Genomic DNA, 57,671 nt, shown 5'->3' with positions numbered 1-57,671 from the left:
GCGCGGCACTAAAAATGCACTCATACCTTTTTTGCCCGCGCCTGGATCAGTCACGGCAAACACAATAATCATCCCGGCATTATGTCCAGAGGTAATGAACTGTTTGGCGCCATTCAGAATGTAGTGATCGCCGTCCTTGACCGCCCGAGTTTTAATCGCGGCAGCATCCGATCCGGTATGCGGTTCGGTTAAAGCAAAGGCACCAATCATTTCACCTTGCGCTAAAGGCTTTAAAAATTGCTGCTTTTGTTGTTCAGTGCCGAACTTGAAAATCGGCACACAACCCACCGAGTTATGTACGCTCATAATCGCGGATGTTGCACCATCGGCCGCGGCGACTTCTTCTAAGGCCAGAACATAAGCCAGCGTGCCTGTGCCCGAGCCGCCCCATTCCTCGGGAATCAGCATGCCGAGAAAACCCAGCTCTCCCATTTGGGCCAAGGCCTGTTTAGGAAAGATACCTTTTTGATCCCACTCGCCGGCAAAGGGTTTAATCTGTTCCTGGGCGAAGCTTTTGGCCATATCCTGAATTAGTTTTTGCTCTTCCGTTAATTGCATCGATGCTTCCTTCAATCTCTTTATTTAATCTTCTTATTCAATCTGTTGAATTTATTGAGTTATGCAGTTTTGGATTGCTGCTTGTTGATTTCCTGATTCCGGAGTAAAAAACGTTGAATTTTACCGCTTGGGGTTTTCGGCAATTCGGTCACGAATTCAATCAGGCGCGGATAGGCATGTGCAGACAAACGCTTTTTCACAAATTGACCCAGCTCTTCTTCCAGATGGGTCGAAGCTGCAAAATTATTCGCCAGAATCACAAAGGCTTTAATCACTTCAGTACGCTCGGGGTCAGGTACACCAATCACCGCAGCTTCAATCACGGCATCATGTTCCAGCAAGGCACTTTCTACATCAAATGGGCCGACCCGATAGCCTGACGTTGTAATGACATCGTCACTGCGTCCGACAAAACTCATACTGCCATCAGTATGAATTTCCGCGGTATCACCGGTTAAATAGTAGTGGCCGACAAAGGGAGATTTACGGCTTTCTTCATAGCCAGAGAACCACATCATCGGTGACTGACTGATATCGACCGCCAGGATGCCCGGGACGTCAGCCGCTAATTCATGCCCCTGTTCATCGACAACGGCAATCCGGTAACCCGGGCTGGCAAAGCCTGCCGAACCTGAACGGACCGGATGTTCCAGAGCATGATGATTGCACACCACCATCCCGACTTCAGTTTGGCCATAGTGGTCATAAATAGGTGCATCAAGGACGTCTTTAAACCAGCGGATCACTTCCGGATTTAATGGTTCTCCGGCACTACTAACCACGCGTAATTTACCGCGCAGTTTTGCCATTTGAGCAGGGTCAGCTGCCATCATCATGCGGTAAGCGGTCGGTGCACCAGCCAGATTGGTAATGCCATATTCCTTAACAATTTCGCAGACACTTTCCGCATTAAAACCACCTTCATAAAATAAGGTCGAGTGTCCAAGCATTAAGGGGCCAGTAATCGCGTAATACAAACCGTAGGCCCAGCCGGGATCGGCAATATTCCAGAAAGCATCTTCAGGAGTCAGACCAATGGCATTTTGCATATAGCTTGCAAAAGCAATCAGCGCTTTTAACGGGACTTTAAGTGGTTTCGCTGGTCCAGTGGTGCCCGAGGTAAACATCAATAAAAATGGATCATCAACATTCAGGATCTCCAGCTCACAAGCTTCAGCCTGACGGTTTAATACCGTCCAGAAGCTGAGGTCGTGCGGATAGTGTTCTGCCTGGGTTTCGGCATGTACCGTCACAATCGTCGGGCAGTTGCTAATCTCGGATAATTTGTCCCGATTCGCCAGATCAGTCACCACCAGCTTGCTTTGCGCCAGCTGAATGCGATGCTCGATGGCTTTGGGACCAAAGGCCGTAAATAAAGGTTGATAGACTGCACCAATGCGCCAAGTTGCCAAAATGGTAATGATCAGCTCTGGGGTACGCGGTAATAATCCGGAAACACGATCACCTTTACCAATGCCTTGAGACTTAAGAAAATTGGCAAACTGGCTAGAATATTTTTTGAGCTCGGCAAAGCTATATTGTTCTTTACGGCCATCTTTACCATGCCAGTACAAGGCAATGGCATCGGAATTGGCATGACGGTCACAACATTCATAACAGGCATTCACTGCCTGTATGGAACCGGAGAGATACTGGCTTGCAATCGTATTTAAATCAAAGTCTTGAACCGTTGTTTGATAATCTAACATGTTAAACCTCAGCCTGAATTTATCGTTATTACTGACAAGGTGTAATTATTGAAGCGAATCCTTGCTCCATCTGAATATTTTAGGTTTTAAGCAGGTGGTGTGGTGTATTGATGCATGATGCTGGAGAAGTCCAGATGGGCATCTCCTTCCTGACAGAGCTGTTGATAGAGTTTTTGTACCATGCTGCCGAGTACCACCGGTTGATCCACCTGTTGCGCAGCATCGACAGCCAGGCCCAAATCCTTGAGCATCAGTTGTGCGGCAAAACCGTCGGTATAACCCCGCGATGACGGCGCATTGGCACAAATATCGGGCCAGGGATTATAAATTTCAGAACTCCAGCAACGTCCGGTGGAACTATTGATCACCCCAGCCAAGGCCTGCGGATCGATTCCCAGTTTGGCACCGAGTGCCATCCCTTCTGCAACGGCAGTCATGGAAATGCCCAGAATCAGGTTATTACAGATTTTTGCCACCTGTCCTGTTCCCACCGCACCACAATGCACCAGATTTTTACCCATACAGCTGAGGACCGGTTTGACTGCATCAAAGGTCGCTGCATCTGCGCCGACCATAAAGGTTAAAGTGCCATCTTTGGCGCCCAAAGTTCCGCCTGATACCGGTGCATCACAGACCCGAATCTGTTTAGCCTGCGCTGCTGTGGCAATGTCCTGAATGCTTTGCGGGTCAATGGTACTGCTATCAATACACAAACTGCCCGCCTGAAGTACCTCCAGAATACCGTGTTCACCGAGATAAACTTCACGTACATGCTTGGCTGCAGGCAACATGCTGACCACGACCTCTGCCTGCTTGGCGGCAGCTTGTGGACTGTCGCAGACGATACCGCCTGCTTCTGCAAAATGCTCTAAAGCCACTGCACTCAAGTCATAACCAAAAACCTGATGGCCCGACTTGAGCAGGTTCTGTGCCATGGAGCCGCCCATGTTGCCTAAACCAATAAATGCAATCTTCATGCGGATGCTCCTTAACGCAGACTGATCGTGGTATTCACACCTGTGGTTTCCTGATCATCCTCAAACCAGCGACTGGTAATGGTTTTGGTCTGGGTATAGAACTGCACCGCCTGTTTGCCATAAGGTCCTAGATCACCGAGCTTTGAACCACGCGAACCGGTAAAGCTGAAGAAAGGCACAGGTACAGGAATTGGAATGTTAATACCGACCTGCCCAATATCAATCTGGTGCTGGAAGGTGCGTGCCGTATTGCCATTTTGGGTAAAGAGTCCAACGCCGTTACCAAATGGATTGGCATTAATCAGTGCAATGGCTTGTTCTAAAGTGTCGACATGCATAATGGCCAGTACTGGACCAAATACTTCTTCTTGATAAATGCGCATATCGGTCGTGACCTGATTAAAAATCGTTGGTCCGACAAAATTGCCTTTTTCATAGTCCGGGACTTGTACATCACGGCCATCTAGCAGTAATTCAGCACCCTGTTCAACACCACTATTAATCAGATCAATCACGCGGGCTTTGGCACGGGTTGAAATCACTGGTCCGACATCGGTATTCGGTTCATGGCCTGCATTGACCTTTAAGGTTTTGGTTTTATTGACCAGTTCATCGACCCAGTGCTTGGTCTCACCAACCATCACGGCCACTGAAAGTGCCATACAACGCTGACCGGCTGCGCCAAAGGCTGCACCGACTAAAGCATTTAAAGTCTGTTCTTTATTGGCATCCGGCATCACCACGACATGGTTTTTGGCGCCCATCATCGACTGTACACGCTTACCATGTTGGCCAGCCAGGTTATAGACATGCGTACCGACCGCGGTCGAGCCGACAAAAGAAATCGCTTTGATATCACGATGGGTACATAGCAGATCAACCACTTCTTTACCGCCATGCACCACATTCAGTACACCTGCAGGTACGCCTGCCTGAATCGCCAGTTCAACCAGCATCATGGTCGATAGCGGATCTTGTTCCGAAGGTTTTAAGACAAAAGTATTGCCGCAGACAATCGCCATCGGGAACATCCACAGTGGAATCATCGCAGGGAAGTTAAACGGGGTAATTCCGGCACAGACACCTAGCGGCTGCTGCAAGGTATAGGTATCGACACCGCGTGCCACACCTTCAATATACTCACCCATTTGTAGTGAACCGATCGAACAGGCATGCTCCACCACTTCTAAACCACGCTGGATATCACCTTCGGCATCGGCCAGGGTTTTGCCCTGTTCCGCCGTTAATACTTGGGCAATACTTTTTAAGTTAGTACGAATCAGATCCTGCAGTTTCAGCATAATCCGCATACGTGCCTGAATCGGAGTCTGGCACCAGCTGGCAAAGGCATTTTGTGCGGCAGCAATCGCGGCATTGACTTCTTCTGCGGTAGCAAAGGGTACCTGACCCAAGACTTCCTGAGTGGCAGGATTGATAATATCTTGCCAATGGCTGGTTTTTGATTCGACAAATTCACCATTAATGAGAAGTTTTGCGGTGGTGAATCCGGTACTTTGCTGTGGATGAGAAATGGCGTTCATGGTCGCTCCGTGCTGGTTTGTTATTGTCGTTGTATCTGCCTTTACTGGCTTTATTCGGCGTATTATTTTTACGCTGTTTCTGCAGACTAACAAAGAACACTTTGACCACCAATAGAAATTGGTGCACGATGATTGTGCAAATTTGCACAGGCATTTAACAGGATGTTAAATAAAAAATGAAAGTAGATTGGGATCATTTACGCTTTTTTTTAGTTTTGGCGCGTGCTAAAACGCTCACCAACGCAGCCCGCTTGATTGGTGTTGAACACAGTACTGTGGCACGGCGGATTCAAGCTCTAGAAAATACTCTCGGTACGCAACTGTTTAAACGCGAAGCGACAGGTTATGAGCTGACATCGGAAGGCTTGGCATTAGTACCGCGTGTAGAGCAAATGGAACAGTCGTTTATCCAGATTGACAAACGTCATGATCCCTTACACGGTCGGGTAAGGATTGGTGCGCCGGAAGGCTTTGGAACTGCATTTTTAGCGCGGTTATTGGCCGAGTTTTCTCAGCATTATCCCTCCTTAACCATTGATTTAATTCCTGTTCCGAAAACCATTAAATTGTCACATCGTGAAGCCGATATTGTGATCGCGATTGACCGGCCCAAATCTGGACCCTATATCATTACCCGTCTCTCGAATTACTGTTTAAAGCTGTATGGCAGTAAAAAGTATTTACAACAAAATCCCCCAATTAAACGGGTAGAAGATTTAACTCAGCACCGTTTTGTCGATTATATTGATGATCTGGTTTATAGCTCAGCGCTGTATTCGCTGGAACGCTTACCCCTGCAATTGACTGCCTGTTTTCGCAGTAACAGTATTCTGGCCCAGCAAATTGCGGTCAGTGCGGGTGCCGGACTGGCGATTTTGCCGCGATTTATTACCCAGGATAAACCTGAACTTGAAGAGGTACTCAGTGAGCAGGTAAATTTTGCACACACTTTCTGGATGCTAACCTTGGTTGATTTACAACATGAACCCCGGATTAAACTGGTCTGGGATTTTTTGCGTAAACAGGCAGATATTCAGCAAGCGGTGTTAATGGGCAGATAAATCATTTCTTGATCTTTAGATGACTTTTTTCTTTGTAACTTGATTTAATCTGTATTGAGTTGAATCAACTTAAGCCATAACGTATCGATACAGCAAATAAACCTATAAGAACATTTTTCAAGCTGTGTACTTGCTAAATTAACAGCCGATGACTTCAATAATTTTTAGGAAAATACAGGAAAATAATATGAAAGTACTGATTGTTCTGACTTCACATGACACGCTTGGTAATACCGGTAAGAAAACCGGCTTCTGGCTGGAAGAGCTGGCTGCGCCTTATTATGCGTTTATCGATGCCGGTGCAGAAGTTACATTAGTCTCTCCTAAAGGGGGGCAGCCGCCGTTAGACCCGAAAAGTAATGAAAAAGATGCCCAAACTGAAACCACTCATCGTTTCAAAGCGGATGCATCTGCCATGCAAGCGTTGGCGAATACCCAGAAACTAAGTGAAATTTCTATTGCCGATTTTGATGCAGTATTTTATCCGGGCGGTCATGGCCCGTTATGGGATCTAGCCGAAGACCAGAACTCGATTTCCTTAATCGAACAGGCTTTGCAGGCAGATAAACCTGTGGCATTGGTCTGTCATGCGCCTGGCGTACTACGTCATGTGAAAGGCAGTGATGAGCAACCAATTGTAAGAGGCAAATCAGTCACAGGCTTTAGCAATACGGAAGAAAGTGCTGTAGGCCTGACCGAAATTGTTCCCTTTTTGGTCGAAGACATGCTCAAAGAAAATGGTGGACAATATTCCAAGGGCGAGGATTGGCAGGTTTATGTACAGCAAGATGGTTTACTGATTACGGGACAAAACCCGGCGTCTTCTGCTGCTACAGCAGAAGCCCTGTTAAAATCACTAAAATAAGCAGATATGAGTATAGAAAGATTAACGTACAAGTATTGATTCACTACATAAACTCAGTGAATCCTGAGTTTATGTAGCTGTTATGCGGGCATTTCAGTTATGCAAACGAAATTTGAGCCTAAAACATTAAGATGCCTTTATGATCATAGATACAGGCTTAGGAAGATGATGCATGGTGTCTATTGCCGTTAAAAAAGTGAAAGCCGTTCTACGCTGAAATCTGAACTTAAAATATGTAATCAAAATCTCAATAAAAGAAGAATCTACATCAAGCACGTAGTTGGCAATCTGAAAATCTTCAACATCCTTGCATTCATTAGAATAGAGAAGAAAGAATCGGTTTGAGATTTAATTTATGGCTAGAATTTAGAATCTCGAATTGAGTGAAATTGATCTTTTATCGAGATTATTTTTTACATCCTATTTCATTTTTTAGCTATCGTTTTACTTAAAACCTAAATTAGATATCAGGTTTTAAAGAAAAAAATTAACTATTAAAGTTAATGGTTTGATTAAAGCAATGAGAAATTAAAAAGCAAGAAATTACCCCCCGCAAATGATAGATTAAATTTAGCTATAAGAAGACCTCTGCAAAAATTTGCTAGAACTATCAAAATATTAGTAGAGGTCTAAATGCCGAAGATAATTTAATCTCTCATTAAGCATAGGTATAAGCACTTGGCTAAAGCTTTAAGATGATGATCATCTCTTAACTTTTTACAGCAAAACTTCCTTATATTTTTCTTTCGTTTGAATAAAATCAAAATTTAAAGGTATAGCTCGTAATGATACGGTCTTCTACAAAATCTGTTCCAGGAGTATCTCCTGCGCCATATTTAATATCCGCACGAATGTGTCTCCATTCCAGACCTAAACCTTTTAGTTTTCCTTCAGGAATGGTGTAATTTACAATCACGTTCTTTTCAGTTTCCTTGTTGTCTTTAAAGCCTGGGCGGTATATTTCACTGCCGTTTAAATAGCGCAGGCCTAATTTCAGACCTGGCACACCCGCATTTTTAAAGTCATAGCTGTATAGCGCATGCCATGTCAACTCTTTCGGTTTATAAAATGCCAAGGTTGACCAAGTTTGCAAATAAGCTTGCGGTACATAACCCGCCAATAAAGGAATCGCATCGTCTCCCATATTTTTTTGTATACCGGCAGTTAATGAGTTGCCCCCATTTTGAACTGTCGCCTGCAATCCTGCGGACTGCGCATCAATACTGCCGAAATAAGCATCGCCATCTTCTGTATAGTTAAAATAGCGGGCATCCACTTTTAGTTTGGTCGTATTGATCTGCTCTGAATAAGCGGCATTCACATAGTGCTGCTTGTAAATATCTTCCAGCTGGCCAAACCAATACGATCCTGACACTTTTGGCGTGAAATTATAATCTAGCCCAATAAAATTCATTCCGTCACTTTCTTTATTCGGATCTTTATTACCGCCCAGACTCATTTTTCTAAATTCATCGTCGTCACGAGCATTAATATGCGTAAAGCGTCCTGCAGAGACTTTTAAATTTTTAATTTCTTTACTTTCCAGCATTGCACCTGCAAAGGTGGTGACCAACTGACGGGAATCATCAATAAATAGCACAGGCGTTTTAGGCAATAATTCACCGACTTTGAGTTCAGTATTCTGGTATTTCAACTTTAAGGTCGCGCCCAGTTTTAAATAATCCCGTTCCTGACGATTTTCGGCCTGATCATACTTAAAGACTGTATCTAAACGCTCTTCATTATGATCATTCAATCTCACCGCATATTGAAACCCTAGGTCTAAACCAAACTGAAGTGGCGTATCGCTATAGCCGGATTCAAAGCGGCCACTGATACCTTGAGACCAGCTGCCTAAATCCTGATTTGTTCCTTCAAAGTCACGTTCAACATAAAAATTTCTGAGGTAAACAGACTTTTGACTGTCCTCGAAAAAATTGGCATGCGCTGCATTCAACCCTGCAATACTAAAAAATGAAAATAGCACTGCTTTTTGAGCAGTACGTTTTGAAGATAAGTTATACATGGAAATCCTTTCCTACATCCGTATTGTTTTCTCATCCACTATGCAAACATCATTATCTGCCTGTTTGATCTGAATGCTGATTTACCCCGATAGAAACTTTTTAATATTAAAATTTAAGATAATTTCAGAACTAAAAAGGAAAATTAGGATACCTTATATTATTGAATTGTTAATGTAATTTTCCATATCTAATTAAGTATATAATCATACCTTTTTTATCATTTTAAAATAGTTTGAGAGGATTAAAGAAAAAATGGCATTGAATTTCCATAGATTATTCAATCGACTTATATATTGTCCATATCAAGATCAATATTTTCATTTTTAAACACCTCTTGAATACAATCTAAAATTTTTGGAATGTAACTACTTTGATCCATATTACGCACAGATAAAGAGATTGGGCTGTGGGCTTCCAAATCCAGAATCGGAATATAAGCTAAATTTTTCATACCAATATCACTGGCGGTTTCTGGAATCACGCAAATACCTTCTCCTGAAGAAACCAAGCCAAGTGCCATATGAATTTCACGTACTTCTATCAGTTTTTTGGGTACTAAACCTAATTCTGTGAATATGCTTTGTACTGCCGTAGCAAAATTGGGTTTTGGGGTTTTGGGATAGGAAAAAATAGCTTCATCCAAAATTTGTGACAGATAAATACCAGATTCAATAAATTCGGCTAGATGATGATTCTTATGAATGGCAAGCAATAAACGTTCTTTTCTGAGCAGTAGGCGCTTAATAGACGGATCTATGAGTCGAAGCCGGCCAAAACCTAGATCTATTTTTCCAGCTTTGAGTGCTTCAATTTGATCACATGTACCGTATTCAATTAATTCAACAGACATATCCGGATTACGCTGTCTAAACAAATAAATAATTTGTGGCAGCAACGCATAAAGCAAAGAACTGACATAACCAATGCGGACGGTCTGATCCACTGCATTGATCCGTTGCGCCATAGAAGTTGCTTGTGCGGTATGGGCTAAAATTTGAACAGCATGTTCATAAAAAAACTGTCCTGCTTCAGTCATTTTAATGGGCCGAGAACCACGTTCAAATAAAGTAATGCCTAATTTTTCTTCTAACTTTTGAATTTGTCGGCTTAACGGTGGCTGTGCGATGCATAATTTATCTGCAGCTTTGGTAATGCTCTGCTCTTCTACCACCGTAACAAAATAACGTAAATGTTTTAGTTCCATATTTTAATATTCCTTTTTTGGTATTTAAAAATACCTTTCTAGTCATAGTATAAACAAAAAAAATAATATAGTTTAAAATTATATGTATTTTTCCATTAATATAATTATGTACCAGTCAATAGAAACGATACTCGTCGAAATCCCCACCATCCGCCCGCATAAAATGGCGGTGGCGACAATGCAGACACAAACCTTAGTTTTGGTCAAAATTAGCACCAGTGATGGTTTCATCGGATGGGGCGAAGCGACCACTATTGGTGGTTTAGGTTATGGAGAGGAAAGTCCTGAAAGCATTAAAACCAATATTGAGACATATTTCCGTCCCTTATTGAAATCAATGTACGGGCTAAATATGGCCAAAACCATGCAAACGATAAATAGAAATATTAACGGCAATCGTTTTGCCAAGTGCGCCATACAAACTGCCTTATTAGATATTCAGGCTCAGCGTTCAGGTCTACCGCTGAGTGAAATTTTAGGCGGGCGCTTGCGTGACAGTATTCCGGTACTTTGGGTACTGGCATCCGGCAATACAGACAAAGATATTGCTGAGGCACAGAAAATGATTGAAGTGAAGCGGCATAATATTTTCAAACTGAAAATTGGCTCTCATGCAGTTGAAGCAGATGTTGAACATGTACTCGCCATTAAAGAAGCATTAGGACCCGGTATTTCAATTCGTGTAGACGTCAACCGTGCATGGTCTGAACTGCAAGCAATTAAAGGAATCCAAATGCTGCAAGATGGCGGCGTTGACCTGATTGAACAGCCTTGTGCTATTGATAATATTGATGCCATGCAGCGCCTCACCCGCAGATTTGATATTGCAATCATGGCAGATGAATCCTTAATGGGTCCAAACACTGCTTACCAACTGGCTAAATGCAACGCAGCTTCTGTTTTTGCCGTTAAGGTGGCGCAATCCGGCGGGCTGCTTGAAGGCTGTGAAGTTGGAAAAATTGCCAAACTTGCAGGTATTGATTTATATGGTGGCACCATGCTGGAAGGTCCAGTAGGCACAATAGCTTCCGCACATGTATTTTCAACATTTGACAATTTGGCGTACGGAACTGAGCTGTTCGGCCCACTGCTGCTGACTGAAGAAATTTTAAAAACCCCGCTTCAATACCAAAACTTTAAATTACAAATCCCCCAAAGTGCTGGACTTGGTATTGAGGTGGATGAAAACAAGATTGATCACTTACGTCGTTTGTAATTAAAGGAGCTGTGAATGCTTTTCCAAGTCCGCATGGATGTGCATATCCCTTTGGATCTGCCAAGCGAGCAAGCCAATGAAATCAAAACTGTTGAAAAAGCCTATTCACAGGACTTACAGCGTCAAGGCAAATGGCGCCATATTTGGCGTGTAACAGGACAGTATTCAAACATCAGCATTTTTGATGTAGAAAGTAATGAAGAACTGCACAATATTTTGCAAGGTCTGCCGCTTTATCCCTATATGAATATTGAAGTAATGGCACTTAACCGCCACCCTTCTTCTATTCGTGAAGACGATAGCTGACCTTTAATCATACCCGCAGCCCAAAAAGGTTAGGCTGCGTAAACAAAAAATGTGGTCAATAAATGCCAGCTGAACCTAAGCCTTAAAAATCACAAATAAAACTGCATACTCAAGGAGAAAAAGTATGAACCGTCAAGAGATTGATCAATTAGTAAAACAAATGAATGTAGATACAGCTACAGGGCCAGTTGATGCACGCGTACAGCAAATTGTTGTCCGTTTACTGGGAGATCTATTCCAGGCCATTGAGGATTTGGATATCTCTCAAACTGAACTCTGGAAAGGTTTAGAATATTTTACCGACGCAGGCCAAGCCAATGAACTAGGCCTTTTAGCAGCAGGGCTTGGACTGGAGCACTATTTAGATCTCCGTGCCGATGAAGCGGATGCCAAAGCAGGCATTACTGGCGGTACACCGCGTACCATCGAAGGTCCGCTCTATGTCGCAGGCGCGCCAGAATCTGTTGGTTTTGCGCGAATGGATGACGGGACTGAATCAGACAAAATCGATACTTTATTCATTGAAGGTACAGTTACTGATACTGACGGTAATGTAATTCAAGGCGCTAAAGTTGAAGTCTGGCATGCCAATAGTTTAGGTAATTACTCATTCTTTGATAAATCTCAGTCTGATTTTAATTTACGCCGCACCATTATTGCCGATAATGCCGGCCATTATGTTGCTCAAACCACAATGCCAGTCGGTTATGGCTGTCCTCCAGAAGGCACAACCCAAGCTGTATTAAACAAACTTGGCCGTCATGGCAACCGTCCGTCTCACGTGCATTATTTTGTTTCAGCGCTAGGTTACCGCAAACTGACGACTCAATTTAATATTGAAGGCGATCAATATCTTTGGGATGACTTTGCTTTTGCGACACGCGAAGGTCTGGTCGCCACTGCAACAGATATCAATGATGTAGAAGCAATGGCTAAACGCAATGTAGATAAACCCTTCAAACACATTACCTTTAATGTTGAACTGGTCAAAGAGTCTGCACAGGCACCAACAACAGAAATTGACCGTCGCCGCGTCAGCGCTTAACGCACTTATCTGTGCTGCATAGCATTACTAGTGCCTTGCAGCACTTCAGATTTTTACCGTTAAATTTTCAATTAATTTAACGGTAAAAATTTGCTTATTGCTTATTAAAGGTTTGCAGCATGATTGATAAAAGTACAGCGTCTCTCACCAAAGCGCTCTCCCAGATTAAAGATGGTGCCACCATCATGATTGGTGGTTTTGGTACAGCGGGACAACCGGCTGAACTGATTGACGGTCTAATCGAACTGGGTGTAAAAGACCTGGTCATTGTGAACAACAATGCCGGCAATGGCGATTACGGTTTGGCCAAGCTGCTTAAAACCGGTGCAGTGCGCAAGATTATCTGTTCTTTCCCGCGCCAGTCTGACTCTTATGTATTCGATGAAATCTATCGTGCCGGAAAAATTGAACTGGAACTGGTACCGCAAGGCAATCTGGCCTGCCGGATTCAGGCTGCAGGTATGGGACTTGGTCCCATCTATACGCCAACCGGTTTTGGAACTTTGCTGGCGGAAGGCAAACCGACCCTGAACTATGAAGGCAAAGACTTTGTACTGGAAAACCCGATCAAGGCCGATTTTGCCTTGATCAAGGCGCATCAGGGCGACCGCTGGGGCAACCTGGTCTACAACAAGTCGGCACGTAACTTTGGCCCGATCATGGCCATGGCCGCCGATGTCACCATTGCGCAGGTTGCAGAAGTGGTGGAACTGGGTGCGCTTGACCCTGAACACATTATTACCCCGGGCATTTTTGTACAGCACGTGGTTGCTGTTGGCACCAAACCCCTTGAGCAATCTGCCTAATTACGTGAGGATTAAAAAATGAGCTATAGCAAACTATCCCGCGATCAAATTGCAGAGCGTGTGGCACAAGACATTCCCGATGGTGCTTATGTCAACCTCGGTATTGGTTTGCCGACCAAGATTTCCAACTACCTGCCAAAAGACAAAGATGTGTTTCTGCACTCTGAAAATGGCTTGCTGGCATTTGGTCCACCACCCGCTGCTGGCGAAGAGGATCCGGAACTGATCAATGCCGGTAAAGAGTTTGTGACTTTATTACAGGGCGGCGCGTATTTCCATCATGGCGACTCGTTCGCGATGATGCGTGGCGGTCACCTGGATATCGCGGTACTGGGTGCGTTCCAGATTGCTGAAAATGGTGATCTGGCCAACTGGCATACCGGTGCACCGAATGCGATTCCTGCTGTCGGCGGCGCCATGGACCTGGCGGTGGGTGCGAAAAAAGTCTTTATCACCACCGATCATGTGACCAAAAAAGGCGAACCGAAGATTGTTTCAGAACTCAGCTATCCTGCCACCGGCCTGAAATGCGTAGACCGCATCTATACCGACCTGTGCGTGATTGACGTGACTGATGAAGGTATGAAAGTGATTGAGAAAGTCGAAGGTCTGTCATTTGAAGAATTGCAGTCTTTGACCGGTGCAAAGCTGATTGATGCAACTCAGGGTTAATACGCTTTAAAGAAATTTTAAATCCCCCCTGATTTCCCTGAGCCAGGCTTAAAAGCACTGCTTTAAGCCAAAGTACAAGAAGGGAGACTTTATGCCCAAGCTCACATCATGTTGAAGCCCGCTCAGTCTCCATTCTTTTCAGGAGCGATTAAGGGGGGTAAAAGGATTACATAATGAAAAATGCCTATATTATCGATGCCATCCGTACCCCATTCGGCCGTTATGCCGGGGGTCTCGCTCCGGTACGTGCCGATGACCTCGGTGCACTTCCAATTAAAGCTTTAATGCAACGTAATCCATCGGTTGACTTTGAAAAAGTAGATGATGTGATTTATGGCTGTGCCAACCAGGCCGGTGAAGACAACCGCAATGTCGGCCGTATGTCGGCACTGCTTGCAGGAATGCCGTATCAGGTGCCTGCAACAACTGTGAACCGTTTATGTGGCTCATCACTGGATGCAGTAGCAATGGCAGCGCGTGCCATTAAAGCCGGTGAAGCAGAGCTGATTATTGCCGGGGGTGTAGAATCCATGTCACGCGCACCGCTGGTGATGGGTAAGTCTGAAGGCGCTTATGGCCGCAGTCAGAAACTTGAAGACACCACCATGGGTTGGCGTTTTATCAATCCGAAGCTGAAAGAGATGTATGGCGTAGAAACTATGCCGCAAACCGCGGAAAATGTGGCAGAACAGTTCAACATCAACCGTGCCGATCAGGACCAGTTTGCGCTGGAAAGCCAGAAGCGTACCGCAGCAGCACAGGCGCGTGGTTTCTTCGATCAAGAAATTATTCCGGTCAGCATTCCACAACGTAAAGGCGAACCCGTTGTCGTAGATAGCGATGAACATCCACGTGCTTCAACAACATTAGAAGGTTTAAATAAACTGAAACCGGTGGTGAAAGCCGACGGTACGGTTACGGCGGGTAATGCTTCCGGGATTAACGATGGTGCAGCAGCCCTGCTGATTGCTTCGGATGAGGCGGTAGAAAAATATGGCTTAACACCGCGTGCCAAGATTATTGGCGCCACCGTGGTTGGTGTGGAACCCCGCATCATGGGCTTTGGCCCTGCACCTGCGATTAAAAAGCTGCTCAAGCAAACCGGTTTAACGCTGGAGCAAATGGATGTGATTGAACTGAACGAAGCCTTTGCCGCACAAGCCTTGGCGGTGACGCGTGACCTGGGTATTGAAGATGGCTCAACCCAGGTCAATCCGAATGGTGGCGCGATTGCATTGGGTCATCCACTTGGCGCATCCGGTGCACGTCTGGTGACGACTGCGCTGAACCAGCTGGAACAGACGGGTGGCCACTACGCGCTGTGTTCAATGTGTATTGGTGTCGGTCAAGGTATCGCACTCATTATTCAACGGACTTAAACACAATTTATTTTAGACAATAATTAGATCAATCTTTTTCCTGATTGGTCCTGTGACTGCCAAATACGGTAGCCAATACCAGAAGGTTGAGAGGAAATCCATGCCAACATTTATTTCAAGTGATGTAACCCTTAATTACGCAACTTTTGGTGATGTGAGTAAACCCGCGATTATTTTTTCCAATTCTTTGGGAACGAATTATCGAATGTGGCAGCCGCAAATTGATGCACTGCAAAATGATTTCTTTATAATTTGCTACGATACACGCGGTCATGGGACTTCATCTTCTCCTCAAGGCCCATATTCAATTGAACAGCTGGGACTGGATGTGATCTATTTGTTAGATCACTTAAATATGCAAAAAGTTCATTTTTGCGGTATTTCCATGGGCGGTTTAACTGGTCAATGGCTCGCGACTCATCAACCTGAACGGTTTATTCATATCACTGTGTGTAATACCGCAGCGAGAATTGGTCAGGAACAATCTTGGAATGAGCGTGCAGCACTGGTACGTAAACAAGGTTTACAACCGATCGCTTCAACTGCAGCCGGGCGCTGGTTTACAGATAAATTTATTCAAGACAATGCAGCAGCAGTTGAAAAGCTGCAAATTAGCCTGGCAGCTGGCAGTGCCGAAGGTTATGCAAGTTGTTGCGAAGCGTTGGCAAAAGCAGATTTAAGTGAAGCTTTGAAAACCATTACTTTACCTGTAACGGTCATTGCAGGTCAGCAAGATTCTGTCACAACAGTTACAGATGCGTTGTATATGACAGCAAGAATTCCCGCTAGCCAGTTGATTGAAATTAATGCAGCACATATTTCAAATATTGAATCGCCAGAAGCATTTACACAGGCTTTACGTACAGCTTTTAATTAATTGAGTGTTCCTCTTTGGATGCAATACGCGCGTATTGCATCTTTTTTTTAACCCTTAATTCTATATTTTGGTCAAATACGGAGAAAATTAATGTTAATCATGACCCTCAATAAAATCTCTGCCCACCGCCTTAAGTTGAATCAGCAGATACAAAGATCAACATGATCGCGTAAATCATGACCGTCAATTTACTCGGACTGTTCAAAAGACTGCCAGTTTAACTGGCTTACACTACACTGCCATTCCTGCTGGAAACTCAAAAAACCCATGGGAATGGTATATTTTTAACCCGCTTCATGCATTTTACGTACCATCGCATTAAAGAATTTATCTGCAAATCCGCTGTCACGAATCAGCATTGCGGTTAAATCTGTGCATTTTTGCTTTACCTCTTCACTCAGCGGAAAATCTTCTCCCCCTAAAGCACCCGCTTGGCATTGAATTTCAGCCGCGCGCTGCACAGTCCACAGTAAAAAAAATGCTTTTTCAATACTGCTCTCTCCTACTGCAATGCCATGATTTCGCAATACTAAAATATGCTTATCTGCAAGATGTTGAATCATCCGCTGCTTTTCTTCTTGAAAAAGCGTAATGCCTTCAAAAGCATGATAAGCCACTCGCCCATATAGTTGGGCACCATAGAAGCTGTCATAAGAGAAAGCATTTTTTTTCTGTACTACAGCACTGATTGGTGTGGTATGGGTATGAATCAGACATCTGATATCATGCCTTGCGCCATGAACTGCACTGTGCAAAGCAAAGCCCGCAGGATTTGCATCATATTCGGAAGGTTCTACCTTATTTCCGGCTAAATCAACTTTCAATAAATTTTCTGGCGTGACTTCAGTATAATTTAATCCAAAAGGATTGACCAAATAGTGATGTTCATCACCCGGCAACCGTGCCGAAATATGATTAAAAATTGTTTCAGTCCAACCAAAATAGTCCACTAAATGATAACAATTCGCCAGCTTTACACGCAGTTCCCATTCCTGCTGACTGAAATTCAAAGGTTGAATGCTTGTATTCATAAAAATCCTTTTTTAAATCTTCCGTGATTGCTCACTCAAATAGGCGGTTAAATTGCAAATATGCTTCGTGACTGGCATAGGACAATTAAATTGCTCGGCTAGCTCAAAAACAGCTTCCGCTATGCCTGCCATTTCTAAAGGTTGTTTCTTTTGATAGTCATGCCACATAGAGGTGTACACGTTTCCCATATTTGTGCCTAACTGTAAAAAAGTTAAGGGATCAATGGAAATGCGCGCACCATAACTGGCAGCCACCTGCCTGACTTCTTGGGTAATTTGCAGAGCCATTTCATTTAAGCGTGGGTGTGCGTAGATGTCCTTTAAAGGAGCACCCGTTACTACAGAAAGCGGGTTCGAACTTAAGTTTGCAATTACTTTGGTCCAAATCTGATCTCGAATTTGGTCAGTCACTCTTAATTCAATACCGCTATCTGCGAAAAGAGCTTGAACTACCTTTATACGCTCTGTGATTTGATTCTTAGGCTCACCTAAAATTAGCAAATATGGATTATCCGACTCCACTTTCCCATAAGCCTCCAATTTTGCTGTGATAAACACCACAGAACCAATTAAATGCGCTAAAGGAAAATGCTCAATCAATTGCCTATCTTTATCTAGGCAGTTAATTGCCTGTATATCACCGTCACTTTGACCTTGATAAAAATACCAAAATGGAATGCCGTTCATGAGCGGAATAATCACGGTTTCAGCATGCACTGCATGTTGAACAGAAGCAGTAACCTGATGCAGGGCATTCGATTTGGTGGTAATAAAAATAATATCTTGCGGATCAAGTTCTGTGATGTCTTGCACAACACGATAGGGGGTCAACTGATATTTGCCCGTTAAATCGGTTAGATAAATGCCTTGAGTGGACAGCACCTGAAAATTCTCACCACGTGCAATTAAACTGACTCGTTCACGGCCTGCTAAAATCAGACGAGCTGCCAAGGTACAGCCAATTGCACCGGCGCCTAAAATAGAAATTTTGGTCTCTTTTTTCATAAGGCGCTCCCGCTTAAAAGGAAAGTTAAATAGAAAGAATGTCCTGATGTTTACTGTTAATCCCTAAATAGCTTTCAATAATCCGAGGATCCTCAACTAAATCTTGACCAGTGCCTTGCATCGAGAGTTCGCCCATTTCTAAAACATAGGCATAGTCTGCCAACTTCAAAGCTGCACGCGCATTTTGTTCTACCAATAGAATAGACACGCCCTGACCACGTAACTGATCAATAATTTTAAAAATCTCACGAGTAATTAAAGGTGCTAAACCGAGACTCGGCTCATCCAGCATCAACAGTTTAGGCTTGGCCATAAGTGCACGGCCAACAGCAAGCATTTGACGTTCACCACCCGATAAGGTACCGGCTTCCTGAATCCGGCGTTCTTTTAAACGCGGAAAAATATTATAAACCTCATCTAATGTTTCATTTAAACTGCGGTCGCCATGCCGATAACGCTGAAATCCACCCAGCATGAGATTATCTTCAATACTCATGCTGCTGAATAATTCCCTTTTTTCAGGCACTAAACCTAGTCCGCGTACGACCATTCGCTCTATGGGCGGGCATTGCTCTACACTGCCATCAAATTCAACATCACCTTTTGAAGCAAGAACTCCCATGATTGCAGAAAGCAAGGTGGTCTTGCCTGCACCATTGGGGCCCACGACGGACACGATCTGTCCTTCATTTACCCGCATATTGAAGTTCATCAGTGCATCAACTTTGCCATAAGCCACGCTTAAATTACTGACCTCTAATAAGCATTTGCCCTGCGTATTTTCTGTGATCGTACTCATGCTGCGCCTCCTAAATAGGCTTCTAGAACAGCTTCGTTTTTTTGGATATCTTCTGGCAAGCCTTCTGCTATTTTTTCACCAAACTCCATCACTACAACGTGATCGACCAAATTCATCACAAAGTCCATATCATGCTCTACCAATAAAGTCGCCATACCCTCTGCCTTCAGCTTCATTAAAAGCTCAGCCAAAGCCTGTTTTTCTTTTAAACGTAAGCCTGCAGCAGGTTCATCCAATAGCAATAAGCTTGGATGGGCACATAAAGCACGCGCAATTTCCAATATTCGCTGCTGTCCCAATGCCAGATTTCCAGCTTCGGTATAAAGATAATCCCCTAGGCCGACCCGCTCTAACTGAAATTTAGCTTCATTCAATAAATTGTTTTCTTCTTCACGATCCAACCTGAACAGCGAGGCCCAAACGCCTTTTTTACCGCGTAAATGCGCGCCAATCACCACATTTTCCAACACCGTCATTTCTGGCAAAATTTTGACGTGCTGAAACGTTCGGCTCAGTCCCTTTTTCGCAATTTCACGCGATAACATGCCATTGATTTTTTCACCTAAAAATATGACTTCACCGCTGGTTGGAACATCGACACCGGACAGCTGATTAAACATGGTGCTTTTTCCTGCACCATTTGGGCCAATCAGTGCCAGAATTTCACCTGCATGAATTTTTAAATTCATGTTGTTATTGGCAACCAAACCGCCAAATTTTTTCGTCACATTTTTTGCTTCTAAAATCAGAGTCCCTTTTGGGGGCAAATCCACGGCAGGAAGTGCCTGTGTGGGTGCGGTTAGCTCCGTATGCAAATCATTAGCTCTAAAACGCGGCGGTATCAGCTTGACCAGCATTGGCCATAAGCCAGATGGGGCTTTTTGCATCAACAATACAATCATTAAACCAAAAACAATAGTTTCATACTGTCCATTATTGCCGAAAATAACCGGCATTAAGTCTTGCAGCCATTGGCGCAGCATGGTGAATATGCCTGCTCCAAATATGGCGCCCCAAATACTGCCTACACCGCCAAGCAAGGCCATAAACAGATAATCAATCCCCATTTGTAAACCAAAAGGTGTCGGGTTAATAAACGATTGATTATGGGCATATAACCAGCCTGAAATAGAGGCAAAAACCGAGGAAATAACAAACACCACCATTTTGGATCTAAAAGTATTTACTCCCATAGACTCCGCCATCACTTGCCCGCCTTTGAGCGCCCGTATCGCACGGCCTTCTCTGGAGTTCAAAATATTTTTGGTCAAAATAATGGCCACAAATAAAATCAGCCAAATGAGATAAAACATTTTATTGCTGGTGTCTAAGGCATAGCTCGCAATGGAAATGCTCGGAATATTAGAAATACCTGAATGACCGCCTAAACTTTCAATGGTTGAGAAAAAATAATAAAGGGATATACCCCAGGCGATGGTGCCTAAAGGCAAATAATGTCCAGACAGTTTTAAGGTTAAGCCACCCACAAGAAATGCAGAAATAACAGTTAAAACTATGCCCAAAAGCAGTCCTGCCCATGGGCTGCCACCGGTCCACATCAAGAACTGCGGCAGCTGTTCTGTCACTGTTAAATAAGCGGTTGAGTAAGCCCCAATGCCTACCAATGCGGCTTGACCAAAACTGGTCATGCCGCCAACACCTGTCAATAACACTAAACCTAAAACGACTAAAGCATTCAGCCCAATATAATTAAGAAGCGTAACTTGGTAAGCAGGTAAAATTAACGGGCTAAGGGCCATAAGCGCAGCAAAGCCCACAAATAAATATTTAGACTTCATTCATGGTCCTCCTCAATGTGACGAGACGTTAAAGATTTCCAAAGCAAAAATGGAATAATCAGGGTAAAGACAATAATTTCTTTATAATCGCTGGCCCAAAACATAGAAAATGCTTCAATAATGCCAACTGCCACAGAACCTGCGGCCGCCACCGGAAAACTTGCTAAACCACCAATAATTGCGCCAACAAAGCCTTTAAGGCTGATAATAAAACCAGAGTCATAATACAGTGTGGTAATGGGTGCAATTAAAATGCCCGCAAATGCTCCCATAAACGCTGCCATTGCAAAGGTGATTTTGCCTGCAAAAATGGGGGAGATTCCCATCAGCTGTGCGCCGACTCTATTCACCGCAGTGGCTCTTAATGCTTTGCCATAGAGTGTCTTTCCAAAGAAATACCACAGCACAAGAATCATGCTGAAAAACGCAGCAATAATATAAAGAGTTTGGCTATTAACAGCTAAATTACCCCATTGATATACCGCATCACTGAAGGGTTGAGTTTGCGCGCCATCTGGGCCAAAAACTAATAATCCAATACCCACCAAAGCCACATGCACTGCAATAGAAACAATCAGTAGCACTAATGATTTAGCAGCCACCAAAGGCTGAAAGAATAAACGGTAGATTTGTGGACCAAGCGGTGTAATAACAGCCAAAGCAAGTAAAACTTGAATAAGCATCGGCAAGCTTGCTAATGGTAGAAAATACATGGCACCTACTACTAAACCAATGTAAATCGCCCACAGAATATGGCTTCTTAAATGCAATGGGGTTTTATTTCTGAAGCCCGCATAAAGATCAAGCATGAGTTGAAAAGCAAAGAATACTACCAACAACCATACAATACGGCTTGGTGTTCCAGCTTGAATAGAGGCAAGTGTCAATGCGCCAAAAACACTAAATTCACCTAAAGGAATGAGTAAAATTCGGGTGACAGTAAAAACCAATAAAATACATAAGGCGAGCAATGCATAGATTGCTCCACTGGTAATTCCATCCTGCCCAAGAATTAATGCGATGTCTAAATCCATGACCGCCAGATCCTCGCTATTTTTCAGGGACGAAAGCTCCTGAAGTGCCCCTGCACCCTGAATTGAACAGCAGATTAATTAATTAAAAATTTTATTACTTCAGCAATTTCCATTGCCCATTTTTCACAGTCACCATGACCCGCCCGCGCTTGTCAAAACCGCTATGATCCATCGGGGTCATGTTATAAACACCTTGTGTGCCAGCTAGCTCTTTGGTTTGTTCCAAGGCTGTCCGTAATGCTTGGCGGAATTGAATGCTTCCTGGTTTTGCCTGCTTTAACGCCACTGGAATCGCCTTTTCTAAAAGCAGTCCAGCATCATAGACATTCGCACCGAATGTCGCCGGGTATTCACCATACATCTTTTTGTAATTGTTCATGTATTTCAAAGCAATTGCTTTGGAAGGATGCTTGTTGTCAATTTCGTTAATGACCAGCATCAGACTGGCCGCTAAAATCGTATTATCTACTTTTTTGCCACCTAACTTTAAAAACTGATCTAAAGCAGCCCCATGGGTTTGATAAATTTGTCCACGATAACCCCGATCATATAAAGCGACTTGCGGTGTTACTGCGGCACTACCTGGAGCTGCAATTAAGATGGCTTGTGGCTTGCCCGCAATCAGTTTCAGTGCCTGTCCAGTCAATGAGGTGTCCTGACGCTGAAAAGACTCTTTTTGTGTAATTTTAATGCCCTTGCTGGCTGCTAATTGAGCAACAACTTTACTCCAGTTTTCGCCATAAGGGTCTGCTGTACCAATAAAACCCAACGTTTTAATCTTGCGCTTAACCATGTCCTCAACTAAGGCTTGTGCGATTAAATCATCATTTTGCGTGGTTTTGAATACCCATTTTTTTTGCGGATTCATTGGTAAAACAACAGTTGATGTTCCAACAGGCGCGAGCAAAGGAACCTGAGCCTTGGCAATAATACCAATAACTGCACTGGCATTTGGCGATCCAGAAGGCCCAATAATGGCATCTACGTTGCTTTCACTAATCAGCTTGTTAATTGCTTTTACGCTTGCCGTTGGATCACTGGCATCATCCAAAGAAATATAAGTCACTTTTTCACCACCAATGGTTTTAGGTAGTAATGCAACTGTATTCTTCTGCGGAATTCCCACCATCGCGACGGGGCCTGTAGATGAGCTAACCACACCAATGCGTACATCGGCGTGAGTGGTGATTGAACCTGCTGCTAGAGCAGAAACAAGCAGTATTTTATTGATTTCCATATGACAAACTCCATTTATCATTCATTGATGAGTCTCACGACTTTATTTTTTATACCATAAATACATGTAATTTTCTTGTTAATTTTAAAAAATATCATTTATTTTGAAACTTAATCTTGCGAGCATATTTTTTTAAAAATAGTGAAGCTAAAACAGGTAGTTTTAGCAAGAACTTTTGAGCCAATCAGATTTTATCTCTTTTAATTTTATAATTATATTTAAATACAAAGGTTTAATTTGTTTTAAAATACCTTTTTTGCCTAAATTTATTATAACATCTGTATTTTTTAGCTCTTTTTATTGAATAAAGTATAACTATATACCTTCCTGGAAATGGAAAATTACATGGATAAATAGTAATAATTTAAAATAATGAACAAGGCATGTTCATAAGTGAAGTTAGCTGCATTGAATACGTGGTTGCAGTTAATGAATTCACTTCTAAATCATAATGAAAGCAAGGATATCTAAATTGAAAAGCCATATGCTCAATAATCAGCCTCATTATAAAAATGTATTGATTCGATACAGCGTTTTGAGTTTAAGCTGCATGTTTCTCGCAGGTTGCAATTCATCCTCAACTTTAGAACCCACCTCCATTCAAAAACAAGTCACCATTAAACGCGATAATTTTGGGACACCACATGTTTATGCAGACAATACATTTGGACTTTTCTACGGCTATGGTTATGCTGTCGCAACAGATCGTTTATTCCAAATGGAAATGTCAAAGCGAACGGGTCAAGGTACTGTAGCGGAAGTTCTAGGGTCAGACTATCTGCAATATGATATTGCAACCCATAACCGCTTCAATCCTGAAAATATTAAACAGCAACTTGCGCAATTGTCTCCCGAAGACCGGGCAATTTTTGAGGGTTATGCCGCTGGTTTCAATAAAAGAATCAAAGAAATTCTAGAAAACCCTGAACTGATGCCAAAAGAATTCATCGATTATGATTTCAAGCCGTCCACTTGGCAGTCTGAAGATATTGCAATGATTTGGGTTGGCTTGATTTTGAACCGTTTTTTTGCAGCGAGTTCAGAAATTTCCAATTTAGACCTGCTGACCCAATTACAAAAAGAAAAGGGGCTAGACGAAGGTTTAAAAGTTTATCAACAATTGCGTTGGCTAGACGATCCTAGCGCTCCAACCATTATCCAGTCAGAACAAAAGTCTCAGTTTTCAGCACGCCAAAAGCAAGCCTTCACGAAAGCTCGACCTATTTCAAAACAAGCGGCAGAAAACTATTTAACCCAAGCCCGTATTGCCTTAGGCAAAGGTGTCATTGATGGTGTACCGACTGCAAGCAACGCTTGGGTTTTAAAGGGGGATAAAACCGTTGAAGGACAAGCTGTTTTATATAATGGTCCTCAGCAAGGATGGTATACCCCTGCCATTACCTACAGTATTGGCTTACATGGCGCTGGCTATAATTTAACAGGTATTACTCCTGTCGGCCTGCCTGCTATTTTATTTGGTACTAATGGCAAGATTGCATGGGGTTCAACTGTAGGTTCACTAGATACCAATGATTTTTATCAGCTAAAAATAAACCCCAGTAATCCTAAAGAATATTTCTACCAAGGTGCATATATTCCTTTCGAACATCGGCAAGTCAAAATTAAGGTGCGTAAACAAGCAGAACACATTTTAGATGTTTATAAAAGTAAACAAGGCTTTGTCACTGCATGGGATGAGAAAAACCAAATGGCTTATGCGCAAAGACGCAGCTGGGAAGGTGTTGAAGTCGAAACCTTGTTAGGCTGGGCGAATGCTGCAAAAGCGTCCAATTGGGATGAGTTTCTGCAACAAGCCAAACGTGTAGCAGCATCCATCACTTGGTTCTATGCCGATACCGACAATAATATTGGTGTTGCAGCATTAGGCCGTTTACCTATCCGCCCAGAAAACCAGCATCCGCAGCTTCCTGCCCAAGGTGATGGTTCGATGGAATGGGAAGGCTTTTATGACTTCTCTCATAATCCAAAAGAATACAATCCAGAAAAAGGTTATATTGCAAGCTGGAACAATAAAGCATATGCAAGTTTGCGTTCAGACTCATCTAATTTTTCTCATGTTGACCGCGTCAATGAATTAATTGAACCGCTTGAAAGCAAACAGAAGCTGAGCCAGCAAGAAATTTGGGACATTAACAAAACTGGTGCATGGGCTGATCTCAACGCACGCTATTTCATTCCCTCTATGATTAAAGCAGCCCAAAGCCCGAAAGCTTCTGAAGCTGCAAAAAAAATAGCACCTTTACTGGCCTCATGGGATTATAAGCTTCGACCAGATCATCAAGCCAAATACTATGAAGGTGCAGCGCCTGCCATCATGCGTGCATGGCTCAATCAAATGATTGAACTGGTCTTAAAACCCAACCTATCAGACAGTATTTACACCCGTTATACCGATACGCTTTACCCGGTCAATTTGGATCCGCGTAGCACTCAGCCAGCAAGTGCATCAAAGTTAATCTGGAATGCACTTCAAGGAAAACAATCAGCTGTTGCCCAACAGGTCGACTTCTTAAAGGGACAATCTCCTGATGATGTGGTTTTAACTGCCCTTGAAAATGCTTTAGCAACACTTTCTAAGCAATACAACTCTACGGAGCCGAATGACTGGAAGCTTCCTGTTGCAACAATGGGATTTTCGGGCAAAAATTCCGTGGGTATCCCTTGGGCGGATCTGGCGCATCAGCAAAAGTTGAGTACTTATGGCAATACAGGAAGTGCCTCTTTTAGAGTTGTTTTAAACCCGAGTCAAGTCACCATGTGTTCAATTTTGGCGCCAGGCCAAAGTGGCTTTATTGATAAAAATGGCAAACCCGATGCCCATTTTTCCGATCAACTCCCCTTGTTTGAAAACTATGAATGTAAAGAGGATGCAGTTGATCAAAAGAAAATTGACCAAACCAGTAAACAGAGTATTACTTTGAATTATTAATCTTTAGAGCATTGTAATCTTTCTTTTTTAATAGAGATCTGTCATGGATTATCCAGGACAGGTCGATTTCCCACATTGCTAACCGCATCAACATCTTTTTTTCTAAATCATCTATTAATTTTTTTCAATCATCAGCAAGGTCCATAAAATGTGAGATCTTTAGAAAGTCTCAATTCCAAATTCAGGACCAGTCTTGAGTTTCTTGGGGAATTCACAATAGAGCGGGTTTTACTAAATGAGGCAGTTTAATTGAAGAAAATAAACCTTAGACATATATTTAAAAATTCTATCGAAACGTATTTAAGCACAAAAATCCACTGGAATAAGATTTTAAAGATAAATCATTTTTCTTATTTTTTTGTTTATTTATTAAGAAAATGTTACTGGTCAGTGACTATTGCCGGTCACATATCACGATGAAAAACAAAAATATGAGGCAACTATTGCTTATTCTGCATTAGTTGCCTCTCCATTTCATTTAGTTAATACCCGCAATATCCCGTAAAATTTTAATGAAACTGTCTTTTTCACTGTCTGAATATTTTTCTAATACTTCATTCTGGTGGCTGTCCGCAATATCAAACAAATAATGCGCGGTTTTCTTGCCTTTATCTGTCAATTTATAAAAGCCGTCACTCTCCACAAGTAGACCGTCTTTTGCCAGAATTGCAGCAGACTGCTCCACTTCGCGCATTGGCATAGCAATATCACGCGGTAAATCCGCTTTGCTTGAGGCTGTCCCGCTGCCTAAAACCAGTAAAAGTCGCGCTTCACTGGTACGAAAACCCGTCACCAGTTGCTTAGGAATATAATCATTTTGATAGAATTTAAAGGCGCGACTCATTAAATAGCACACATTGCCATGCAAATGCCCTTGATGCATCTGACCTACCTCCTCAAGGTCGGCAGACTCCTTGACCTGTAACAAAGGATGCGGTGTCACACCTGAATAAGCACCTTGATGATAAACCAATGGACTACGGCCTTCATCATGAAAATTTACCACTTTGCCGATAATAATCCAGTGATCTCCACCTTCAATGATCTGATGGCGCTCACATTCAAAAACAGCCGAGCAGTGGTCTAAAACTGGTGCTAGTCCTATGCCTTCATGAAAGCTAGTACCTTCATATTTATCAATATTACGACGTGAAAATTTATTGGAAAGTTCAATCTGCGAACCCGATAAAATATTGACTGCAAAATGCGTTGCTTGCTCGAACACCTGAAAGCTTGAAGAATTTTTATCGATACTCCACAGAATTAAAGCTGGATCTAAAGAAACTGAGTTAAAGCTATTTGCTGTCACCCCTACCTTTTCTCCAGATTCATTCTGTGCCGTCATAATGGTTACGCCTGTAGCAAAATTGCCTAATGCGCGTCTAAATTTGATTGGATCAATTTTTATGGTATCCATCGTATGTAATGCGTTCATGCTTCTCTCCTGAGTTTTAAAGTCCTATTCCTGTGCGGACCCAATACTGTGCAATTTCAATGTGACTGGTGTTTATTTAAATATCTAACACTAAGCGTGCCGATTTAGCGCGAGAACAGCACACCAATATTTGTTCATTGCTGGCTTTCTCTTCATCGGTAAAATACACATCGCGGTGATCTGGCTCACCTTCAAGCACATCGCACATGCATGTCCCACAAACCCCTTGCTCACACGACATTTCTATCTCAATGCCTTCGCGTGCCAAAGCCTGTAAAATGGTTTCCTCGGCATCTACCATAATGATTTTGCCGCTGCGTTCAGCCACCACTTCAAAAGCATCGCCACCCGTTTCCACATCTACCTGAAAATATTCTTTGTGAATTTGAGGTTCAGGAAATTCCTGGGTAAGTGCTAGATTAATGACCCAGTCCATAAATCCATTTGGACCACAGGTATAAATATGGCTTTCGGCATCAATATTCTGTATCGCAGATTGAAAAAATTCACGGTGGCTCGCGCCTTCCGATTTAAAATGAAAGGTAGTGAATTGAGCCAGTTCACCATTTTTAATTTCATCTACAAAGGCGCAACGTTCTGGACTTGCCCCACAGTAATGCAACTCGAAAGACTCACCTTGATGAGCCAACTGATAAGCCATGGTAATAAGGGGCGTAATACCAATACCGCCACCGATCAATACCGAATGCTTGGCTTTCACCAAAGAAAAAAGATTTTTTGGCTCGCTGACTTGAATCTGCATACCATCTTTTAATTCATTAAAGGCGGATATAGAGCCACCTCTGGATTCAGGATCACGTAAAATCCCTAAACGGAAAATCCCCGTTTGATTTGGATTTTGGCAAAGTGAATACTGACGCACCATGCCGTTTGGCAAATGTACATCTATATGTGCACCTGCTTCAATTTTAGGTAAGGCTGTAGATGTTGCAGATTCAAATTCCATGACTGCAATATTTTCGCCTTCTACATGGCGGTTTTTGACAACAACATTATAAAGTGCAGTCATAATTCATCTCCCTGTTATGCATAAAGCCCAAGACTTAACGCATAAATAATCCGCCGTTGATATCCCACGTTGCACCGGTCACAAAACTGGCATTTGGACTTGCCAGTAACGCACATGTTTCAGCAATAAACTCCATACTCCCCAAAGCTTTAACAGGAATATTCTGAATAAACTGTGCCATCTTTTCGTCAGATACCACGCTATGCACAATCGGTGATTCCATGGGTCCTGGTGCAACCGCATTGACCGTGACACCTTTCGCTGCAAATTCCTTGGCAAAAATTTTGGTCAGTGTCACAATTGCACCTTTGGTCGCTGCATAGTGCGCCCCTGTTGCTGTGCCGCCATTTTGCCCTGCCAAAGAGGCCATATTGACAATACGGCCAAAACCTTTGTCTGCCATATACTTGCCAATAATCTGACACGACTGAAATGTACCGCGCTGATTAACTTGAGTAATCCAATCAAAATCAGCGGCGGTAATCTCTAAAACAGGTGTTGCTTTGGTGACCGTCGCGTTATTTATCAGTACATCCAGTTTTGAAAACTTCTCTTCAATCCAGTGCACAGCGGCATGAAAATCTGCTTCAACAGAAATATCCAGCTTCAGAGGAAACATATTATTCGCATTTACGCTGCGCACTTTAGCAGCCTCAGCTTTTTCCAGTGTGCTTGCAGATAAAATAACTTGATGACCTTGGCTGGCAAAGTATTCAGCAACAACATTGCCTAAACCCGATGCGGCACCAGTCACTAAAACAACTTGTTTCATATTCCTCTCCTAAAGAATGTAACTGATACCTGCCAAGGTATCGGTAGAATTGACTAAATTAATAATTTTTCGATTAATTTTAAAACCTTGTTCAGTATCGCGGATCAAGTGAAATGTGACATCGGCGGTATAGTGCTTCAGATTTTGTTTACGGAATTCACGTAAATTTTGCGCGCAACGTAAAATAATTTCATCCCCGTCATCTTTGACAATACGGACACGAGATACGCTGCGCACTGTATTGGCTTTTGGAGAAGTTGAGATGGCCTCGCCATTGTCTAAACGGTTCACACGCAATTGACGCATATGATGATTGTCATAGGCATAGTTCAAATTATTTTCATAATCCGTTAAAGCAGGGTCAATCGGAATGATATATACGCCTGTTTCATTCCACAGCTTTAACCATTCTTCATGTTCATAATGATCCAGCATGTCCGCTTCAGCCCAAATAAAAGCAGTCACTTCATTCAATAAATTTAAATCGATTTTCATTGCTCTCTCCTTAAGCCGTCATCAACTTTTTCCACTGCTGATACGCAGCCCGCATGCCAGTTTCAGCACTTACATCACTTTTTAAGCCATCTTCAGTTTGTACTTCGCCCGGTAAACCGCGGTTCAGCATGATCCATAAATCATTGCCTGCATCTGCACCTTTTTGTACACGCTCCCATGCTTCTGCATCATCCGGTGTACCAAAACCAAATGGGCCTTGGAAATGCTCATGCAAACGCAAGCGGTACTGATTGGCAATTTGCGGGCCACCATCCATGGTAATAACCGAGTGATGAATTTCTGTTTTATCTACAGAGATCGGCTGCATGACACGGAAGAATGCCATTGAACAGGCAATATTGGGGAATAAGTTCAAGTTAAAGCCAGAACCGCCTACCGCGCGGACAATCCGGCGCACCTGTAATTCTTCATGGCCTTCATCACGTAATGCCTGAGCCAAATCTTCAAAACGTTCCTGAATTGGACGTTCCATCAATTCTTCTTCTAAATCGACCAGTTCAGGAATCATCACCATGACACTATGGCCATTGCCTAAATCTTCAACATAGCCCGGCTGGTTATCAAAATTAAATAGTTCTTCGGTTTTTTCATCGACTGAACTTAAGAATGATTTATGCACCAATGGGAAGTGATAGGCATCGGTGGTATTTTCCAGTTGAATTTTCCAGTTGCCCGGAAATGTAAAACGATGCTCGCCCAGAACTTTCACTGGATAGCCCGCACCTTGTTTCATGAACAGGTCAATCCATTTTTTTGCCGCACCGAGGAAATCTTCTAGCGGTTCAACATCATGATTAAAAGAGGCGAAAATCATACCGTTGTATTCTTCAACGCGCAGGCTGACCAAAGGGAGTTCAGATTTATCCAAGCATTCCCCATAGCTTTCAGGAGATGGTACACCGCGTAAACTGCCATCCAAAGCATAGCTCCAGCCGTGGTAAGGACATACAAAGCTGTTGGTCTTGCCCTTTTTATGTTCACATACAGTTGCAGCGCGGTGACGACAACGGTTAAGCAGCACATGGACTTTCTTTTTACGGTCACGTACTACAACCACAGGCTGCCTGCCAATGTTCATGGTTTTATAACTACCACTCTCAGGAATTTCGCTCGCATGCGCGACCCAGACCCAAGAGTTGTAATAAATTTTTTCCATCTCATCGTCAAAGATTTTTTCATCTTTATACAGAGAAGTATGTGCACGGTCTGATTGCACTAGCTCATTGTAGTCAATATCAATATTTTGAAGTGGAATGATACTGTTCATGTCAACTATCCTTTTAAATTTATCCTTGGGTTATGTCTGAGACGGGACTGGCAATTCTGCTGTACTGTTCCAATGAGAGACTGGACGGCTAAAAATGTTTTCTGTTTGAAAATGCTTGATTTTCCAGTGTCCGCTCTGTTGTTGCTTAAATGTCACCGTGAGTTTGGCTGTATTTAAATGGCTACGACCATCTCTAAATGTTGAGGTTTGCAACATTAACCACGTCGCTTTTGCATGTGTATCTTCAACATAAATCTGTTCTGAATTGACAAAATGTGCATTCATCACGAAATGCGATTCTTTTTGGGTATACCCCTTGAACATGTCGTGAATCGCCTGCCGTGAGCTGAATTGACCAAAAGACTGCGCATATTTTTCGCCTATGCCTTCCCAAATACTGTCTTCATCAAATAAATCCATTAATTCATTCAGGTCAGTATCAGCATCCAAAGCATCACAAATTTCCATGTAGCGGTTAATGCAGTTCCGAATAGCAACTTGCGCTTCCAATTGCGTTAAACGCTGTAAAATTGCAGTCAAATCCACTTTGTCATTCATTCTGAATACTCGCGTATGAAGTCAAGTTGCTTATAAATAACCCGGTGCCGGTTTTAAGCCAAAGCTGATTAAACCTGCGTTCTGCAACGTGGCATCCCCCATAAAGGCATGCTGTGTCACCACATTGGTATCGTTCACAAAGCGGCTGAACACATTGTTGGTATAAATAGCTGTCATCCCTGCCAGCATTTGCATTTTGCGGGCAACTCGGGCAGCAACTCGGGCAGCATGCGTACAAGACAGACGCATATCACTGATTTGTTCTGCTGTCGGTGTACGGCCTGCAGCAACTTCACTCCAAACGGCATCCATCGTTTCATAAAACCAGATACGCGCCGCTTTAAACTCTGCTTCAGCTTGCGCAAATTCATATTGAGTTACGGGGCGGTTTGCAATTTCTGAACCACCAGTTATTGATGCTTTTCCTGGAGCAAGCTTTTTGAACTCATCTAAAGCGGCTGCTGCAACCCCTATTCCCACCACCGTCAATACTTGAGTTGCAAGTGATAAAGATGGATATTTAAAAAATGGCTCTGGAAGCTTAGACGGCTCTCCGCGTACAAATGTCCACTCTTTAGCAACCAAAACATTTTCAACAACTAAATCATGACTTCCCGTTCCTTTTAAGCCCACGGTATCCCAAGTCATTTCAATTTTTACTTGTTTTGCAGGCATTACTGCCATACGCGGCAAACCTTGCGCTTCATTACCCTTTTGCGGCGCAATACCGACACCCACAACATCTGCACCCATGCAGCCGCTGGAAAATTTCCAGCGACCTGTTACAACAACCCCGTCATCGGTAATTTCTGCGGGTTGTGGCGGAAAAATACCGCCTGCAAAAACAATGTCCGGTGAATTTTTATAGAGCTCTTTCAGGGTTTCTTCTGGCAAGCTACCTAAATAAGCTGGACTCATGCCAAAGCTGGCCACCCATCCCACAGAGCCATCCGCCATCGATAATTTTTCAATCAGCTCGCAAAATTCACGTGGCGAAACCTCCGATCCACCAAAACGCTTTGGAACAAATGCCCGATATACACCCAGTTTTTTTAATTTTTCAATGATGTCTTGACTCACATACGCCTGATTATCAAATTCACCAGTACATGCGCGTTCACGGATTTCCTGACATAGAGCCGTCAAATCCACTGCGGTATTATCCATGACAAAATCCTTTGCAGATAAATCATTCATTCGTTAACTCCTTGTAACTTATTGCGCCGCCTTCACGACATATTTTGCAATTGCACAGAGCTGTTCATCTGCATTTTTTTTGGCAACAATCTGCAATCCAACAGGTAAGCCATCTTTTGTCTCTAATGGCACTGATATTGCCGGATGCCCCGACAAATTAAATGGACGGACCAGCCCTGTTAAATTTAAAAATGTGGCTGTATTTTCTGCATCCGCAACTTGTGGCGGAATTTGCGGCAGGGTCGGCAACAGCAATGCATCATATTGATTCAGTAAAACATCTACTTCTCGGGTAAACCTTTCTTTTACACATTCTGCTTCTGCAACCTGTTGGCGTGTAGTTTCTGAGGCTTTCAGCAAACGCGTATTGACATCGGCACCCAAAAGTCCTGTTTCAGTTAAAGCGCCATACGCCTGCCAGTTTTCGAAATTAATAATTTGCATACCGGCATGAAATGCATCCTCAAAAGATGCGACCTCTACATAGGTCAAAATCAACCCAGCTTTTGCAAGGTATTCAGCAATACATTCATTCACTTCATCACTCGCCTGTACATTTAGCACCGCAAGCTTAGGGGTTTGCTTCAGGACTTTTGCAGGATGAAAACTCGGATCAATAATCTGCATAGCGGTTTCAATCATGCTGACGGAATTGGCGAACGGACCAACGCAATCCAATGAACTGTTTTCAGGATGTACCCCTTCGCGGCTCACACGGCCAAAAGTCGGTTTTAAACCGAAAATGCCGCAACAGGCTGCCGGCATTCGGATTGAGCCACCGGTATCTGTTCCTAAAGTAAAATCGGCCAGTTTGGCTGAAATAGCCGCAGCCGAGCCGCTCGATGATCCGCCAGGAATCAGCGCAGGGTATTTGGGATTGAGTGCCGTACCGAATGCACGGTTAATGCCAGTAATGCCAAAAGCCAATTCATGCAAATTTGTTTTTGCGGTAATTTGACAATCAGCAGCCAAAATACGCTCAACCACCACGGCATTTTGCTCTGCTGCAGGACTCTCTTCGAGTGCCTTACTTCCCGCGACGGTTCGAAAACCTTGAATATCGATAGAGTCTTTCACCATGACGGTGAGTTTTCCTGTTCCTAGATGAACATCCTTGGCCACAATATTCATTCACTTTTCCATGTATTTTTATTACTAAGACTAATATCTGAAAAAGCCATGTAATTGTCAAGTGTTTTTAATAACAGAGAACGAAGAAAATATTTTTAATTTTTGTATAATGGGCTATCCATTTTCACAAAGTTATCACTTTGCCATGCTTACTCATTTAGAAAATTTTCTGCCTAACAATGAACCTAGCAGTCTACAAAGCTACCCTTTTTTCTGGGTCTCCCAAGTAAACGGGAAATATACGCAGCTGATTGAGAAGTCTATAAAAAAACTAGGAATAGATAATACCCGCCGCAAAATTATCTTAAGTACTAATGCATTGGGACAAGCCAGCATTACCGAAATTGCCAATTTATCTACACTCAAATTGACCACTGCAACCAAAGCCATTTATCGCTTGGTTGAAGATGACATTGTTCAGGTTTTTTCTTCTGAATTCGACGAGCGTATTTCTATGGTCAAGCTGACAGACAAAGGGAAGAAATTAGTTGAGCAGATTAATCAAATCAGCCAAGTCACTCTTTCAGGGATTTTAAATGCTTTCAATGATGAGGAATTGATTCAGTTGAATGCCCAGATGAAAAAATTATTCGATCTTATGCCCTCTAGCTAAAAACTAAAAAGTGGTAATTAAACCCAAAGCCCATCCATTAGAATGGGCTTGTTGCTGCATATATTTTACATTGTAGAAGAAATAATATTAAATTTAGGCTTTAAACCAGATGCTTCTATTCTGTTCAAAAAAGTTTGCAGCACTTGTTGTTTATAGGCCGAAATATCTACCCCTTCATATTGATAGAAACCTTGCTGCTCTCTTAAGCCATTTCGGCCATTGCGCATATTTTCTACAACAATCTCTGCTGTACTGTACCTTTCGCCCAACTCCCGCTCCAAATACTGCGACGCATAATACAGAATATCACCACCGCCCCAGTCAATAAACTCAAGCAGACCCAAGACCGAGAACCGCAGCCCAAAACCGGTGCGAATGGCAATATCAATATCCTCTGCAGATGCAACCCCTTCTTCTACCATTCGTGCAGCTTCATTCATTGCCAAAGCTTGAATTCTGGGTACGATATAGCCCGCTTTGGCATTGCATACCACCGCTACTTTGCCAATCGAGGTTAAAAAAGATTTAAGCGCCAGTACTGTTTGATCTGAGGTTTGCTCTGATCGGCTTAATTCAACCAATGGAATTAAATAAGCCGGATTGAGCCAATGTGCATTGATTACACGTTCAGGAGAGGACAGCATCTTGGCGATCTCTGTCACTAAAAAGGTTGAGGTCGTTGAAGCAACTATACAGTCTGGTGCAATATGTTGATCCAGCCAAGCAAAAATATCCTGCTTCACCGGTAGTTTCTCAGGCACACCTTCCAAAACCAAATCACATTGTTTTAAATATTGAATGGAAGCAGATCTTTCGATGACCTGTATATTGGCTTGAATCGCTGAAGTTTGCTCGGGTTGTATGAATTGAATTTGGCTTAACAGCATCAGTTCTTGCGCAATATCCTGCTCTATTTGCCGCTGATATTGTACAAAATCATCAATTGAACGCTCTTTAGCATCAATCAGTTTGACTTGCAGTCCAGCATAGGCAAAAGCAATCGCAATCGCTTTACCCATTCGTCCGGCCCCTACCACCGCAGTGTGCTGAATTTTGGGCATCTTAGACCCCCTGCTGCAAGATCATTTGTAATTCATGTTTTGACTTGTCCGCCAAACCTAAACTTTCAAATGTCCGACCTTCAGCATATAAATCTTTACCTGCAACAGCAGAGGCAATACTCAGCAAACCTTCAGCCACAGGGGTTTTGACACCAGCCCAACGGCCCGCAGAAACAATTAAGGATAAACCTAAACGGGTATCTTCAAGCATATAGCGATGTGACTGCAAATCAATCTCTTCGCGCCAGTCACCGCTATCGGTGAGTTTGCCATGAGCACCTCGGCCATACATCCACTCATCGCCTTCATCTGCTTTATTATAATGATCAGCCAGCGGAAAATGTGGTGCAGCGTAACCCAAGGCTTCACGCAGTTGCATCCGTTCTGCGTCCAGTTGAGACGTGACACGGCGAATGGATGGCTGGGTGCCTTCATTGTGAATATCCCATGTATCGAAATGTTCTAGCGGGCCGGCATTCATCATAATTAACGGGGGATGAATAATGGGACCTGCATTCATCAGTGCCCCGCTTAAACTGTCCTCTATCGGCTCTACACTCGGATAGGCTTGCTGTAAGATCTGAAATGCATGTTCAGATAAATTGCTAGGGAAAACACCGGTAGGTAAGCGGGTCGCATACCCGCTCACTACAATACGGTTTAACCCATGTTTGCGCACTAAATAAGGCAATGTGCCGGTTTCAGCGAAGGCGACCTGTGCATGATTGCCTGCTTCTTTCATTGCTTGAGCAAAGACCAAGCTGCCAAAAGTGCCTGGCGGTAAATAAATCACTTGCCCATCTTTGAAATAAGGTGCCGTTTGCTGCGCTAAATTCAGGTGCGTGGTCGCCGGCAAGGGAATAATAACCAGCTCAGCACCTGCAATTGCCTGCTCTAAAGATTCCTGTAAATTGATCTGGCTGTTATTCCAGCCAACGTTCACAGAACGCTCACCTTGATAATCCAAAATGAAAAGTTCACCCATTTCTGCTAATTTTTTTAATGCATCGGCATCTCGGCGCCATAGCACTACATCATGGCCCTTTTCTGCCATTTCCACGGCTGCTGCATAACATCCATGCCCCCCGCCCAGTACTGTAATTTTCATTTTGAATCCTCCTGATTAACTGAGTTAACTTTAGAAGATTAAAATGAAGCTCACGTCTCCGTATGCGAATAGGCTGTTCGATATACGAATACTTTTAGAATTTAAGCCACTTTCATTTTCAAGGTTTGGGAAGGCAGGCAACCATAACGTTTTTTATACCGACTGGAAAAATGCCCCAAACTTTGAATGCCGTTTTGAAAAAGAATATTCGTCACTGTATCGCTGGATTGGCTGTTCAATAAGGCTTGATGCACCCCTTGCATACGCTGATCTTGAATATATTCAAGCGGTGTTTGTTGACAGTACTGATTAAAGCTTTTTTGCAAAGTTCGGCTGCTAACTCCGCAAAAAATACTCAGTTCAGCAAGTGAAATCTGCGATTGAAGATGTTGCTGTATATATTGCTGTGCTTTTCGCATATAGCTGGGCATGACTTCCCGTCTGCGTTCATTGAGTTGAAGACTGTAATTATTGGGAACTTTCAGTAAAATTAATTCAATCAAATACTGGGTAAAACTGGCTGAAATAAAGCTCCAGTTTTGAATATTATAATAGGCGTAACATAGGTAATTCAGTGTTTCAACAATTGAGTTCAGCGCTTCTGTTGTGCATGATACCCCGCTATCAAATACTAAGGATTCTGCACTGGTATAGCCCAACATTTTACACAGCTGGGTGTCCACATCCTGCTGTGTCAGTTTGAGAATAATATTGCGACAGCGATGATTGGTCATGATGCGGTTTTGGGTATGCGGATGTGTCACCGTCATAATGCCATATGATTGCAGCACCTGATTTTGTGCATGTTCAACTTGACATTGTCCTTCAAGATTGATGCGAAACAAATAATGAGGAGATGTTTCATCTATTGTGATTGCCACAGCCGCGCTGTATTTCAAATCATATAAAGCCGAATTTCCAAAGCTAAATCCATTTAGGCGGGTATTCAAACTCGAAGCAGCATCTACATCAAATTGATGCGGGCACAAATAATGACTGATTTTATCCTTAATGATGTGATAGTCATTTGAATTAAATAGTAAAAACTCATCCAGATAATGCAAATGGCTCAAATTTAAACGCTGATTCATCTCTGCACTCCATTGATTCCATTCTTCATAATTAAAATGACGGCAAGAGCTCATTAGACCTAATCAGCTCTTGCCTGACTCTTAACTTCTGAGGGTTAGGCTTAAACAGGGTGTTCCTGCTGCATACTTGCACTAAAGGCTTTACAGCCTTTTTTCAATAAAATAAAGGCCAATACACATGCGCAAGCACCAACAATCGACAATGACATACCCACCATCAACGGGTTTCCAAAGATTTTATCTGTAATTAATGCCACCAAAGTCGTACCGATTCCGACAGCCACTAAATTACTGATCAGTAGAAATACCGCCGAAATCTGCGCACGCAGCTGGTTAGGTGCCAGCATTTGCATTGCTGTGGTGGAAACTGGCATTGGAAAAGATGCAAAGAACATCGCTGGAACCAATAACGTCACAGACAGCCAAAGTTCAGACACTTGGGTAAAGGCAATCATCGGGATAATCAAACCTACAATGCCGATAACACCGGTGATCATTGGCGAATCTTTTCGACCTTTTTGAATAAACCAGTCATTTAACCAACCTGCACAAAATACGCCCAAGGTATTTGCCACCAGCATGACCGTGCCTAGCATATAGCCAGCTTCTGTTGGAGTTAACCCATATTTGCGCATATAAAATGCGGGTGTCCAACTGATGAGACAGTACAGCGCCATGGCATAGAAGGTAAAACCAAAATAATGACAGCCAAAAGTAGTGCGATGTTTTTTAATAAATTTAAACGCTTTTTTCATGCTGGTTTTTTCAACTTGGCCTTGCGCATTTAAACGCTGACCTCTACGTTGCGGATCCCGCACCGTTAAAATGAACAGCAAGCCAATGAAAACCCCTGGCAAACCCACAAGAATAAATGCCATTTGCCAGGCTTTGATTGCACCTAAAAGTGGTACTTCGATCAAGCTCATATTTTTCAATAAGCCAATCACATAGCCGCCGACCAAAAAGGCAATCCCCCCGCCAACGAATGATCCGCTGGAATAAACAGCGACAGCACGTCCTAGTTTATCCTTGCTGAACATATCACTGAACATCGAATAGGCGGCTGGTGATAATGCTGCTTCTCCCACCCCTACACCCATCCGACTGAAGAAAAGTTGAATGAAGCTCTTACTTAACCCGCAAATTGCAGTAGCAATGCTCCAAAATACAATTCCAACAGCGATAATTTTAGGACGTGAAAAACGGTCTGCCAGATAAGCTAAAGGCAATCCCATAAATGCATAAAATAATGAAAATGCTAAACCATGCAATAAGCTGAATTGGGTATCTGATAAATTTAAATCGGCTTTAATCGGCTCAATCATCAAGGCCAAAATTTGACGGTCTATAAATGAAAAGATATAAGCCAGCATACAGAGCAGTACTACATACCATGCATATACATTTGATTTTTTACTGACCGCGGCAGCCTGATCATTGATAGAACTATTCATGTCACTTAATCCTTGTACGACGGCTTATATTCCTTATAAGCCCATGTTTCCTATACCCTTGACAGGGAAAATATTTTTTGATCCCTATGATCAGAAATCTTTTACTTCTATCCAAATTTTGCTTCTATTCAAGCTTGTTTTGTGGTTAGAATCCTGCAATTTTTTACATTTTCAATTCAATTGTATTTAATTTTACGTGTAATATTCCATATCTTTTTAAGTATAAACTCATACCTTTATAGGACTCCATAGCGATTTTTGCGGAAAAATTTAATATAAATCAGTTAAAAACTATTGTTTAATCAAATTAGAAAAATTGAATAATTTATCACTTAAATTACCGCACTGTAGCCTTAAGTCAGCTAAAGTAAACATTAGGCCTACTGCTTTATTGGGGTTTGACTTTATTTGATGCATTATTTCAAGAGCTTCAAACTTAGACTTATGTAGTTTAAAAAAGATGAAACAACATAAGCCTACGCTTTTTAAGCAATTAAAATAAATTTTACGCTGTAAAGGTTTCCTGTAGAAAGCGCCAAAGCATTTGGTCCTGAATTTCCTCAATCACTGCACAAGAACGGCGAATTAATATACCTGATTCTTTGGTATGCTTCTCTGTATAGGTCAAAACGATTGTATGTTGATTATGTGAAATAATTTCTTCATCATAGATTTCAATTTTAATATCAGGCATTTTTCCTTGATTGTTTGCGAACAACTGCTTCACTTCTTCAAATTTAAATTTTTTACCAGCCGCACCCACCATTTCAAAATCTTCAGAAAAATGTTGAATTAATAAAGGTAAATCTTCATCGCTATTTACCCCGCTGAAAATTTTTTCAATAAGTACATGCATGGTATGAATGCTTTCAATTGCTTTCTCTGCAGAAAGTGTCATATCAATTTCCTTATATTTAATGTTGACCCCATAATAAAACAAAATTACATGTAAAATTCAATATGTTTATTGGGCATATTTTATAAATCTAAAAATAAGCATCCTTCTAAATATGCTCTATAGCAAAAAATTTACTCTGTTCATGCATAATTGGCGTATGAAATACATCGGTCAAACACGCTTTTTGATCCTTAGCTCAAGCAATACCCCGGTATCTCATGCCCAACCTGCTATTTAAAATGCATGTCCCTGCCAAAGGTAGACCGCCCAAGTTAAACCTGGAAGAGCAAGCTCTGCTTTGTAGGAGCTAGTGGCGGGAATAAATAACTTTATTTCCATGAAGATGAATCAGGCTGTTTTTAGAGCCAACCGCCTTAAAGAGTGTTCATCATTCTGAAGACAGTCTGATCCAGTTTAATGTGTTTAATTTATCGAAGAATTTGTCTGATCGTGAAGGGATTAACTGGAATGTTATGCTCATAGAGGCCACAGAAATTCCAATTCACAGGCTTAGAAACGCATAATAAGCTATGGCGACCAGAAAAAGCCTTATACCTTCAAAATACAGAGCATAATTCATTATAAAACTCAGCAAGTACTGAGTTTATGTAGCGGTCGTAGAGCTATACATGATTTTGAGTTACTTCAACGAAATTTAAACCTGAAACATTAAGATGCCTTTATTTTGGCTAATAAAGGCGATCAGAAAGTCAATAAAACAAGAGTGGGGCTGAATAGATATTTGGCAATCTGAAAAAATTGAAAATTTTTGGAAGACTATTATCGAAATAGAGATAAAAAATTAGTTTAAGATGTAATTGAATAGCTAGAATTCATAACATTTAACTAATAAAAAATAATTTATAAAATAGTTTTAATATAATCTATCAGAAAGTTACACCTTGTCTTTCCGCATATTCATATATATAACTCCCCCACCACTGCATCATTTCCATACGTTGGTTAATATAATCAGCGTGATTATAACTCGCCCGAGTTTTATTTTTATCTGTGTGCGATAACTGCGCTTCAATCCAATTTTGTTGAAATAAACCTGATTCATTTAATATAGTACTAAATGTAGATCTTAAACCATGAGATGACAGCTCATTCTTACTATATCCCATTTTACGTATTACTGTATTTAGGGTATTAAAATGAATCGGTTTGTCTTTATAGCGTGGACTGGAAAATACATACTTTTCACCATAAGACCACTCAAGTGCTGATTTTATAATACAAATTGCCTGATCCGACAAAGGGACCAAAAAATCAGGAATCTCATGACCTAAAATAACTTTACGTCTAAACTGCTTAATATGTAATGCCGGTATTTTCCACATTTTATTTTCTATATCAAAGTGATGGGGTTCACTAAGAAGCAATTCAGCGCCCCGAACACCTGTATATAATTTAAGCCATAAGGCTTTTTTAATAAGGGTATGAGTATTTACTTGATTTAATTTATTTATGAATTCTGGAATATCATGCGATTTTAAATAAGGATAGTTTTTCTTAATCTTATTATTAACCAGTATTTTATTTAAACCATTTGCAATATTGTATTCACAATAACCCATCGCTACAGCATAATCGTAAATTTGATTTAAATAACTATAAGCTTTCTTAACCGGTTCTTTTACTTCTCTAAATTCAATTTTTTTTATGACTGTTACTAAATCATATCGCTTCACTTCTTCAAATGCCATATCACTTAATTCTGGATATATATCATTGGATAAACATTTTCTTGCCAATTGAATAACACCACAACGTGGCTCATCACTAAAAGAATTTCTTGTTTTAAATTCTAACCATTCCTCACAAATATCTTGGAAGGATTTTATTTTTTTATTACTTATACTTTTAAGAGTGTAATTATTTAATTTATATTCATCTCGTGCAAATCTTGCATCTTTTAATAACATTGAAGGATACATACCCAGTTTTATTCTTGGTCGCTTGCTTGAGCCTTCTACAGAATATCGATAGCTCCATGACTTGCGTCCATTCGGTTCAATTTTCAGGCTCAGGCCTTCATCATCTGCTAAAAAGTAGATTTTATCCTTCGGTTTGGCTTGGCGAACCTTGAATTCTGTAAGACTCATAAAATTGCATGGAACCACTAATGACACTGGATATTTTGATTATAGCAAAATAAACATAGTTTTATATGATGCGTATGATACGCATCATATAAAATCATAAATTATTGTTATTTAATAATTTTATTCAACATTAAATAGTTTTAGTCACCAACTTAGTAACCTTTAAAATAATATATTGAAAGGCGAAAGACTGACTTAACAGATTTTTTAGTTGGAAATAGACTTTCATCGTTAAGTTTGAACAGAACAAAATTAATTACCAATGTTGAATTTTTTGGATTTCTTGATTAAGAGAGTCAGGAGTTATTCGATATTTAAGTCTTGAATATTCAATTAAATATTATTTACTTAAGTGACTATTTGAAAAATCAGGCCAGTTCATTTTGAATATTAAGTAATTTTGATACAAAGCTGATGAAGTAATAATTGGATAAGCAGGAGAACTAACGATTTTAAATGGGGTGGAGGCAGCTTAAGAACACAGCTGCCTCAAATTTAGTATAGCCGGGAATCGACTAATGACTTAACCCATCATTGCATTTTAATTCCAAAGTACAGGGATTTTTCCTGTTGTGATAACAGTTCCTTTAAAATCGTCTTAATTTTGGCTCTGCCATCATCTTCAATTTTATTGTTGCTGCTATCGGTAATGTCTTGACCATTACTTCCTACGATTGGCAATATCCTAGGAAGTGCCCATTGTTGGGTATAAGCGGGATACATATCGTTAATCACTACATTGCTTAATGCTGCACTTCCGGTATTTTTCACCATAATCCGATAAATTAGACATTGATTCGGTTTTAAGTTTTCATTTTGTACCGTATAAGTTGCATTTATCACTGCTGAAACATTTGTCATACTGCAATTTTCAACTTTGAATTGCGATTTCAGAATTTTTAACTGATTCGGACTGACCGTAATTAGATCGGTATTGCTCAAATCCGCTAATAATATTTCTTTCGCTAGATTATCCGGTTTAACTGTCAATTTAACCTGACCATTCATGCCGTTAGTTGCTGTTGCAGATGCTTCAGCTTTTATCAATAAAGTGACTGATTTGTTGGGCTCGATAATATTGCTTAATTCTGTCTCTACCCCAGAGAGCAAGCTATCTCCCGCATCTAGCGCATCATTACCATTTTTATCTAGAAATAATGAATATAAGAAGCCATCATTGCCATTAACAGGATTGATGCTGATTTTTGCTTTAGTTTCATTTTCTGCACCATAGTTAGTTAAACGGTGTAAAAACACATAGCTTCCCCCGACCCCCACCTGTGCACTTTGATCATTGCTTAATTCCAGTAAGCGTTTTTTAGGCTGGGGAATCACAGCATCCAGAATAATATCAGCCAAGCCCGACTGAAGTGATTCGATTGCAAACCAGATATTGGTGGTTGCTGTCGCAGAAGAGTAAACGGTCACAACTGCGCAGAGTTGTGCGGTGCTATTGGCTGAAACATTTAGTTGAGTAATCTGCTGACTATTTACACCCGTTTTACACTGCGCAAAATCCGCTTTATAAAATTCAATTTTTAAACCAGCAGTAAAAGGCGTAACACTATTTTTAACCAAGCTTGAATATTCACCCGTTCCTAAGGTTGGTTCAATTTTGCTACTAGATGCATACAGCTGATAATCCTGTGCCAAACCGCCGTAATTCTGAATATTGAGCGGAAAATAAACTTTGCTGTTACTGTCAGCTTTTTGGGTCCAAAGTGGTGTAGAACCTGTTCTACCTTCTTTTGCAATAATAAATATACCAGTACCGGTGGCAGCGGCATCTGCTGCAGGGGCATTACTGATGTTGTTGGATAAATCACTTTTGGCCGCAATCAATGTTTTTAAGGTGGATGTATTATTTCCAGGAATGAGATCCTGCATCTTGGTGGTTTCAATAATGGCTGTATTTTCTACAAAACCCACACTTATAGTATCTGTGTCGGTGACTTTTAAATTTTTAACCGTAAAGATGTATTTTGCATTGGCAGGAATATCGCCTAAACTTAAACCACTACCTGCAGTGGTACTGCTCAACAGTGCAGTCAATGCATTGGCATCTGTCCAAGTCGAAGGACAAGCCTTGCTGGTACCATCGGTCAAATCTTCACAGATCAGACTGGTTTGATTTGCAGCATTACCGCTCGTCACCTGAAGTAAGTTTTTGAAATTATCTCGCAGGAGTACTCCATCTGCCTGCACGGCAGTCTTATTGATGACATCCAGCTGATAAGAAATCAGGTTATCTTTTTGAACCACCGACTCTGGTGTTAGGCTTTTGACGACCGCTAAATCAATATCATCTTCTTGGATCTTGAGATCAAATTTGACATCTGCACTGACATTACCACAGGTACTCAAATTGGTGGAAACAGCTTTACTGTTCGCATCCAGCGCGAATTCAAACGGTAGATTGATATCAGTATTGGTTTGAGTATTGCCAAGAATTTTAATTACCAAATCATTGACCTGAACCCCTTTGGTATAATCCAGGGTAGCGTTATAGACTGGGGTGTAATTAAAAGTTACTTTGTCTGGATTTGCGGTCACCAAACTATCTGCTGAACCCAATTCAACCAAGCCTGATGCAGTTTGCTTATATAATCTGTAATTTTTGCCATATACCGCTTTAGTCTGAGCATAGCCCGTCAGATATTCAATTTTAAATTGCAGGGTAGGCATATCACTCTGACTTAAAATTTGTCCAACAACATTAAAAGGTACAGAATGGGTCTTCCCTGTTGCATCCTCACCTTCGTAAAAACGCCCTGAAGCCGCACTAAATTCAACTGCAGGTTTTAATTTTAATGAAATATCATCAATAAAATTACCTAAGGTTACACTGCTATATTTTGTTGCAGCAAAGATAAAGTCATAGATACCGCTATTAACTGAAACAACGGCTTTAGCTCCGATAGGATTGGCATCCACCCATGTCCATAGTTTAGTAGATTGCTGTGCGCCAATTTTCTGTAACTGAGTAAAACCTAGGCGATCTGCGTTTACTTTCCCGATATAAAAAGTAGCCTCTTCCGTACTGCTTGATCGAGCGGCATGCCTGAAATTCCACTCAAACTCTTCACCTTTTATCAAACATACTGGCTGATACAGTGCAGATGCATCCTCAGCATTAAGTTCAGCATATTGATTATTGATATTTGCTGTCCCCCAGTCCGCAGTTGCATTGCCATCTGGGCCTTTACCGCGCCAAATTTCAATTAACTTAGGGGTTTTATGGGTGGTTTTCCAACCTTCCACTGCCGTTTCAGCAAATTGCTGATAACTGCCGCTCAACGTGGGTTTGTTAAAACTTAAATTAATAAAACTCCGCTGAATTTTAACTTTACTGGTATCTGCTGCAGCATCTGCTGCATTGACCTCAGCCACACCGCCCACCATTAAAACTAAAGATGCCAAAACATGAGGTAAATATCGCTTGATCATAATGTTATTTCACCTGCACTTTTTGCAGTTTTGACTCTATTTGTAAATCTTGCCACTGCGGCAAATATTTAATTTCAATCCCAGGTACATCTGTAACCTGCAGAACCATCCGGCGGCTTTTGGCTTCAGCTATTTTCATCTCTGTATCGGTTTGAAAATCAACTGCACCCTTGGCTTCAGTCGTAATATTTGCAATATCCATACCCTGTAATACCAGATAATCTTGCACTGCCTGAACACGGCGCCGTGCAAGCTGAATGTTATAGGCCGAGCTTGCATGATGATCGGTATAACCCGTTAAAATAGCAGACAATTGCGGATATTGATTCTCCAGAATCTCCCATTGTTGCAGCACCATTTTGCTTGCCGGGCTTAGGTCTGCACTGTCACGGGCAAAATGTACAATATTATGGATCTTTAAACTATTAGACTGTTGATTTAATTGTACTTTGGCTAGAGGCCAAAATTCAGGGTTGACGCCATGACAGCCCTTTCCATTCAGCTGCTGCAATGAAGGCAACTGCTCTGGCTGCCAGCTGATATCCGTGCGCTGTATACCTGTTGATTCAACCACCTGATATAAAGCCTGTTGCACCGCATTAAAAGGTTCTTGGGCATGTCTCCAGCCCAACTCGCAATATTCTGCTGCCGCCCACACCAGCATCACTTCTGCATGTGCCAGACTTTCTGGCGCTTTATCAATGGCACCCTGCTGTTTTAAATATTCAATCTGCCACCACAAATCACGGCGCATGACTTGTGACACACTTAAGACTGGTGTGGTTAAACTCAAATTTTGCCTGGCCTGCAATCCACTGACGATATGCTGGGCCTGTTGCAAAGCTTCCTGCCCGGCAAGGGTTAAACTGCGCTCGGATTGTTGATTGACCGCATAACTTAACCATATTTTTGCTTTGTAAGCATGATAGCGAGTTAGTGCATCAGCATTTGAATATGATTGCAAAGTATTGGATAAGGTCTTTATTTGACGCTGAGCATCAGCAGCTGAAAAGGGTTCAGCATAAACCATGCTATTCGCTAAAAATAAAGCTGCAAGTAGTCCAATCAATGGTTTCATGTTCTATCGTCCCTGTTCTGGCTCTAAAGCAAAGTTTGTGTTTGCCGAACGGCGACCAAACAGATCTTCATCAAACTTGAATCTGAATCTTAAATACGCACCTTCACCGGTTGAACTGGTATTTGCCAGTTCCTCATCTTGATAACCCATAAAGTTATAACCTGCCGAAACCCAAAGATTGGTTGCAAGCAAATACCCCAATTCGGCTCCAACCAAATAACGCGTTCCTGCACCGCGGTTGGCCCATAAACTGCCAGCCTGTATGCTCATATCCCAGCGTTCATTCATGTCATAAATTACACGACCACTAACTAACTGGGTTAAAGCACTACTCGAAATACCGTATTCATCCAGTACAGACCATTTTGCTGCATATTGACCCGATAAAGTCAGACGGCGCTGTGGATGATAGTTACTATGAATAGACGTCACATAGGCTTCACGTTTAAATTCCGCTTCTAAATCAGTGGCATTATTTTCATAGTAATATTCGATTTTCGACAACACATCGAGTTTATTTTGATCATAATCGCGCCATGCATAACCGATCTGGAAACGGTTGCGTAAATGATCCCCTTGAGCTGCTTCTTTATTATCGACAAAGTTCAGCGTGTTTTTAGTCAGCACGGTTGCATCATCAGAAAGCTTATAGGCATAGCCAAGGGTATTAATCAGGGTATCCGAAGTATCAGAACGGCGACCTTCCAAACGGGTGGTCGCTTTCCAATTCTCATGAACTAAATACTCAAGCCCAAGACTCAGTGCAGTGGCATCGTTCCGAGTATTGTCTTCATTTTTAGATAAAGACTGGATACGCTCAAAACTGCTACTGACATAGACACGCGGTTTTAATTGCCAGCGGTTACGCAGGCCCAATGCAGCTTCAGCTTCACGGTTACTGATGCCATCCGCAACACGATATTCACTAAATGCTGAACCATCTTTCATATAATTACTGGAAATACCAAACACCGTGCTGTTGATTTCTTCCGTGCTATTTATGGAGTACAAGCCATCAATTGCTGAAATCACTTCATGGCGGGCATAGACTTCTGTATTTGGCAGGACTTTAGCTGTTCCCCCTACAGACAAGACTTGTTTATCAGAATTAGATAAATCCTGTTCGTATTCAATAAAAGCTGATGCGCCTTTCCAAGGCAGATTACCGGTAAATTTGATACGACCCGTAGTTCCCTGATATGGACCCAGATTTTCAGTGGCTAAAGTTGCCGCCGCAGTGGTTTCATCATAGTGACGAAAACCTAATTCTACTGCCAAAATTTTAAAGAAGTTACGTTCCAGACTGGCAGATAATCCGGTACGAATCCCGTGATTATTTTGATCTTCGGTACGAATGGCTTCTATACGAGCCAAGCCCAGTTTTGCAATCGGTGCTGACGCCTTGATGCCACTTTCCTTACGCCCTGCACTAATAGTGGCTGCATCATTCTGGAAACCTTCTTCAGCTTGCTGGTGATAGGCACGAACATGGGCAAAGCTCGGCGCATATTCAAATTCGACTCGGGCAGCGCCACCTTGGTTTTTGTCACGGGTTGAATCACTATTGATCTGAGTAATCTGATCTGCCGTTGAGTCGGTATTTTTAGACTGTGCCACTTCAGCAATTAATTTACCGTATTGCCCCACTTTCACCACGGCATTTAAACTGGCAATCTGTTCCTGATTTAATGGATCATTGCTTTGCACAAATGAACCACCCATTTTTAGATGGCTCTTCATGGCATAACTAAAACTCATCCCGCCGACTTGATATTCTTCACCAATTTCATCCGCTTCCACCGTAATACGGATAAAGTTTGGATTCAGGTCTTGATCGACACTGGCGACAGCCTGTTTTAAGTAAATGCTGTTGCTGTAGGTGTCGACTTCATAATCGGTAAAACGGGTAAGGCTTTGTTTGCCAATAATCAACCCCGGATTATTACGATCGCGGGTCAGAATCTCGACTTTTTCACTATTGTCTAAAATAAGTTCATTTGAAATTGAACCCAGACTGTAGGGCCCAGAAATACCGAGTGCACGATTTTCTGTCACCACTTGACGCGATTTGGTTTCAGCCACAAATGCTGATGCTTGAAACTTATCTCCTTCATGTCCCACTTTCAGACCAGTCAATGAACGGTTATATTGCCCCAAAGCCAGACCTTCATCTTTTTCTGTACGGGTCACATAGTCGCCATACATCGCATATGAACGGCCTTTGTCTAAGCGTACATACAATTTTCCGGTCGATTGAGCTTCAAAGCCTTTTGCCGCTGCATCACCATAAACGGGATAATATTCATCAGGTTGAATATCGCGGAACAGGCGCTGCTTGGAACTTTTATTCGAATCATAAGCCAGGGTTAACAGATAGTTGCCTCTGACTTTTCCTTTCAGGAACATTGCAGTGCGACCGGTCAATGAGGTGTCATTACCCCACTCGGCAATTTCATTCAGCTCATCTTCAAAACCATCATTACGATTCACACTGTGCAACTGTGTGTTATCAAAATTATTAAAGTTAATGGAACCTTCAATTAAACCCACGGCAATCAGCGGACGTAAATCTGCCTGAAACTGAATGTCGATTTCTTGTTTGAGCAAACCACTGCTGACACGTAGTTTTCCACGTGCAGGCACATTCGGTGCAAGAACCGGAATAATCATCTCGCCGCCATCAATGAAGCTTTGAATGCCCGGTTCATTCGGATTTAAATCTGGAAGATCAATAATCCCGATATCACTTTCTAGAGTGATCGAGGTACGGGTGGCCACCTTGACGCCTTGTTTGTCTTGTAACTGAACTCGCAGCTGCATCACATCACGGCCATTGGCCATCACCGAAGCTTGCGGTTGTTGTAACTTCAGCTGATGAATTTCATCCGGAACAATGACCTGAATGTGTTGGCTTTCACGGACATTGCCAGCAAAATCCAGTTGTTCAGCACGAATGCTGTTTTTACCGGGTTTTAATGCCACTCCGACATATTCAACACCTTGTTTACGTTGCTCATCCAGGATGGCTAATTTACCGCGTTGTTTATCTGCCACCACCACGTCATTGACTAAAACACGCTGTGTTGCTCCCGCTGCACCTTGAACTTGAATTGTCGTTTGTGCATGAGGTAGAACCTGTCCCTCTGTTAAGTTTAAAATTTCTAAAGCGTTGTTGTCGCTACGCTTTAAATATTCTTCAAGATTCACTAAAACAGGCGGTTTTACCGGATCAATCAACAACTGCGGTTGTTTTTGTGCAGCAAAATCACCCCGATTCAATAAGCAATTCTGATCATTGTCATTTGCCAAACAGCCTTGGGTGTTTTCTGAACGGGTGCTGCTTTCCAGATAGCTCGGTGCATCAATAGAAAGTTGCTTGTTAATCGCTTTTTCAAGATTTAAATTGCTGCTGTTAATTTTTTCCTGACGCTGTTTGATTGCATCGGTTAAGGGTGCGGAACATGCATCTGCCTGATCCGCCATGGCAAAATCGGCACGATGCAATTCGCCACGTTTGACATCGACAAAGCGGCTGGATGGATCGCCTGCATTTCGGTTGGACTGAGTCAGTAACTCTACCCCGGCCGGTAAAGTCGTGCGGTCAATTTTAAGTACATGGGTTTTTGCCGAAATGCCGTAAAAGTCATATTTACCTTCGCGGTCCGTGATCACATAGCTGCCATCTTCCATGTAGATACGGACACCCGGCACACCCAACTCGCCTTTATCCTGTATGCCATTACGGTTACAGTCGCTATAAACTTTACCCACCACAAATGCATCGGCACTAAACGCACCCGGACGAACTTTAACTTTAGCCTGTGCTTCATTTGAACTGAGACCAGAACCATCCACTGCACGAGCCCGGTTAATCCCATCCCCATTTAAAGCATTGGGTCCGACCAGAACACGGTATTCAATTTTGGCACTGGCATTAACTGCAAGATTACCGAGACCCAGCGTTAAATAAGGGCCTTTGCCACCTTCCGGGTCTGCCACTGGTTTGCCATCAATACGCATGGTATTTGGCACATAGCTAAAACCACGCGGTAAACTGTCTTGCAATTTGACATCACGTGCAAGTACATCACCTTTATTACTCACGGTAATGCTGTAATTGGTGAAATCACCCAATTCGATACTGCTATCACGTGCCGTTTTTTGTACCATCAACCCCGATTGGCTTAATAGCGGGTCAATCGGAATATCGATATTCAATGCCGGACTGCTGGATGCCAGGGTAAATAAGCCGCCATAAGAATATTGCGAATGTACCGCCATGCCATTAAATGAACTGAGCGGATACACTACCTGATCGCTGACAAAACTATATTGATGAGTAGCAATTGTTGAGGTATCGACTAATAATTTGTAGTTACCCGGAATCACCTGAGGGTAAACAAACTCACCTGTCGCAGATGTGACCTGTTTTGCAGGAATTGAACGTAAAGCCCCTGTGGTACGGTCAACTTCAAAAGCTACATTATTGCCTACAGGTTGATCATTTTCGTCCACCAATATCACTGTTGCTCCAGCGACAGGTTTTTTGGTTTTTGCATCGAAAATAATGCCGTATGGATCAATCAATATCTGCGTTGAAATATCATTAATCGGTGTAGTGACCTGTCCTTGCTCGTCGACACATTCAACCAGACTTGCTGTAACCTCATCACGTTTAAGCGTTTGTAAAACAGCATCATTCAGGTTTTTTTCTGCATTTTCTTCAGTCTCTAAACTAAATTGGAACAGACCTGTATTTTCACCACTTTCCATGGCAGAAATAATAACAATATCACCCGTCAATTTAGACTGAATACGAATGCGGACCTGCTCTTTGCTGAAACGGTTGGCATTACAAACGGCGGCATTGGTTTTTAAATAAATCGGTTCATTAACCTTGCCGGTATAAAAGCTGATTTTAAAATCATTTGTGGTGCTCTCCAAAGTTGGCTGACCTACCACCTTGGTTTCAACTTTATTGGACAAGGTTTTTTGATCCACTTGCCCTTTTTGATGCAGAACATAAGCTCCATTCACCAATGTGGTATAGCTAATGGTTGGTTGAGTTTTGACCTTTAACTTAATCTCGCTTTTTTGACCGGCTGCAAACGGCTGTTTATAGGCAACCACAGCATGGCCAATTTGACTTTTATCCTGAGGTAAATGGCTTGAATATTGTCCTTCTGCTAATTTATGCAAAACCAGTGTATTAGAAGCCGAATCTGAAACCTGAATATCTTCAAAAATAGTATTTGCAGGCAAAGGATCTTCAACAATCACCCATGATTGTTTCTGTCCATCCACCGTGACTGTTGCAGGAGATACAGCTAATGATGCTGAGTTGGTTACCGTCAAAGTGTAATTCAGGGTTTGTGCCTGCTGATTTATGGTCAGCAGTGATTGGTCTACGGCTTTTTCTATTTTTAACTTTGCTTCAAAGACCTGTATAGGGTCTTGCACTGTTTTTTGTTGTTGCGGTTCTTCACGAATTTGTGCGGTTAAAGGAAGCTCTAACTTGGCCTGATCGGGAGTTTGTAATGAAGTATCTGCCACGACCCATAAGTGTACAGTTTGATTGGATTGTAATTCCAATCCATCTTTAATCAGGGTATCTGAAATATCCAAGACACCATCTTGATTGGCATCTAAATAGATTTTTAAATTGGATAAATGGTTAACAGGCGCGGTTTGAAAATCAAACCATGCCTGAGTATTACTGGTATTGGTCACCTGATTTAACCAGATGACTTTTGAACCTGCTTCTACTTGCTGGAGCTGATCTGGAAATAGTTCAAGACCATAAAACTTTGCAATTTCGACATTGACTGCATTGGATTGAGTTGTTCGCAGTAATTGCCCACCGTAGGAATCACTGACTTCATAACTTGCATAAGCAATATTCTGAATCATTTGTCCAGCCATAGGCATCGCAGCATGACCGTGCTGTGCAAAGAACAAAGCAGATGCAAGTGCGGACAAAGATAATGTCTCCACTTTTTTATTCATTGCTTTTTTCATTGCCACGCCCCGGAACAGAAAATACGAAAATACAAATAATTAAAACAAACAAATCAAGTCCCCCCTTTTCGTAAAAAGGGAGGTTAGAGATTTAGAAGGGTTATGGGGTGGTTACGCTGTTGTCAATTTTTACCGCAAACTCTAAAGTTTCAGATGTTGCTGGAGTCAAGGTATTCACGCTATAACTCACCTGACCATTGGTTTGAGTTGCAGACGCTGGCTTTAATGACCCTGTGAATAGCTTGGTATAACTTGGCACCATGTCGGAAATCACGATATTGGTGGCATTCGCATTACCATCATTGGTGGCTACAATTTTGTAGTACACACATTGACCTGGTTTTGCCTTTAAATCAGTTGTTCCATAAACTGTTGGGGGCGTTGTACAGTCTGCTACAGCCTGAGTTTTAACTAAACGAATCTGGCCTAAGTTAATCACCGTGCGATCCGTTACAATCACATCAGCAGGCTTGTTACTGCCTGTAGGTTTGAACGATACAATCGTGGTATCTGATTCCCCTGCCGTTGCAGTTGCAGGTGCCTCTACTTTGACCAAAATTGTAACTGATTCATTTTGTGATAAACCAGCACCATTGGTTTGTCCCAATAAAGCAGTCAAAGATACATTACGCTCTGCGGCGGTCGCACCTATTACCAACTCATTGGCATCAACCATGCCATTCTTGTTGAGGTCAACATAAACTGAGGTGTTCATACCTGACAAGGTAGAAGACCAGTTAATTTCGACTGGATATTTGCTTTCACCTTCCAGTACATTTCCCGTATTGGTTAAGGTGTGGCTGTATACTGTTGTACCACCAGGTGCAATTTGACCTTGACGGTCTGGAGTAAAGGTCAATTGACGTTGTTCTGCAACTTTGACATTAAAGCTAATGTCATCTTTCGTACCTGTAGCAGATGAAGAAATCTCGACTTTAATATCTTTACCCGTACTTGTATCGGCAGGAGTTCCGGCAGGAGGGGTTACGATTAGACAGAAACTTTTTGCAGCGCCATTGGCAATGTTGCCAGAATTGGTCACTTTCGTGGCAGTACAGTTACCTGAGCTGTCTTTTTCAAAAACTTCAGCAGTCCAGCCAGTAGGGATATTCGGAACATTAATAATGTAATTATCCGGAATGTTGCCGGTATTTTTGATCGTAAGATCAAAAATTACTGGTATTGCCGGTGGTGTCGTTGCAGTGGCTACAGGCGTTGAATTACCGGGACCTGCACCAAGTTCCGCAGTTGGGCCAGATTTGCTAACCAAATCCACTGCATTTGCCAGTAAGCTGGAAACAACTAGAGTTAACTTATCTATGCCTTTGTTGGCATCAGAAGTGCTGATCAAAATAATTTGATTATTATTGACTACTGCACCGTTCTGGAAAGTGACGCGAACGATATATTTCTCATAGCCACCCGCTGCGATCGGACCGGTATTATTCGATGTTACAGGCGTTTTACCATCCGCTTTCAGAATTTCAACAATACTGCCTGCCGGTAAATTTGTTTTATTTACAGTGAGCGTATAAGAATCTGCCGTGTTGCCGCGGTTATGGACAACAATCATGTCACCTTCTGTTGTACTGTCACCGAATACAACCGGAACCCCTTGTTTGCCTGCTAAAGTAATAAGGTCATCCACGGGAGCACCTGGAATAGTGTCATCTTTAAAGCTGTTTAATACAGAGTCATTAATCGAACCATCAAATTTCCCTGTTACAGTCACAATTGATGGATTAGATGGAACAGTTGTAGGATCAGTAGGTGCAGTGTCCGGTACATCTGTGATCACTAATGGAATATTCGGACCACCAGCAGTACCGGGTTTACCATCCGGATCGACATAGGCAGTATTTTTAATATCGCCTGCACTGGTGCTATCTAAAACTTTAACTTTAAAAGTCAGCTTGCCTGAGGTATTTGCTGCAACACTGTCAATATTGAAAAGGAATTTATTTCCGCTTACTTCAAAATTATCTAAATTATCTTTTGCATCGGTAAGAGCGGTTGAACTGCCATTATAACGTGCAGATCCAGCAACGAACTGAACAGTAGCGGGCAATACGTCAAAGAGTGCAACATTGGTTGCAGCTGCATTACCTGTATTTTTAAAAGTTAAGGTATATTCAACTTCCTGCCCCGCTTGAGTCACACTTACACTGGCAGCTTTGGTAATTTGCATTACTGCACCAGTAGTAATGGTGGTAGTGTCGATATTGCTTTTTGTTATCGCACTTGAATCATATAAAGCAACTGACTGTGCTGTTGCCGATACCTGTAACTTATCAAGCTGGTTAGCAAGTGCCGTGCTTGGTGTAGTTGCTACCACAACTAAACCCACAGATTCCCCTGCCGCAAGTTCAATTTGGTCAGCAGTTGTTAAAGCAACTTTACTGTCAGCAACCCCATCTTTATTGCGGTCAATATATATTGCAAACTTGCCATTTTCGAAATCAAATGTTGTGGTTGCATCATCTATATCAGTAAGTGAAATCGTAAATTTATCCGATCCGTTCCCGGTATTGGTTAAGATGTGTGAGAAAGTAACCTGACCATTTGCTGTGGTCTGCGCAGCGCGGTTAGCTTCAAGTGTAAAGCTGCCGACTTGAGCGACTAGCGTTTTCACTTCATTAGACGTTACTACACGTTCTGTACCGGTATTATCAGTATAAGATGCAGTTGCAACGTTACTAATATTCGTACCGGCTAAAGGTGCAGCAGCCATAGCTTGGCTACCCAGCAAAGATATCCCACCAATTACTGCCAGTGATGCAGCAATTTTACTTAATTGAAAATTATTTTTCATAAAGAACCCAATAATGAAGTCGATATTGACCAATTAAAAATTTTATTTAGATGTATTAACTTGGACTTGAGCAGAAACAATAATTTTCTGTTTTGGTTTTAACTCACTCACATTCCATTGCAAAACGCGATATTCAACTAGTGGGACATTTACTTTTTTGCCATTTTCCATACGGGTTAATGGGGCTTTAGCAAAACTTTTACCATCTATGGACGCATAGGCATCTTTGGGTAAGCTTTGCCCTGTGTAAGTTACGTCGGTAGGAAGTGGAAGATTCAACTTTAAATTTTTCAGACTCTGACTAGAGACATTGGAGTATTCAACTTTGTACTCAAGCAACGCTTTTGGCTTTACTTGATCTGTTGTTTTTAATTCTTTTTTTACTTTTTGGTTTACCTCTAGCTGAAACACTTTCATATCAGCAACTAAAGCTTGGTTATTCGCGGAAGCATGAGTTGTAAACGCTGCTGTTAATAGCAAGGATAAAGGTATCAAAATCGGTTTTTTTTCGGATTTAATCATCATTGGATACAATTTTAAACATAATGTCATTGCATTCTTACATTAAAAAATAAAAAAATAAATGAAAAATATGACATATTTCACACTTTATAAATAAATGTGGAAATTGTAGTCTTTCTATTATAAAAATTTGTATTTATTGACACTTTTTGTCATGAAATAAAGGCAAAAAAGTAACACTAATCACACCAAAATTAAAAAATTATTAAATGTGTCATTTTTGGCCTTGCCAAAGGTTTAAGTTTGCTCGAAGTTTTGGAGTAAAGTTTTAAAAACTCAACTCAAATTGCAGTGCGCTTATCGAGTTCTTATATAAGCTCAGCGGATTTGCCTAAAGTGGTACCGCCTATTTTAAACTTATTCTGTGCACAAACATCGCTTACTTTTTTCTTATTGGTACTGGATGAGCATAAAGCGGTTCCTATCGTTCGAAGCTGTTTACCGTAACAAGACAGTTTTGCTTAAGTCCTTATGGAATGCATTTAGGAACACAGTTGCCCGCTGATGCAGACTTAACCGGTAAATTTTTATTGGCAGCTTTAAACTTGCAGAAACAAAAAATGGGGTGCCAAATGTGGTTTAAAAGGCCTTGCTCCATATACAGTTCAAGACGGAACCTAGTTCTATAAACTGCTAACAGGAATTCAAACACAAGATGACTGCTTATCTACAGAAAAACACGGACTACAAACTATTGCGTGGGCGGTACCAGTGTTAAATGTGCAAGTTAAGGCAATTGCCGCATTAAATTTGCATGGCACAGACTCAGCGTATAACAGAGGGGTAGCTTATTCAGTAAATTTTACCTTTACTTAGAAATACGGTTTATGAATTAAGAAGTGCACTTTAGACTATTAAAACTTATCTAAAGTTTTCAACTATGAGTCATTTTATCTCTAATAATAATGAATATAATTACTCCTTGCTTTACTACTGGATTTATTTTTGAGCTAACTCTGCTGATGCTTTTTAGATTCTCTAGATCTTTGATTCCAATCGCATATTGATGAGCTAGAACAGGTAGATTATCTATAAAAACCCATTCTAGGTCTGCATAATTAAAAATAATGGATCAATTTTACATTAATGAAAATAAATTCTATAAATTATAATAGATTATTTAATTTTATATTCATATGACAATTCAGATTATTATACCTATAAGGTATTATAAAATAAAAAATACAGGTTTTGATGTGGTAACAGATTACTATCCCTACAGCTTTTGATGTGGTAACAGACCACCACAAATACAAGTTTTGATGTGTTAACAGAAAATAAATGATGTAGTAACATAGTCAGTGTATAAAAAACCATCAAAAGTACGGACATAGCAAAAGATTGAAGCTAAATAATTATCTATACCTTATAAATATAAAAATAAGTTTATAAGTTTATAAGTTTAATAAATTCTGGTTTTAGATATTAATATTTGATACAGGTCTTATTAAAAATTT

General features: G+C 41.7%; 42 protein-coding genes (1 of these 42 running past the window's edge). 11 read left to right on the top strand and 31 right to left on the bottom strand.

Annotated features, from left to right (window positions below; all coding sequences use genetic code 11):
* The 4 genes from E0H89_RS14530 to E0H89_RS14515 form a co-directional block, all read right to left on the bottom strand.
* Positions 1–558 carry the 5' portion of an acyl-CoA dehydrogenase family protein gene (locus E0H89_RS14530; RefSeq protein WP_131217975.1) on the bottom strand. The gene continues 570 nt to the left of window position 1, outside the view, so 558 of the gene's 1,128 nt are visible here — the first part of the coding sequence; its start codon is at positions 556–558; the stop codon falls past the left edge of the window.
* A gap of 59 nt (positions 559–617) precedes the next feature.
* On the bottom strand, positions 618–2,267 hold the full coding sequence (locus E0H89_RS14525; RefSeq protein ID WP_131217974.1) for an AMP-binding protein: 1,650 nt from the start codon (positions 2,265–2,267) through the stop codon (positions 618–620).
* Positions 2,268–2,353: 86 nt separating this feature from the next.
* On the bottom strand, positions 2,354–3,244 hold the full coding sequence (mmsB, locus tag E0H89_RS14520) for a 3-hydroxyisobutyrate dehydrogenase (protein WP_131217973.1): 891 nt from the start codon (positions 3,242–3,244) through the stop codon (positions 2,354–2,356).
* Between the two features lie 11 nt (positions 3,245–3,255).
* Entirely contained in the window at positions 3,256–4,785 is a 1,530-nt protein-coding gene (locus tag E0H89_RS14515) for a CoA-acylating methylmalonate-semialdehyde dehydrogenase (RefSeq protein ID WP_131217972.1), read from the bottom strand.
* Positions 4,786–4,961: 176 nt separating this feature from the next.
* Here E0H89_RS14515 and E0H89_RS14510 point away from each other — a divergent pair, with 176 nt between their 5' ends.
* Together E0H89_RS14510 and E0H89_RS14505 are read left to right on the top strand one after the other, a co-directional pair.
* Positions 4,962–5,846 (top strand): LysR family transcriptional regulator, encoded by an 885-nt coding sequence (locus E0H89_RS14510; protein ID WP_131217971.1) that lies wholly within the window; start codon positions 4,962–4,964, stop codon positions 5,844–5,846.
* A 187-nt stretch (positions 5,847–6,033) separates the two neighbouring features.
* Positions 6,034–6,711: a type 1 glutamine amidotransferase domain-containing protein gene (locus E0H89_RS14505; RefSeq protein WP_131217970.1), complete on the top strand. Its 678-nt coding sequence runs from the start codon at positions 6,034–6,036 to the stop codon at positions 6,709–6,711.
* A 760-nt stretch (positions 6,712–7,471) separates the two neighbouring features.
* On the opposite strand, the gene E0H89_RS14500 is transcribed toward E0H89_RS14505, so the two are convergent.
* Together E0H89_RS14500 and E0H89_RS14495 are read right to left on the bottom strand one after the other, a co-directional pair.
* The gene (locus tag E0H89_RS14500) at positions 7,472–8,737 is read right to left on the bottom strand and encodes an OprD family outer membrane porin (RefSeq protein ID WP_131217969.1); all 1,266 of its coding nucleotides are present in this window, start codon (positions 8,735–8,737) and stop codon (positions 7,472–7,474) included.
* 287 nt (positions 8,738–9,024) lie between these two features.
* Entirely contained in the window at positions 9,025–9,942 is a 918-nt protein-coding gene (locus E0H89_RS14495) for a LysR family transcriptional regulator (protein ID WP_131217968.1), read from the bottom strand.
* Positions 9,943–10,048: 106 nt separating this feature from the next.
* On the opposite strand from E0H89_RS14495, the gene E0H89_RS14490 reads away from it, so the two are divergent.
* The 7 genes from E0H89_RS14490 to pcaD all read left to right on the top strand — a co-directional run bounded on the left by E0H89_RS14490 (position 10,049) and on the right by pcaD (position 16,243).
* Positions 10,049–11,158, top strand: coding sequence for a muconate/chloromuconate family cycloisomerase (locus E0H89_RS14490; RefSeq protein ID WP_131217967.1), 1,110 nt, complete (start codon positions 10,049–10,051; stop codon positions 11,156–11,158).
* A gap of 15 nt (positions 11,159–11,173) precedes the next feature.
* Positions 11,174–11,464, top strand: a complete 291-nt coding sequence (gene catC / locus E0H89_RS14485; protein ID WP_131217966.1) for a muconolactone Delta-isomerase — start codon at positions 11,174–11,176, stop codon at positions 11,462–11,464.
* Between the two features lie 124 nt (positions 11,465–11,588).
* On the top strand, positions 11,589–12,509 hold the full coding sequence (catA, locus tag E0H89_RS14480) for a catechol 1,2-dioxygenase (RefSeq protein WP_131217965.1): 921 nt from the start codon (positions 11,589–11,591) through the stop codon (positions 12,507–12,509).
* A gap of 119 nt (positions 12,510–12,628) precedes the next feature.
* Positions 12,629–13,315 carry a 3-oxoacid CoA-transferase subunit A gene (locus tag E0H89_RS14475; RefSeq protein ID WP_131217964.1) on the top strand — a complete coding sequence of 229 codons (687 nt, stop codon included), beginning with the start codon at positions 12,629–12,631 and terminating at the stop codon, positions 13,313–13,315.
* 18 nt (positions 13,316–13,333) lie between these two features.
* A complete protein-coding gene (locus E0H89_RS14470) occupies positions 13,334–13,987 on the top strand; it encodes a 3-oxoacid CoA-transferase subunit B (protein ID WP_131217963.1) in 654 nt (217 codons plus the stop codon).
* Positions 13,988–14,160: 173 nt separating this feature from the next.
* Positions 14,161–15,366 (top strand): 3-oxoadipyl-CoA thiolase, encoded by a 1,206-nt coding sequence (gene pcaF, locus E0H89_RS14465; protein WP_131217962.1) that lies wholly within the window; start codon positions 14,161–14,163, stop codon positions 15,364–15,366.
* Positions 15,367–15,466: 100 nt separating this feature from the next.
* Positions 15,467–16,243, top strand: coding sequence for a 3-oxoadipate enol-lactonase (gene pcaD, locus E0H89_RS14460; RefSeq protein ID WP_131217961.1), 777 nt, complete (start codon positions 15,467–15,469; stop codon positions 16,241–16,243).
* A 284-nt stretch (positions 16,244–16,527) separates the two neighbouring features.
* On the opposite strand, the gene E0H89_RS14455 is transcribed toward pcaD, so the two are convergent.
* From E0H89_RS14455 to E0H89_RS14430, 6 genes are all read right to left on the bottom strand, one after another.
* Positions 16,528–17,274, bottom strand: a complete 747-nt coding sequence (locus tag E0H89_RS14455; RefSeq protein ID WP_131217960.1) for a class II aldolase/adducin family protein — start codon at positions 17,272–17,274, stop codon at positions 16,528–16,530.
* Between the two features lie 12 nt (positions 17,275–17,286).
* Positions 17,287–18,279 (bottom strand): ketopantoate reductase family protein, encoded by a 993-nt coding sequence (locus tag E0H89_RS14450; protein ID WP_131217959.1) that lies wholly within the window; start codon positions 18,277–18,279, stop codon positions 17,287–17,289.
* Between the two features lie 25 nt (positions 18,280–18,304).
* Positions 18,305–19,078, bottom strand: a complete 774-nt coding sequence (locus E0H89_RS14445) for an ABC transporter ATP-binding protein (protein WP_131217958.1) — start codon at positions 19,076–19,078, stop codon at positions 18,305–18,307.
* Positions 19,075–20,877 (bottom strand): branched-chain amino acid ABC transporter ATP-binding protein/permease, encoded by a 1,803-nt coding sequence (locus E0H89_RS14440; RefSeq protein ID WP_131217957.1) that lies wholly within the window; start codon positions 20,875–20,877, stop codon positions 19,075–19,077. Before E0H89_RS14440 ends, E0H89_RS14445 begins: the two co-directional genes overlap by 4 nt.
* A complete protein-coding gene (locus tag E0H89_RS14435) occupies positions 20,874–21,911 on the bottom strand; it encodes a branched-chain amino acid ABC transporter permease (RefSeq protein ID WP_131217956.1) in 1,038 nt (345 codons plus the stop codon). The genes E0H89_RS14440 and E0H89_RS14435 overlap by 4 nt, the downstream gene beginning before the upstream one ends.
* 94 nt (positions 21,912–22,005) lie before the next feature.
* Positions 22,006–23,148 (bottom strand): ABC transporter substrate-binding protein, encoded by a 1,143-nt coding sequence (locus tag E0H89_RS14430; protein ID WP_131217955.1) that lies wholly within the window; start codon positions 23,146–23,148, stop codon positions 22,006–22,008.
* Positions 23,149–23,632: 484 nt separating this feature from the next.
* Between E0H89_RS14430 and E0H89_RS14425 the strand changes: the two genes are divergently transcribed.
* Positions 23,633–26,098 carry a penicillin acylase family protein gene (locus E0H89_RS14425; RefSeq protein ID WP_131217954.1) on the top strand — a complete coding sequence of 822 codons (2,466 nt, stop codon included), beginning with the start codon at positions 23,633–23,635 and terminating at the stop codon, positions 26,096–26,098.
* 478 nt (positions 26,099–26,576) lie between these two features.
* Here E0H89_RS14425 and E0H89_RS14420 read toward each other — a convergent pair whose 3' ends face one another.
* The 8 genes from E0H89_RS14420 to E0H89_RS14385 form a co-directional block, all read right to left on the bottom strand.
* On the bottom strand, positions 26,577–27,533 hold the full coding sequence (locus E0H89_RS14420) for a p-hydroxyphenylacetate 3-hydroxylase reductase component (RefSeq protein ID WP_131217953.1): 957 nt from the start codon (positions 27,531–27,533) through the stop codon (positions 26,577–26,579).
* A 76-nt stretch (positions 27,534–27,609) separates the two neighbouring features.
* Complete coding sequence (locus E0H89_RS14415; protein ID WP_131217952.1) at positions 27,610–28,563, bottom strand: PDR/VanB family oxidoreductase; 954 nt, start codon at positions 28,561–28,563, stop codon at positions 27,610–27,612.
* A 34-nt stretch (positions 28,564–28,597) separates the two neighbouring features.
* Positions 28,598–29,335 carry an SDR family NAD(P)-dependent oxidoreductase gene (locus tag E0H89_RS14410; protein WP_131217951.1) on the bottom strand — a complete coding sequence of 246 codons (738 nt, stop codon included), beginning with the start codon at positions 29,333–29,335 and terminating at the stop codon, positions 28,598–28,600.
* Between the two features lie 9 nt (positions 29,336–29,344).
* Positions 29,345–29,830, bottom strand: a complete 486-nt coding sequence (locus E0H89_RS14405) for an aromatic-ring-hydroxylating dioxygenase subunit beta (protein WP_131217950.1) — start codon at positions 29,828–29,830, stop codon at positions 29,345–29,347.
* 10 nt (positions 29,831–29,840) lie between these two features.
* Positions 29,841–31,118, bottom strand: coding sequence for an aromatic ring-hydroxylating oxygenase subunit alpha (locus E0H89_RS14400; protein WP_131217949.1), 1,278 nt, complete (start codon positions 31,116–31,118; stop codon positions 29,841–29,843).
* A 30-nt stretch (positions 31,119–31,148) separates the two neighbouring features.
* Positions 31,149–31,676, bottom strand: coding sequence for a nuclear transport factor 2 family protein (locus E0H89_RS14395; protein ID WP_131217948.1), 528 nt, complete (start codon positions 31,674–31,676; stop codon positions 31,149–31,151).
* 30 nt (positions 31,677–31,706) lie between these two features.
* Positions 31,707–32,873: an acyl-CoA dehydrogenase family protein gene (locus E0H89_RS14390; RefSeq protein ID WP_131217947.1), complete on the bottom strand. Its 1,167-nt coding sequence runs from the start codon at positions 32,871–32,873 to the stop codon at positions 31,707–31,709.
* A gap of 18 nt (positions 32,874–32,891) precedes the next feature.
* Positions 32,892–34,004, bottom strand: a complete 1,113-nt coding sequence (locus E0H89_RS14385; RefSeq protein ID WP_131217946.1) for an amidase — start codon at positions 34,002–34,004, stop codon at positions 32,892–32,894.
* Positions 34,005–34,149: 145 nt separating this feature from the next.
* On the opposite strand from E0H89_RS14385, the gene E0H89_RS14380 reads away from it, so the two are divergent.
* Positions 34,150–34,617 carry a MarR family winged helix-turn-helix transcriptional regulator gene (locus tag E0H89_RS14380; RefSeq protein WP_067665639.1) on the top strand — a complete coding sequence of 156 codons (468 nt, stop codon included), beginning with the start codon at positions 34,150–34,152 and terminating at the stop codon, positions 34,615–34,617.
* A gap of 65 nt (positions 34,618–34,682) precedes the next feature.
* Here E0H89_RS14380 and E0H89_RS14375 read toward each other — a convergent pair whose 3' ends face one another.
* The 11 genes from E0H89_RS14375 to E0H89_RS14325 all read right to left on the bottom strand — a co-directional run bounded on the left by E0H89_RS14375 (position 34,683) and on the right by E0H89_RS14325 (position 56,244).
* Positions 34,683–35,678: a 3-hydroxybutyryl-CoA dehydrogenase gene (locus tag E0H89_RS14375; RefSeq protein WP_131217945.1), complete on the bottom strand. Its 996-nt coding sequence runs from the start codon at positions 35,676–35,678 to the stop codon at positions 34,683–34,685.
* Between the two features lies 1 nt (position 35,679).
* Positions 35,680–36,786, bottom strand: coding sequence for an NAD/NADP-dependent octopine/nopaline dehydrogenase family protein (locus E0H89_RS14370; RefSeq protein ID WP_131217944.1), 1,107 nt, complete (start codon positions 36,784–36,786; stop codon positions 35,680–35,682).
* Positions 36,787–36,887: 101 nt separating this feature from the next.
* On the bottom strand, positions 36,888–37,877 hold the full coding sequence (locus E0H89_RS14365) for an AraC family transcriptional regulator (protein ID WP_131217943.1): 990 nt from the start codon (positions 37,875–37,877) through the stop codon (positions 36,888–36,890).
* A 101-nt stretch (positions 37,878–37,978) separates the two neighbouring features.
* Entirely contained in the window at positions 37,979–39,331 is a 1,353-nt protein-coding gene (locus tag E0H89_RS14360) for a spinster family MFS transporter (protein ID WP_131217942.1), read from the bottom strand.
* Between the two features lie 505 nt (positions 39,332–39,836).
* Positions 39,837–40,229 (bottom strand): DUF4440 domain-containing protein, encoded by a 393-nt coding sequence (locus tag E0H89_RS14355; protein ID WP_131217941.1) that lies wholly within the window; start codon positions 40,227–40,229, stop codon positions 39,837–39,839.
* 887 nt (positions 40,230–41,116) lie between these two features.
* Positions 41,117–42,337 (bottom strand): tyrosine-type recombinase/integrase, encoded by a 1,221-nt coding sequence (locus tag E0H89_RS14350; protein ID WP_131217940.1) that lies wholly within the window; start codon positions 42,335–42,337, stop codon positions 41,117–41,119.
* Between the two features lie 531 nt (positions 42,338–42,868).
* Positions 42,869–45,784, bottom strand: coding sequence for a hypothetical protein (locus E0H89_RS14345; protein WP_131217939.1), 2,916 nt, complete (start codon positions 45,782–45,784; stop codon positions 42,869–42,871).
* A gap of 4 nt (positions 45,785–45,788) precedes the next feature.
* On the bottom strand, positions 45,789–46,862 hold the full coding sequence (locus E0H89_RS14340; RefSeq protein WP_131217938.1) for an OmpA family protein: 1,074 nt from the start codon (positions 46,860–46,862) through the stop codon (positions 45,789–45,791).
* 3 nt (positions 46,863–46,865) lie between these two features.
* Entirely contained in the window at positions 46,866–52,880 is a 6,015-nt protein-coding gene (locus E0H89_RS14335; RefSeq protein WP_131217937.1) for an SdrD B-like domain-containing protein, read from the bottom strand.
* Between the two features lie 100 nt (positions 52,881–52,980).
* On the bottom strand, positions 52,981–55,692 hold the full coding sequence (locus E0H89_RS14330; protein WP_131217936.1) for a DUF7619 domain-containing protein: 2,712 nt from the start codon (positions 55,690–55,692) through the stop codon (positions 52,981–52,983).
* Positions 55,693–55,734: 42 nt separating this feature from the next.
* A complete protein-coding gene (locus tag E0H89_RS14325; RefSeq protein ID WP_250697877.1) occupies positions 55,735–56,244 on the bottom strand; it encodes a hypothetical protein in 510 nt (169 codons plus the stop codon).
* Positions 56,245–57,671 lie beyond the last annotated feature (1,427 nt).

The organism is Acinetobacter sp. ANC 3781 (assembly GCF_004331285.1).
GTDB lineage: Bacteria > Pseudomonadota > Gammaproteobacteria > Pseudomonadales > Moraxellaceae > Acinetobacter.
Note: the sequence above shows the minus strand (reverse complement) of the source record. Positions and strands in the feature narration are given on the sequence as shown.

Bases quoted from the DNA above. Each gene is read 5' to 3' on its own strand.
- E0H89_RS14525 (WP_131217974.1), bottom strand. From the start codon at position 2,267: ATGTTAGATTATCAAACAACGGTTCAAGACTTTGATTTAAATACGATT.
- mmsB (WP_131217973.1), bottom strand. From the start codon at position 3,244: ATGAAGATTGCATTTATTGGTTTAGGCAACATGGGCGGCTCCATGGCA.
- E0H89_RS14515 (WP_131217972.1), bottom strand. From the start codon at position 4,785: ATGAACGCCATTTCTCATCCACAGCAAAGTACCGGATTCACCACCGCA.
- E0H89_RS14510 (WP_131217971.1), top strand. From the start codon at position 4,962: ATGAAAGTAGATTGGGATCATTTACGCTTTTTTTTAGTTTTGGCGCGT.
- E0H89_RS14505 (WP_131217970.1), top strand. From the start codon at position 6,034: ATGAAAGTACTGATTGTTCTGACTTCACATGACACGCTTGGTAATACC.
- E0H89_RS14500 (WP_131217969.1), bottom strand. From the start codon at position 8,737: ATGTATAACTTATCTTCAAAACGTACTGCTCAAAAAGCAGTGCTATTT.
- E0H89_RS14495 (WP_131217968.1), bottom strand. From the start codon at position 9,942: ATGGAACTAAAACATTTACGTTATTTTGTTACGGTGGTAGAAGAGCAG.
- E0H89_RS14490 (WP_131217967.1), top strand. From the start codon at position 10,049: ATGTACCAGTCAATAGAAACGATACTCGTCGAAATCCCCACCATCCGC.
- catC (WP_131217966.1), top strand. From the start codon at position 11,174: ATGCTTTTCCAAGTCCGCATGGATGTGCATATCCCTTTGGATCTGCCA.
- catA (WP_131217965.1), top strand. From the start codon at position 11,589: ATGAACCGTCAAGAGATTGATCAATTAGTAAAACAAATGAATGTAGAT.
- E0H89_RS14475 (WP_131217964.1), top strand. From the start codon at position 12,629: ATGATTGATAAAAGTACAGCGTCTCTCACCAAAGCGCTCTCCCAGATT.
- E0H89_RS14470 (WP_131217963.1), top strand. From the start codon at position 13,334: ATGAGCTATAGCAAACTATCCCGCGATCAAATTGCAGAGCGTGTGGCA.
- pcaF (WP_131217962.1), top strand. From the start codon at position 14,161: ATGAAAAATGCCTATATTATCGATGCCATCCGTACCCCATTCGGCCGT.
- pcaD (WP_131217961.1), top strand. From the start codon at position 15,467: ATGCCAACATTTATTTCAAGTGATGTAACCCTTAATTACGCAACTTTT.
- E0H89_RS14455 (WP_131217960.1), bottom strand. From the start codon at position 17,274: ATGAATACAAGCATTCAACCTTTGAATTTCAGTCAGCAGGAATGGGAA.
- E0H89_RS14450 (WP_131217959.1), bottom strand. From the start codon at position 18,279: ATGAAAAAAGAGACCAAAATTTCTATTTTAGGCGCCGGTGCAATTGGC.
- E0H89_RS14445 (WP_131217958.1), bottom strand. From the start codon at position 19,078: ATGAGTACGATCACAGAAAATACGCAGGGCAAATGCTTATTAGAGGTC.
- E0H89_RS14440 (WP_131217957.1), bottom strand. From the start codon at position 20,877: ATGAAGTCTAAATATTTATTTGTGGGCTTTGCTGCGCTTATGGCCCTT.
- E0H89_RS14435 (WP_131217956.1), bottom strand. From the start codon at position 21,911: ATGGATTTAGACATCGCATTAATTCTTGGGCAGGATGGAATTACCAGT.
- E0H89_RS14430 (WP_131217955.1), bottom strand. From the start codon at position 23,148: ATGGAAATCAATAAAATACTGCTTGTTTCTGCTCTAGCAGCAGGTTCA.
- E0H89_RS14425 (WP_131217954.1), top strand. From the start codon at position 23,633: ATGCTCAATAATCAGCCTCATTATAAAAATGTATTGATTCGATACAGC.
- E0H89_RS14420 (WP_131217953.1), bottom strand. From the start codon at position 27,533: ATGAACGCATTACATACGATGGATACCATAAAAATTGATCCAATCAAA.
- E0H89_RS14415 (WP_131217952.1), bottom strand. From the start codon at position 28,563: ATGACTGCACTTTATAATGTTGTTGTCAAAAACCGCCATGTAGAAGGC.
- E0H89_RS14410 (WP_131217951.1), bottom strand. From the start codon at position 29,335: ATGAAACAAGTTGTTTTAGTGACTGGTGCCGCATCGGGTTTAGGCAAT.
- E0H89_RS14405 (WP_131217950.1), bottom strand. From the start codon at position 29,830: ATGAAAATCGATTTAAATTTATTGAATGAAGTGACTGCTTTTATTTGG.
- E0H89_RS14400 (WP_131217949.1), bottom strand. From the start codon at position 31,118: ATGAACAGTATCATTCCACTTCAAAATATTGATATTGACTACAATGAG.
- E0H89_RS14395 (WP_131217948.1), bottom strand. From the start codon at position 31,676: ATGAATGACAAAGTGGATTTGACTGCAATTTTACAGCGTTTAACGCAA.
- E0H89_RS14390 (WP_131217947.1), bottom strand. From the start codon at position 32,873: ATGAATGATTTATCTGCAAAGGATTTTGTCATGGATAATACCGCAGTG.
- E0H89_RS14385 (WP_131217946.1), bottom strand. From the start codon at position 34,004: ATGAATATTGTGGCCAAGGATGTTCATCTAGGAACAGGAAAACTCACC.
- E0H89_RS14380 (WP_067665639.1), top strand. From the start codon at position 34,150: ATGCTTACTCATTTAGAAAATTTTCTGCCTAACAATGAACCTAGCAGT.
- E0H89_RS14375 (WP_131217945.1), bottom strand. From the start codon at position 35,678: ATGCCCAAAATTCAGCACACTGCGGTGGTAGGGGCCGGACGAATGGGT.
- E0H89_RS14370 (WP_131217944.1), bottom strand. From the start codon at position 36,786: ATGAAAATTACAGTACTGGGCGGGGGGCATGGATGTTATGCAGCAGCC.
- E0H89_RS14365 (WP_131217943.1), bottom strand. From the start codon at position 37,877: ATGAATCAGCGTTTAAATTTGAGCCATTTGCATTATCTGGATGAGTTT.
- E0H89_RS14360 (WP_131217942.1), bottom strand. From the start codon at position 39,331: ATGAATAGTTCTATCAATGATCAGGCTGCCGCGGTCAGTAAAAAATCA.
- E0H89_RS14355 (WP_131217941.1), bottom strand. From the start codon at position 40,229: ATGACACTTTCTGCAGAGAAAGCAATTGAAAGCATTCATACCATGCAT.
- E0H89_RS14350 (WP_131217940.1), bottom strand. From the start codon at position 42,337: ATGAGTCTTACAGAATTCAAGGTTCGCCAAGCCAAACCGAAGGATAAA.
- E0H89_RS14345 (WP_131217939.1), bottom strand. From the start codon at position 45,784: ATGATCAAGCGATATTTACCTCATGTTTTGGCATCTTTAGTTTTAATG.
- E0H89_RS14340 (WP_131217938.1), bottom strand. From the start codon at position 46,862: ATGAAACCATTGATTGGACTACTTGCAGCTTTATTTTTAGCGAATAGC.
- E0H89_RS14335 (WP_131217937.1), bottom strand. From the start codon at position 52,880: ATGAAAAAAGCAATGAATAAAAAAGTGGAGACATTATCTTTGTCCGCA.
- E0H89_RS14330 (WP_131217936.1), bottom strand. From the start codon at position 55,692: ATGAAAAATAATTTTCAATTAAGTAAAATTGCTGCATCACTGGCAGTA.
- E0H89_RS14325 (WP_250697877.1), bottom strand. From the start codon at position 56,244: ATGACATTATGTTTAAAATTGTATCCAATGATGATTAAATCCGAAAAA.